At 62.1% G+C, this 57,671-nt stretch carries 30 protein-coding genes and 2 pseudogenes (1 of these 32 running past the window's edge); 12 read left to right on the top strand and 20 right to left on the bottom strand.

Going from position 1 to position 57,671, the window contains the following annotated elements; genetic code table 11:
• The 3 genes from ACIO0C_RS04015 to ACIO0C_RS04005 all read right to left on the bottom strand — a co-directional run.
• Window positions 1–5,398, bottom strand: partial view of an amino acid adenylation domain-containing protein gene (locus tag ACIO0C_RS04015; protein ID WP_401308134.1) — the 5' end (the start) only. The gene continues 5,579 nt to the left of window position 1, outside the view; 5,398 of the gene's 10,977 nt are visible here — the first part of the coding sequence; the start codon lies at window positions 5,396–5,398; its stop codon lies beyond the left edge, outside the window.
• 255 nt (window positions 5,399–5,653) lie between these two features.
• Window positions 5,654–6,388: a thioesterase II family protein gene (locus tag ACIO0C_RS04010; protein ID WP_401308131.1), complete on the bottom strand. Its 735-nt coding sequence runs from the start codon at window positions 6,386–6,388 to the stop codon at window positions 5,654–5,656.
• A gap of 108 nt (window positions 6,389–6,496) precedes the next feature.
• Window positions 6,497–7,669 (bottom strand): MFS transporter, encoded by a 1,173-nt coding sequence (locus ACIO0C_RS04005; protein ID WP_401308128.1) that lies wholly within the window; start codon window positions 7,667–7,669, stop codon window positions 6,497–6,499.
• Window positions 7,670–7,972: 303 nt separating this feature from the next.
• Between ACIO0C_RS04005 and ACIO0C_RS04000 the strand changes: the two are divergent.
• Together ACIO0C_RS04000 and ACIO0C_RS03995 are read left to right on the top strand one after the other, a co-directional pair.
• Window positions 7,973–8,285, top strand: a pseudogene (locus ACIO0C_RS04000) (glycoside hydrolase family 15 protein); the annotation flags it as partial.
• A 248-nt stretch (window positions 8,286–8,533) separates the two neighbouring features.
• Window positions 8,534–8,923: a hypothetical protein gene (locus ACIO0C_RS03995; protein ID WP_401308126.1), complete on the top strand. Its 390-nt coding sequence runs from the start codon at window positions 8,534–8,536 to the stop codon at window positions 8,921–8,923.
• 12 nt (window positions 8,924–8,935) lie between these two features.
• On the opposite strand, the gene ACIO0C_RS03990 is transcribed toward ACIO0C_RS03995, so the two are convergent.
• Window positions 8,936–9,919 carry a GlxA family transcriptional regulator gene (locus ACIO0C_RS03990; RefSeq protein WP_401308124.1) on the bottom strand — a complete coding sequence of 328 codons (984 nt, stop codon included), beginning with the start codon at window positions 9,917–9,919 and terminating at the stop codon, window positions 8,936–8,938.
• A gap of 89 nt (window positions 9,920–10,008) precedes the next feature.
• On the opposite strand from ACIO0C_RS03990, the gene inhA reads away from it, so the two are divergent.
• Entirely contained in the window at window positions 10,009–10,689 is a 681-nt protein-coding gene (gene inhA / locus ACIO0C_RS03985) for an isonitrile hydratase (RefSeq protein ID WP_401308121.1), read from the top strand.
• Window positions 10,690–10,952: 263 nt separating this feature from the next.
• Here the strand turns inward: inhA and ACIO0C_RS03980 are convergent, their stop codons facing one another.
• Window positions 10,953–11,441 carry an SRPBCC family protein gene (locus ACIO0C_RS03980; RefSeq protein ID WP_401308119.1) on the bottom strand — a complete coding sequence of 163 codons (489 nt, stop codon included), beginning with the start codon at window positions 11,439–11,441 and terminating at the stop codon, window positions 10,953–10,955.
• A gap of 147 nt (window positions 11,442–11,588) precedes the next feature.
• On the opposite strand from ACIO0C_RS03980, the gene ACIO0C_RS03975 reads away from it, so the two are divergent.
• Window positions 11,589–11,990 carry a lysozyme inhibitor LprI family protein gene (locus ACIO0C_RS03975; RefSeq protein WP_401308117.1) on the top strand — a complete coding sequence of 134 codons (402 nt, stop codon included), beginning with the start codon at window positions 11,589–11,591 and terminating at the stop codon, window positions 11,988–11,990.
• Window positions 11,991–12,126: 136 nt separating this feature from the next.
• Here ACIO0C_RS03975 and peaD read toward each other — a convergent pair whose 3' ends face one another.
• The 4 genes from peaD to peaA all read right to left on the bottom strand — a co-directional run bounded on the left by peaD (window position 12,127) and on the right by peaA (window position 16,687).
• A complete protein-coding gene (gene peaD, locus ACIO0C_RS03970) occupies window positions 12,127–13,245 on the bottom strand; it encodes a quinohemoprotein amine dehydrogenase subunit beta (RefSeq protein ID WP_401308114.1) in 1,119 nt (372 codons plus the stop codon).
• Window positions 13,246–13,269: 24 nt separating this feature from the next.
• Complete coding sequence (gene qhpC, locus ACIO0C_RS03965; protein WP_008016081.1) at window positions 13,270–13,593, bottom strand: quinohemoprotein amine dehydrogenase subunit gamma; 324 nt, start codon at window positions 13,591–13,593, stop codon at window positions 13,270–13,272.
• A gap of 1 nt (window position 13,594) precedes the next feature.
• On the bottom strand, window positions 13,595–15,025 hold the full coding sequence (gene peaB, locus ACIO0C_RS03960; RefSeq protein ID WP_401308111.1) for a quinohemoprotein amine dehydrogenase maturation protein: 1,431 nt from the start codon (window positions 15,023–15,025) through the stop codon (window positions 13,595–13,597).
• Window positions 15,026–15,106: 81 nt separating this feature from the next.
• Complete coding sequence (gene peaA, locus ACIO0C_RS03955) at window positions 15,107–16,687, bottom strand: quinohemoprotein amine dehydrogenase subunit alpha (RefSeq protein WP_401308109.1); 1,581 nt, start codon at window positions 16,685–16,687, stop codon at window positions 15,107–15,109.
• Between the two features lie 429 nt (window positions 16,688–17,116).
• Here peaA and ACIO0C_RS03950 point away from each other — a divergent pair, with 429 nt between their 5' ends.
• The gene (locus ACIO0C_RS03950; RefSeq protein ID WP_180203686.1) at window positions 17,117–18,607 is read left to right on the top strand and encodes an aldehyde dehydrogenase; all 1,491 of its coding nucleotides are present in this window, start codon (window positions 17,117–17,119) and stop codon (window positions 18,605–18,607) included.
• A 137-nt stretch (window positions 18,608–18,744) separates the two neighbouring features.
• On the opposite strand, the gene ACIO0C_RS03945 is transcribed toward ACIO0C_RS03950, so the two are convergent.
• The 5 genes from ACIO0C_RS03945 to ACIO0C_RS03925 all read right to left on the bottom strand — a co-directional run bounded on the left by ACIO0C_RS03945 (window position 18,745) and on the right by ACIO0C_RS03925 (window position 36,463).
• Window positions 18,745–20,043: an FAD-dependent monooxygenase gene (locus ACIO0C_RS03945; protein ID WP_401308106.1), complete on the bottom strand. Its 1,299-nt coding sequence runs from the start codon at window positions 20,041–20,043 to the stop codon at window positions 18,745–18,747.
• Window positions 20,040–20,717 (bottom strand): S8 family serine peptidase, encoded by a 678-nt coding sequence (locus ACIO0C_RS03940; RefSeq protein WP_401308103.1) that lies wholly within the window; start codon window positions 20,715–20,717, stop codon window positions 20,040–20,042. The genes ACIO0C_RS03945 and ACIO0C_RS03940 overlap by 4 nt, the downstream gene beginning before the upstream one ends.
• Window positions 20,707–22,425, bottom strand: coding sequence for an ABC transporter ATP-binding protein (locus ACIO0C_RS03935; protein ID WP_401308560.1), 1,719 nt, complete (start codon window positions 22,423–22,425; stop codon window positions 20,707–20,709). The genes ACIO0C_RS03940 and ACIO0C_RS03935 overlap by 11 nt, the downstream gene beginning before the upstream one ends.
• On the bottom strand, window positions 22,425–24,329 hold the full coding sequence (locus tag ACIO0C_RS03930; RefSeq protein ID WP_401308101.1) for a sigma-54-dependent Fis family transcriptional regulator: 1,905 nt from the start codon (window positions 24,327–24,329) through the stop codon (window positions 22,425–22,427). Before ACIO0C_RS03930 ends, ACIO0C_RS03935 begins: the two co-directional genes overlap by 1 nt.
• A 239-nt stretch (window positions 24,330–24,568) precedes the next feature.
• Window positions 24,569–36,463 (bottom strand): peroxidase family protein, encoded by an 11,895-nt coding sequence (locus ACIO0C_RS03925; protein WP_401308098.1) that lies wholly within the window; start codon window positions 36,461–36,463, stop codon window positions 24,569–24,571.
• Between the two features lie 697 nt (window positions 36,464–37,160).
• On the opposite strand from ACIO0C_RS03925, the gene ACIO0C_RS03920 reads away from it, so the two are divergent.
• From ACIO0C_RS03920 to ACIO0C_RS03905, 4 genes are all read left to right on the top strand, one after another.
• A complete protein-coding gene (locus ACIO0C_RS03920) occupies window positions 37,161–38,897 on the top strand; it encodes a type I secretion system permease/ATPase (RefSeq protein ID WP_401308095.1) in 1,737 nt (578 codons plus the stop codon).
• 6 nt (window positions 38,898–38,903) lie between these two features.
• Window positions 38,904–40,244 carry an HlyD family type I secretion periplasmic adaptor subunit gene (locus tag ACIO0C_RS03915; RefSeq protein WP_401308092.1) on the top strand — a complete coding sequence of 447 codons (1,341 nt, stop codon included), beginning with the start codon at window positions 38,904–38,906 and terminating at the stop codon, window positions 40,242–40,244.
• Window position 40,245: 1 nt separating this feature from the next.
• Window positions 40,246–41,574, top strand: a complete 1,329-nt coding sequence (locus ACIO0C_RS03910) for a TolC family outer membrane protein (protein ID WP_401308089.1) — start codon at window positions 40,246–40,248, stop codon at window positions 41,572–41,574.
• Between the two features lie 446 nt (window positions 41,575–42,020).
• Entirely contained in the window at window positions 42,021–45,137 is a 3,117-nt protein-coding gene (locus tag ACIO0C_RS03905) for an Ig-like domain-containing protein (protein ID WP_401308086.1), read from the top strand.
• Between the two features lie 107 nt (window positions 45,138–45,244).
• Here the strand turns inward: ACIO0C_RS03905 and ACIO0C_RS03900 are convergent, their stop codons facing one another.
• On the bottom strand, window positions 45,245–46,600 hold the full coding sequence (locus ACIO0C_RS03900; protein WP_401308083.1) for an amidase: 1,356 nt from the start codon (window positions 46,598–46,600) through the stop codon (window positions 45,245–45,247).
• Window positions 46,601–46,613: 13 nt separating this feature from the next.
• Entirely contained in the window at window positions 46,614–47,945 is a 1,332-nt protein-coding gene (locus tag ACIO0C_RS03895) for an MFS transporter (RefSeq protein ID WP_401308080.1), read from the bottom strand.
• 213 nt (window positions 47,946–48,158) lie between these two features.
• Here ACIO0C_RS03895 and ACIO0C_RS03890 point away from each other — a divergent pair, with 213 nt between their 5' ends.
• The 3 genes from ACIO0C_RS03890 to ACIO0C_RS03880 all read left to right on the top strand — a co-directional run bounded on the left by ACIO0C_RS03890 (window position 48,159) and on the right by ACIO0C_RS03880 (window position 51,471).
• Window positions 48,159–49,196 carry a LacI family DNA-binding transcriptional regulator gene (locus tag ACIO0C_RS03890; protein ID WP_401308077.1) on the top strand — a complete coding sequence of 346 codons (1,038 nt, stop codon included), beginning with the start codon at window positions 48,159–48,161 and terminating at the stop codon, window positions 49,194–49,196.
• A 375-nt stretch (window positions 49,197–49,571) separates the two neighbouring features.
• Window positions 49,572–50,813: a molybdopterin-dependent oxidoreductase gene (locus ACIO0C_RS03885; protein ID WP_401308075.1), complete on the top strand. Its 1,242-nt coding sequence runs from the start codon at window positions 49,572–49,574 to the stop codon at window positions 50,811–50,813.
• Between the two features lie 10 nt (window positions 50,814–50,823).
• Window positions 50,824–51,471 carry a c-type cytochrome gene (locus ACIO0C_RS03880; RefSeq protein WP_401308072.1) on the top strand — a complete coding sequence of 216 codons (648 nt, stop codon included), beginning with the start codon at window positions 50,824–50,826 and terminating at the stop codon, window positions 51,469–51,471.
• A 53-nt stretch (window positions 51,472–51,524) separates the two neighbouring features.
• Here ACIO0C_RS03880 and dsdC read toward each other — a convergent pair.
• From dsdC to mrdA, 4 genes and pseudogenes are all read right to left on the bottom strand, one after another.
• Window positions 51,525–52,493: pseudogene (dsdC, locus tag ACIO0C_RS03875) on the bottom strand (DNA-binding transcriptional regulator DsdC).
• 111 nt (window positions 52,494–52,604) lie between these two features.
• On the bottom strand, window positions 52,605–53,957 hold the full coding sequence (gene dsdA, locus ACIO0C_RS03870; RefSeq protein WP_401308069.1) for a D-serine ammonia-lyase: 1,353 nt from the start codon (window positions 53,955–53,957) through the stop codon (window positions 52,605–52,607).
• A gap of 33 nt (window positions 53,958–53,990) precedes the next feature.
• Window positions 53,991–55,331 (bottom strand): gluconate:H+ symporter, encoded by a 1,341-nt coding sequence (locus tag ACIO0C_RS03865; protein ID WP_401308066.1) that lies wholly within the window; start codon window positions 55,329–55,331, stop codon window positions 53,991–53,993.
• Between the two features lie 147 nt (window positions 55,332–55,478).
• Window positions 55,479–57,371, bottom strand: a complete 1,893-nt coding sequence (gene mrdA / locus ACIO0C_RS03860; protein ID WP_401308064.1) for a penicillin-binding protein 2 — start codon at window positions 57,369–57,371, stop codon at window positions 55,479–55,481.
• Window positions 57,372–57,671: the final 300 nt, after the last annotated feature.

The raw sequence follows: 57,671 nt of genomic DNA, 5'->3' as shown, positions 1-57,671 counted from the left end.
GGCCGGTGTAGCGATGCAGCAACAGACTCCACGCCGCTTGCAGCACCGTGTTGAGGGTGACTTTCTGCTGCCGGGCGAATTCGGCCAGTCGCTGGGTGGCGCGGCTGTCGAGGCTGACGCGATGCTCTTCGTTACCTGTCTCGCCTACCGGAGGACGCAAGGCTTCGGCCAGCAAGGTCGGTGCTTGCAGCGGTGCCAATGCGGCTTTCCAGAACTTTTCACCAGCCGGCACCGATTGCTGCTGCAACCAACCCAGGTAGTCGCGGTATTGACCCGCTGGCGCTGGCAGCGGCTGGCCGGCGGCGTAGTGCTGGATCACTTCGGCCAACAACTGTGCGTTGCTCCAGCCGTCCATCAAGATGTGGTGGCTGGTATAGATCAGGTGCCTGGCGTCAGCGCCGCTACGCACCAGTTTCAGGCGAAACAACGGCGCCATGCCCAACTCGAAACCTTGTGCGCGCTCAGCGTCGGCCAATGCATCGGTGTCAGTCGCTTCAAGCACTTGGAGCGGCAACGCGACCTGACGGGCAATCGCCTGATGTGCGGTATCGAGGCCTTGCCAGTGGAAGCTGCTGCGCAGGATGTCATGACGCTCGACCGCGGCTTGCCAGGAACGGGTAAACCGCTCGGTGTCCAACCCGCCGATGTCCAGGCGCAACTGGCTGATGTAGGCGCCGACCTCTGGCTCGTACAGCGTGTGGAACAGCATGCCCTGTTGCATTGGCGACAGCGGGTACAGGTCTTCGAGATTGGCAACGGCGAGCGGCAGCCCGTCCAGTTGTGTCTGATCGATGCGTGCCAGCGGGAAGTCCGACGGCGTGGCTTGCGGTGCTTCAAGGGCGCAGCAATGTTCGATCAGCGCGATCAGTTCCTGGGCGTAATCGTCGGCCAGGCGCTGGACGGTCGCGGTGTCGAACATCTCACGGCTGAAGCCCCAGCTCAGGGACAACTCGCCGCCGTAGACCTGGCCTTCCACCACCAGCCAGTTGCCCAGCGGTGCCGACGGGTCTTGTGCGATGCCGTTGCCTTCAGTGGACGGGGTGAACAACGCACCGTCGTCGAACTGACGATCGAACTGCCCCAGGTAGTTGAAGGTGATGCGCGGTTGCGGCAACGCCGCCAATTCGGCGCGGGTCGGTGCGCTGCCCAGGTAGCGCAGCGCGCCGTAGCCCAGGCCTTTGTCCGGGACGTTGCGCAGTTGTTCCTTGATGGTTTTGATCGAGGCGCCGAGATCGGCAGCAGGTTTCAGGTTGACCGGGAACAAGCTGGTGAACCAACCCACAGTACGCGTCAGGTCGACGTCATCGAACAGGTCTTCGCGGCCATGGCCTTCGAGCTGAATCAGCGTACTGCCCTGGCCGCTCCAGCGGCCAACGGCGCGGGCCAGTGCGGTCAGCAGCAGGTCGTTGACCTGGGTGCGATAGGCCGCCGGGGCCTGTTGCAACAGCCTGCGGGTTTGTTCGGTATCGAGCTTGAGTTCGAGTTTGTGTTCGAAGCGGTTTTCCAGTGCGCCGTGCGGGCGTTCGCACGGCAGGTCGACTGGCGCCTCTTGCAATTGCGCCTGCCAGTGGCCGAGGCTGAGTTCGAAGGCTGGAAGGTGATCCTGCAAACGTGCGACCCAGCGCTGGTAGCTGCTGGTTTTTGCCGGTGCCGCAGCGCCGTTGTAGAACTGCTGGAGATCTTCCAGCAGCACGCGCCAGGACACACCGTCCACCGCCAGATGGTGAACCACCAGCAGCAAACGCTGGCCGCCGTCAGCCATCGAAACCAGCAGTGCGCGCAGCAACGGGCCGTTGTGCAGGTCGAGACTGCGCTGGGCTTGATCGCACAAGGCGTTCAGCGCGTCGACCGATTGCGCCTGGCGCTGCCACAGCACCGAGTCGGTGGTCGCCGCGGCATAGGCCTGCTGCCAGCCGCTATCTGTCTGTTGATAACGCAGGCGCAGGCTGTCGTGATGGGTCAGCAAATGTTCCAGGGCACGATCGAGCGCCTCGATGTTCAGCGGTTCGCGCGGTACCAGCAACAGCGACTGGTTCCAGTGCTGACGCGCAGGGATAGCCTGTTCGAAGAACCATTGTTGTACCGGCGCCAGCGCCACCGCGCCGCTGGCTGGGCCTTGGTCGATCAGTTGTTGCTCGCCACTGCGCGCCGCCTGGGCCAGGCTGCGGATGGTCTGGTGCTGGAACAGGTCCTTGGGACTGAGCACGATCCCGGCCTGCCGGGCGCGGCTGACCACTTGCATCGAGACGATGGAGTCGCCGCCCAGTTCGAAGAAGTTGTCTTCCAGGCCGACGTTGTCGATGGCCAGTACGTCTTGCCAGATCACTGCGAGGGATTTTTCCAGCGCACTGCGTGGCGCCACGTGTTCGCGTTGTTGCTGGCTGCCATCCACCGCCGGCAGTGCCTTGCGGTCGAGCTTGCCGTTGGGGGTCAGCGGCAGTTGCTCGAGGAACAGCAGGAACGCCGGGACCATGTAGTCCGGCAGGTGCTGACGCAAGGCCACTTTCAGGGATTCACGCAGGGTCGCCTGCGCGCCGATGTCATCCAGCAACGCCGCATCACTTGGCACGATGTAAGCCACCAGATGCTGACCGTTGATACCGTCCTGGGCCAGCACCGCCAGTTCGCGCACCACCTCCTGCTGCAACAGCCGCGCTTCGATTTCACCCAGCTCGATGCGCAAGCCACGGACCTTGACCTGATGGTCGATACGGCCAACGTACTGCAGGGTGCCGTCGGCCTGATAACGGGTCAGGTCACCGGTGCGGTACAGGCGCTCACCGGTGCTGGAAAACGGGTTGGGTACGTACCTTTGCGCGGTCAGGCCTGGCCGTGCCAGGTAACCACGGGTGATGCCTGCACCACTGAGGTACAGCTCGGCGGATACACCTTGTGGCACCGCTTGCAGATCCGCATCCAGCAGATAGCTGGCAGTGTGCTTGAGCGGGCGGCCGATATTGGCGCGGCCACCGGCCTCGCGGCGGGTCCAGGTAGAATAGGTGGTGTCTTCCGAAGGGCCGTAAAGATCGTAGACGTGCTCGACGCTCGGCTGCTGGTACAGCGCCTCCACCAGGCTCTGTTTCAACGGCTCACCGGCGAGGTTGATGATACGCACGCTCGGCGGGATCTGCCCGTCGCGCTGCAGCGCGTTGATGGCCGAGGGCACGGTGTTGATCAAGCGCACTTGATCCCGGGCTGGCAGCTGCGGCAACTCCAGGGCGTTGCGGGCAATGATCAGCGATCCGCCGTTGGCCAGGGTGACGAACAGCTCCCACACCGACAGGTCGAAGCACACTGACGTCGACGCCAGCACGCCTTGAATGTCGTCGCGACTGTACACCGCCTGCGACCAGTCGATCAGCGCCAGCACGTTGCGATGGGCAATCGCCACGCCCTTGGGCTTGCCGGTGGAGCCGGAGGTGTAGATGACGTAGGCCAGGTTGTCCGGCGTGACGCCGGTGACCGGGGCGCTGATGGGGTAAGCCGCCAACGAGAGGCTGTCCAGCAGCAACACTTGGGTATCGCTCGCCACGCTCAGGGTCCTGGCCACTTCCTCTTCGGTGAGCAGCACCAGGGCACGGCTGTCTTCGACCATGTAGGCCACGCGTTCGGCGGGGTAATCCGGGTCCAGCGGCACGTAGGCACCCCCGGCCTTGAGCACCGCCAGCAAGGCCACCAGCAGGTGCTCGGAACGCTGCATGGCCACGCCGACCCGTACCTCCGGGCCGACGCCGAGTTCGATCAGCTTGTGCGCCAGGCGATTGGCTTGCTGGTCGAGTTCCTTGTAGGTCAGTTGCTTGTTTGCGAAGGTCACGGCCAATGCATCAGGGCTTGCAGTCACTTGCTCGCTGATCAGCTGATGAATGCACAGATCCTGGGCGAAGCGGTCATCAGCACGGTTCCAGTCGTGGACGATGCGTTGGTATTCGGCCTGCTCCAGCAGCGGCAAATCACTGATGCGCTGTTGCGGATCACTGACCATGCCTTGCAGCAAGCGCGTCCAGTGCTGCGCCATGCGCGCGATGGTCGCGGCGTCGAACAGGTCGTTGGCGTAGGTCAGCGCGGCGTGCAGCTTGCCGCCTTTTTCGTAAGTGTCCAGGGTCAGGTCGAACTGGGTGGTGCGCCCCTGCCACTCGATCATGCCCAGTGCCAGGCCGGACGCCGTGGTCACCGTGGAAATGTCCGCGACCTGGGGCTGATGGTTGTACATCACCTGGAACAACGGCGTATGGCTGAGGCTGCGCTCCAGTTTCAGCGCTTCGACCAGGCGCTCGAATGGCAGGTCCTGGTGAGCCTGGGCGCCGAGTGCGGTTTCCTTGATGCGACGCAGCAGGTCGTCGACCCGGGTCTGGCCGTCCAGTTGCGTGCGCAGCACCTGGGTGTTGACGAAGAAGCCGATCAGGCCTTCGATCTCGGCACGGTTGCGGTTGGCGATCGGTACGCCGACGCGGATGTCGGTCTGCCCGGTGTAGCGATGCAGCAGCACATTGAAAGCGCCGAGCAGTAGCATGAACAGGGTGATGTTGTGTTTCTGCGCGGTGGCCCGCAGTTGCTCGGCCAGTTGTCCGTCGACGGCGAACTCGTAACGGGTACCGCGATAGCTCGGCATCGCCGGGCGCGGGTGATCGGTGGGCAGCTCCAGCACCGGGTGCTCGTCGCCCAATTGCGCCTGCCAATAGTCGAGCTGACGCGCCTGTTCGCCCGCTTCCAGCCAGCGGCGTTGCCACAGGGCGTAGTCGCTGTACTGGATCGGCAAGGCTGCCAGTTGCGGTTGCGCGCCGGCATCGAAGGCATCGTAGCAGCGGATGAATTCGTCGATCAGCACGTTCATCGACCAGCCGTCGGACACGATGTGGTGCAGGGTCAGCAGCAGGACGTGTTCCTGTTCGGCGAGCTTGAGCAAGGTCACGCGCAGCAACGGGCCAGTGCCCAGGTCGAACGGCAGCACCGATTGGCGCTCGGCGGCTTCGGCCACGGCCTGCTCGCGGTCGGTGGCCAGGGCGCTGAAATCCACCTGTTCGATCAGCAGCGGCGCCGTGGCCGGCACTTGCAGCAAGCTGTCGTCGGCCTGCGCGGCGAACACCGTGCGCAAGGTTTCGTGGCGCGCCACCAGGCTGGCGAATGCCTGTTCCAGCGCTGGCAGGTTCAGGCGACCGGTCAGGCGCACCGCACCGGGCAAGTTATAGGCGCCGCTTTGCGGGTCCAGTTGCCAGAGAAACCACATGCGTTGCTGGGCGTACGACAGCGCCTGGCGATCCTCGGCCGCAACCCCTGCAGGAATCGGAAACCGGGCGAAATCCACGCCCTCCTTGTGCAAGGCCGCAAGGAACATCTGGCGCTTTTCCAGGGGCAACCCGATAAACCGGCGAGCAAGTTTCAAGGAGTCTTCAGCATTCATTTCTGGGTATCCGGATCAGTGGCGGGAAGCACAAAGGCACGTCGTCCCTATAAAACGAATGCAGACCGGAAAAATTAGCGAATGAGAAGAACTATCAGAAAGGAATTGGAACGCGGAAATGCAGGCCGATGAAAAACACTGTGGGAGCGGGCTTGCCCGCGATGGCGGCGGCACATTCAACGTATAGCTGACTGACAGACCGCTATCGCGGGCAAGCCCACTCCCACAGGGATTGGGGTGATGTTTGAAATTGGGTTAACCCGCCACGGCCATGGCATGCCGCCGATGATGAACCTCAAGCTGATCCTTGATCACCTTGAGCACCTTGGCTTCATGCTCATGGATAAAGAAATGCCCACCCGCCAGCATGTCCACGGAAAAGCTGCCGTGGGTTTCCTTGCGCCAGCCGATCAACTGCTCGCTGGTGGCGCGGTCGGCCTTGCCGCCGAGCACGTGCACCGGGCATTTGAGCAACGGCCGCTGCAGCGGCTCGAAACGCCCACACAATTGGAAATCGGCGCGCAGTATCGGCAGTGTCAGGCTCATCAGCTCCTGGTTAGCCAGCACTTCTTCGCGGGTGCCGTTCAGGCGGCGCAGTTGCTCGATCAGTTCGGCGTCGGTCTTGGGCTCGGCGAAGCCACGGTCGTAGTCCTCGCGCAGGGTCGGCGCGGCAGTGCCTGAGGCGAACAATGCGACGGGCTCAGGACACCCAAGCGAGCGAAACGCATGGGCCATTTCACAGGCGAGCAATGCGCCGAGGCTATGACCGAACAGGGCATACGGCGCCTTGAGCGTGGTTTTTTGTTCCTGCGCCAGTTGCAGCGCCAGGCGGCGCATGTCGGTGTGCAACGGTTCGCCGAAGCGAGCACCGCGCCCCGGCAGCTCCACGGGCTGCAGCTTGATCCAATCCGGCAGCTTGCGCCGCCAGCGGCTATAGACCATGGCACTCGCGCCCGAATAGGGCAGGCACAGCAATGTCAGCTGGGTCACCGGGCTTACCTCGAAAGTTATCTGTATAGGAGAACGGATGAGCGCCACGGGGAATTAGTCGTGCAGAACCCTGCAGGAGCGAGCATGCTCGCTCCTGCAGGTAATGCTTTATTTCAGATGGCGATAGCTTTGGATCGCGGAACCGAGGACGACCGCCCCCGCCGCAATCGCCAGCCAAAACCCGCTGCGCGCCCCGAACGCATCCACCATCCAACCCGACCCCGCCGCACCGATCGCCACGCCGATGCTCAACCCGGTCACCAGCCAGGTCAGGCCCTCCGTAAGTTTGGCCGGCGGCACGATTTGCTCCACCAAGGCCATGGCGACAATCAGGGTCGGCGCAAAAAACAGCCCGGCGACGAACACCGCCAGGGACAACCCGAGAATGTTCGCCGCCAGTAGCAACGGCAATGTCGTCACCGCCGTCGCGACCCCGCCGTAAAGAAACAGGCGCGCCAGCGGCACTTTCGAACGCAACGCACCGAACGCCAATCCGGCCAGGCACGACCCGATCGCATACACCGACAACACGATACTCGCCGCGGCCGGTTGGCCCTGATGCTGGGCGAAGGCCACGCTCACCACATCCACCACCCCGACGATGGTGCCCATGGCCACCATCAGCAGCATCAGCCACTGAATGTCGCGCGAACGGATGATCGAGCCTTGATGGTGTTCCTCATGGGCATGCACCGGCGGCTCGGTGCTGCGTTGCAACACGAAGGCCGTGACCCCGATCGCCAGCATCAGCAACGCCGCCAATGGCCCGGCCTCGGGGAACGCCACCACGCACAACCCCACCGACAGCGGTGGCCCGACGATAAAGCAGACTTCGTCGAGCACCGACTCCAGGGCATAGGCGGTTTGCAGTTGCGGCTGGCCGCGGTACAACTCGGTCCAACGCGCCCGCACCATCGCTGACATACTCGGCATGCAACCGGCGATCGCGGCGAACACAAACAACGTCCAGTTCGGCGCCTGCAAACGGGTGCAAAGCAACACCAGCAACAATGCCCCGCCTCCGATCAGCGCCGACACCGGCAGGATCCGGCGCTGGCCAAATCGGTCCACCAGCCGCGACACCTGCGGCGCACAAAACGCCGTGGCCAGGGCAAAGGTCGCCGCCACCGCCCCCGCCAAACCGTAGCCGCCCTGTAACTGCGACAGCATGGTGATCAGGCCGATGCCAGTCATGGAAATCGGCATGCGCGCGATCATCCCGGCCAGCACGAAAGCTCTGCTGCCTGGGGCTTTGAACAGCTCGCGGTAAGGGTTTGCCATGGGATCCGGCCTCGATTAGGGCCTGCAAGTTGCCACAAGGCTGGTAGCTGGGAAAGGGCCGATTTGTTGGTTGAATGTGAAGCCCCCTTGTAGGAGCCAGCGGTGCGGCGATCCGACTTGCCGGCGAACCAGGCGCCGCGGTGTACCTGCTACACGCGAAGGGGCCAGCAAAGCCACCATCCAACTCCAGACTAATGTCAACCGCTCAAACCAGTCAGCTATCAAGGTCCTCGATCTATCCCGGAGCCCCGCGCCAATGCCCGACCATCACCCCGAACGCCAAAGCCGTTGACGGGCAGGCAGCCGTCGCCGAATTCACCCTTGAACAGGACCAGGGAAAACTTCCGGAACAACGAACGCGGGCATTTCGTGCAGCACATCGGCGGCACCGGCCTCGACGGTTCGATGCTGCTGATGCCACTGGTGCGCTTCGTCAGCGCCAGGGACCCGCGCTGGCTCGCGACCCTCGACGCCATCGAAAAAACCCGAAGAATTCGACAGCCGGGCACGGCACATGGGCAACACGCCACAGGCGCTGACGCACCTGGCGTTGATCAGCGCGGCGTGTTTTCTGGATCGCAAGCTCAGCGGCGAGAAGAGTAACTGGCAGCCCTGAATGCTACTTGCAGGAGCCCGGCTTGCCGGCGAAGGCGTCCTTGAAAGCGCTTTCGCCGGCAAACCGGGCTCCTACAAGTTCGACGTCCGGCAAGGGTTTTGTGTAGGCCGGCATCCTACATTCAATAAACAAAATGTGACTCCCCCCCCCGAAAATACCCTGTTGCCAGCCATTACATCCCGACCTAACATCCCCGATCAACGGGCACAGCGGAGCTGTCCAACAAAACCCGAATTCAAGGAAAAAGAATGACCCAGCGCATCCACCGCAGCATCAACCTCCCCCTTCGAACCGGCCTGAACCGCAACGAACTGTGGGACGCCCCCGACAAGGGCCTGATCAAATGCTGGGAAGTCGGCCGCCAGCGCGCCGCCCGCTTCCCCGACCTCGCCCATCAATGCCTCGCCGGCGAACTGCCGGTGCTGGGCTGGAAAGGTGGCGTCAACCGCAGCCTGAAAAAGCTGGAGAAATACGGATCCCTCAAGTACCTCGCCCAATGGCAGGGCTTGCGCGGGGAGGATCTGGATGTGGATCTGGGCGAAGAACGGGTGCTGACTTGTTCACGCACGAAAATGGTCGTGACGTTTACCCCGGATCGGACAAAGTATTTCAACCAGATGGCGGAGACGAATGAGTAATCACGCGCAGGCTCAAGACACTACTGGATCTGCTGCAGCGTTAACCGAAAACCGCTCGCGATAAGCCTGCGGCGTCACCCCCATGGCCCGCAGGAAACTGCGGCGCAGGGTTTCTTCGCTGCCGAATCCGCATTGCACGGCCACGCGCTTGATGGGTACGCCGGTATCGCTGAGCAGGCGTCGTGCGGTTTCGACCCGGATCAGCTCGATGGCCCGGGCCGGGGTCTGGCCGGTGTCGGCGCGGTAGTGGCGCACGAAGCTGCGTTCGCTCATTCCGGCCTGGTTGGCCAGCGTTGGAATGCCCAGGTCCTTGCTGAGGTTTTCGCTAATCCAGGCGTGAAGCTCGTCGAAGCGGTTGCCTTCTTTCTGCAAAGACAGGGTCACGCTGAATTGCGACTGGCCGCCAGGGCGCTTCAGGAATACCACCAGCTGCCGGGCCACTTCCAGGGCCATGGTCCGGCCAAGGTCGGCTTCGACCATCGCCAACGCCAGGTCGATACCCGCCGTCACCCCGGCCGAGGTCCAGACCGGACCATCATTGATGAAGATCGGATTGGGCTCGACCTGCAGGCGCGGGTGTTGCTGCGCCAGCTGTTCGCAGCGGGTCCAGTGGGTAACCACGCGCCGGCCATCGAGCCAGCCGCTGGCCGCCAGCAAAAACGCCCCGGTGCACACCGATGCCACCCGCCGGCACATTGCCGCGTGTTCACGAACCCAACTGACCAATGAGGGGTCCTGCGCCGCCGCATAGACGCCCCAGCCGCCGGCGATGATCAAGGTGTCGCTGCCCTGCCCGGGCAAAGGCTCGGCCAGCAACGCCAGGCCCGCCGACGACATCACCGCCCCGCCGCCGCTGGTTATCACCGACGGCGCATACGGTGGCGGCGAACCTTGCTGGCGGGCGATGTCATTGGCTGACGCAAACACCTGCAACGGCCCGGTGACATCGAGCACTTGCACATTGGCGAAGGCGAGCACGTGAATGGTTTTCGGCATTTGGCGTAATTCGTGGGGTGATTGGCGTATACGCCAAATCCTAGGCGCCTACAGTGAAGACGTCCACCCCACTTCAGGAGAAAAACACCATGACCTTGCAGATCGGTTTTCTGTTGTTTCCACAGGTGCAGCAACTCGACCTTACCGGCCCGTACGACGTTCTGGCGTCGCTGCCGGACGTGAAGGTGCACCTGATCTGGAAGGACCTGATGCCCGTCACCGCCAGCACCGGGCTGGTGCTCAAGCCGACCGTTACCTTCGACGACTGCCCGGCGCTGGATGTGATTTGCGTTCCCGGTGGCAGTGGGGTCGGGCCGTTGATGGAGGATGAGCCAACCCTGGCGTTCATCAAGGCCCAGGCCGCCAATGCGCGCTATGTGACGTCGGTGTGCACCGGTGCGTTGGTGCTCGGTGCGGCGGGCCTGCTCAAAGGCAAACGCGCCACCACCCACTGGGCGTATCACGCGTTATTGGCGCCGCTGGGGGCGATTGCGGTGGCGGATCGGGTGGTGCGCGATGGCAATCTGCTGACCGGTGGCGGAATTACCGCAGGCATTGATTTTGCCCTGACCCTGGCCGCTGAGCTGTTCGATCAGGACACCGCCCAGCTGGTGCAACTGCAACTGGAATACGCCCCTGCGCCGCCATTCCAGGCCGGTAGCCCGCAAACGGCGCCCGCCCGTGTGCTGGAGGAAGCTCGCCAACGTGCCGCGAGTTCATTGAAACTGCGCGCGCAAATCACCGAGCGGGCGGCGGCGAAACTCGGCTGACAAATGAATGACTGGCTGCGCGATCCCGTGTTCAAGCAGCCAGGGCATTTATGACGCCCACAAAAAAACCCGCCGAAGCGGGTTCTTCCAAGACCATTACAACTCCCTGTCGTCAGCATCCCTTGCAAATGGCCGATCGTCCATGATCCTGAGAGCACTCCCTGTGCCTCAGTGGATGGGGCCAGAATACGCATAGGATCCAATTTGTAACAGACGACATAGTTGTAACCGCGTGTAAGACATTCGCTATAGCTGTACTGCCATCACTCACTCCCACGCTCGCGGGCCTTGGCGTTTTCAATGAGGAATTGTTCCAGTCGGCTCAATTGCTCTTCCCAGCCACGGCTGTCCATGTAATACGCCTCCTTCTGGCGTATGTCGGGAATGTGAGCGAAACCTGACTCGGAAACCTTGAGCAAGGTGCCGTCTTCGTAATCCTGCAGCTCGAATTTGACCAACGTGGTGGGTTCCTGGGAGTAGTCGATCCTGGGATTCACCGCGTAGGGGTGCCAGCGAAAGGAAAACAGCTGCTGCGGCTCGACCCGCTCGACCAGCACGTTCCACAATACATGTTCATAACCGGGATACGTAACCTGCCCCTGCGTCCACTCGCCGGCGATGAACCGCCGGCCTTCAAGCGCAACGCCGAACCACTGACCGAACGCCTCGGCATCCACCAAAGCGCGCCACACATGGGCGCGGGGCGACTTGAGCATGATTTTGCGTTCAAAACTGTTGGGTACTGGTTTCATACGTCACCTCCTGTAATGAACAACAGTAGGCCTCTAAGACAACATGTCCAGCCTGAAAGTTGTATCAAGCCGCTGTCCGTTGTCGAAATCGCCGCCTTTGCATCGCTACACTGCCCCCCAATTCCCCTGTCACAGCGAGTCTTCCCCATGTACTCACGCTTTCTCCTGGCACTGACACCTTTGCTGTTCACTCCCTTGGCCCAGGCCGCCGACTGCGACAACGCCAGCGACCAGGCCACGATGAACCAGTGCGCAGCGCAGCAGCACGCGACGGCGGACAAGGAGTTGAATGCGCTTTATCAGCAGATCACCGCACGATTGAAGGGCAACCCCGACAGCAGGAAACTGCTGGTGGGCGCACAGCGCTCGTGGATCGGCTTTCGCGATGCCGAGTGCAAGTTTTCGGCGTCCGGGGTGGAGGGTGGGAGTGTTTATCCGCTGATCTACAGCAATTGCGTGACCGAATTGACCAAGGCGCGGGTGGAGACGTTCAAGACTTACCTGAAGTGCCAGGAGGGGGATTTGGGGTGTCCGGTGCCGGGGGTTTGATTGTGCAGTGTTTTTTAGGGCCTCATCGCTGGCAAGCCAGCTCCCACAGGTACCGGGTTGAAACGCGGGTCTGCATTCAACACCAACCACTGTGGGAGCTGGCTCGCCAGCGATAGCGTCAGTTCAGGCGCCGCAATTACCGCACAAAAATCTGCGCCGTAGTGATCGCCATATCCCCACCCGGCAACTTGATCTTGCCCACCTGCTTCAAGCTGTCGGCATCGAAGATCGCCACATCGTTGAAGGTCCCGGCCAGGTAGATCTTGCTGCCGTCCTTGTTGAAGGAAATGCAGTAGTAGGAGTGATCGAGCGTCGCCGCCTGCAGCATTTTTTTCTCCTTGATGTCGTACTTGGCCAAGCGGTTGAGCACGCCAAACATCAGGTTCGGGTCTTTGGGCGAGCGCATGCCGCTAAAGTAGATCTCCGTCAGGGGGCCGAAGTCGGTGGTTTCGGTCTTGCCGGTCTTCAGGTCGACACTGAACAGGCCGTACAGGTATTGCGCGGTCGCCGGGTCCTGCTTCTTGTCCTTGAATTTCGCCGCGGTGTAGAGCAGCGAAAAATCATGCCGGTAGGTTTGCTGGTTCCACACGTAGAGCACGTCCGGCGCGCTGTAGTTTGGGCGTTTCCAGTGACGGCTGGGGATCAGCACGTCGAACTTGCCGGTTTGCACATTGACCTTGTAGATATCCGCCCCGGCCACGTACAGCGTGCCGTCGTCACCGCTCTGCATGATGGTCAGCTGGCGCGGTGCGGGGAAACTGCGCACCGGCTTGGCGTCCATGCCGGCGTCGGTCTTGTACACGTCGAGCCGTGGCTGCTGCACTTCGTAGCGATCGTTCATCATCAGCGTTGGATTGGCGATGGTGTACAGCTCCTTGCCGTCATGGCTGACGGTGAAGGCGAACATGGACTTGGCTTTCTCCCCCGGTTTCTGCGTGATGCTGGCGTGGAACACCTGCTTGCAGCTGTCCAGCTCGACGCCGTAGACATCCGCGTAGTGGTTGTTCAGCACGTAGGCGGTCTTGCGGTCCGGCGACAATTGCACGCTGCCAGGACCGAAGGCGTCGGGCATCTTGCAGGTCTTGTACAAGGTGTCGGTGGCCAGGTCGATCACGTGCAGGTTGTTCGGGTAATTGGTGGTCACCATGTATTCGTGACCGGTTTGAAGTGCGGTGCTTTCATCGGCCAGGACACTGACCGCATAACTGCTGAGGACGGCGAACGCGGCCAGGCCGCAGGCTTTGATGCTGTGCATGCTGGAATCCTTCTTGTTATCTGATCACTTGTCTTTCGGGAAGACAGTGCCGAGGTTGCGCCAGTTGTCATTGGACGCCTGGGCATCCTTGTTCCAGTCCGGGTAGGTGCTCATCATGTCCGGCACCTGGGCCGGCCACCAGCACGGATCGGAGCAGCCATACAGATCGGCTTCCATCGGCTGGCACAGCGACGACACACCGCCAAACGCATCGATTTCCCAACCCGGGTCGGTGGTCGACGCGCAGCCCGCCACGGAGCTCATCGCCACCACTTCTTCAATGCGGTTTTCATCCGCGGCCTGATCCAGCTTCAACGCTTTGTTATTGATTGCCTTGAGATGTTTCATATCAGTGAGCCTTGCGCGGAGTGATGTAGCTGCTGATGAACGCAGGGTTATGGGCCATGATCCGGGTGTAGACCTCGATGCCGAAGTCGACCCAGTCACGCATCAGTTCGCAATAGTGATAGGTCGGGTGTGTTGGGTCGCCGTAGCGGGCGTAGCTCTCGTGGTAGCAGCCGCCGGAGCACAGGTTGCGGATCTGGCAGTCTTCGCAGCCGGTATTGGTGCGGTCCAGGCGCTGGGACAGGAAGTCGTTCAACTCCACTTGTTTCACACCGCTGTGCACATTGCCGAAGGTCGGCAGGCTCGAACCGGTAAAGCGGTGGCACAGGTTCAGCTCGCCCTTGTGATCCACCGCCAGCATCTTCAGGCCCGCGCCGCATGGCAGGGCTTTCTTGTGGCCTTCATGGATGTCGGTGATCAGCTGGTGCAGGTTGGAGAAACCGATGTTGCGGTGCTCCAATGCGGCTTCCAGATAACGGCGACCCAGTGCCTTCATGTTGGCGAACACCTGCACCAGTTCATCGCTGGTGAGGTTGAAGCTGCTGATGTCGCCGGAGGTCACCGGGGCAAAGCCGACTTCGGCGAAACCCAGTTCGTTGAACAGGTGGTCCCAGATGGTTTCGACGTCGGTGACGCCGGTGGTCAGGGTCACCCGCGCGCCCACCGGACGGCTGTTGTAGCGCGACAGCAGCATCTGGGCCTTGCGCCGCACCACGTCGTAGGTGCCCTGCCCGCCCACGGTAATGCGGTTGCGGTCGTGCACGGTTTTCGGCCCGTCGATGCTCACTGACAAGCCAAAGCGGTGGGCGTTGAGGTAGTCCACGGTTTCTTCGGTGAGCAGCGTGGCGTTGGTGGTCATGACGAATTCGACGAACTTGCCGGCCTCGGCAAACCGCTTTTCACAATAGTCGACCATGTACTCGATCAGCTTGCGATTGCTCAGCGGCTCTCCACCAAAAAACACAACCGTAAACCGCTCTTCGTCCGGGGATTCACGCAGCAGCATCTCCACGGAGGCGATCGCCGTTTCGACGTCCATTTTCTTGCCCGCCGACGGCTTGTCGAGGTCTTCCTTGTAGCAGTAGGTGCAGCTCAGGTTGCAGCCGGTGTTGACGTTGAGCACCACGGTATTGATCGCGGTGCGCTCGACGCGCTTGGTGGCGATGTCCGGGGTCAGCGGCGAGCCGTCGCTGACCAGTTCCAGGGCCATCAGCTCGCGCAGGGTCTCGGTGATTTCCTCGCCGTTGAAACGCGCGGCGAGGCGCTGGATCAGGTCGTCCGACGAACAGCCCGGGCCGCGCAAGGTATCGATGATGGTCCCGGTCAGTTCATCGCTGGCGAACAGCGAACTGCTGGGGATGTGAAACAGCATGCGGTCGGCATCGACCTGCACTTCGTGCAGGTTGCGTTCGACCAGATTCAAGATAGCGCCCATTGCCAACCTCCTGTGCAGGCCCCGGTTCAGGGGCTTGCGATCATTCCGAAAAAGTGTCTGAAGCTCTGGCGTTCAGTTCACTCAAGGAATGGGTGGATTGTTCCAGCGTTGCACGGTCACGATCATGTGGCCTTCGCCGGTCAGGGATTTCCCTGCGTCGTCGACGGCGGCGATCACCTTGAGGTTGCCGGCATTGTTGGTGGACATTTTGCGCGCCGGGTTCGGCCCGGCATCGCCCGGGGTGAACACGCCCGCGTCGGCCTGCATGGTGCCGGCGAACTTGACGTCTTCGTCTTCCTTGGCGCGATCATCGAAGGCCTCGACCTTCCACTGCGCCGGGAACACGCCGATGCGATACGGCTTGCCATCGGTGCCCTTGCCCCAGGCTTCGGCATCGAAACGGCCCTGCACTTTCGGCGTCGAACCACCGCCATCGCCGATCCGCGCCACCGAGAATTCCGGTATCACCTTGACCTGGTCGATCTTGCTGTAGACCGACAGGCTCGGGCCTTTCAGCGTGCCGACGGTGACCGCGCGCAAGCCCGGTTGGGCATTGGCAGCGGCCTTGAGCTTGACCTTGATTCGTTCCGGACTCTGCTCGACGACTTCAAGCACTTCCACGCCTTTGCCGAAGTTCGGCTTGCCGCTCAGGCCGCTGCCGATCAGGGTGACTTCGCTTTCGCTGCCGGCCTTCACATAACCCGGCTGCACCGCCAGCAAACGCTGGGAACCCTGCTTGGCGGCGACGAAGTCCAGTCCACGCTCATCATGCTCGGCCTCGAACATCCGGCCCTGCATGGCGTTGCCCTGGGCGGCGAACACCTGGCGCATGGTCACGCCGTCGATATTCACATTGCCGCGCCATTCGTAGCCGGTATAGAGAATCGCACTGCCGTCACCGTTGAACGGCGTGCCATCGGCGTATTGGCCTTTGACGCTGACCTTGAAGGTGTCGCTGCCATCGGCGCTCACGCTCATCACACCGGCCAGTTCACCTTTGCCCGGCAAGTGACCACTGAAGCTCCAGTCACCCACCAGCGCCTCGCTTTTGGGTGCGGTGCTCAGCCATTTTTTCCAGGCCGGGTTGTCCAACGGATAGCGCTTGGCCAACAGCGGCACCATCTCCTTGCGGGCCAGGTCGAACCAGTCGCGGTCGCGGGACAGCGCCTGGTATTCCAGGGACGGCCATTGGCCGAGGTGGAAGTTCACCAGGCGCTCCCACTCCTGGGCCGGACGCCGTTGCAGGGCGACCCGTGCACCGGAGTGGCAGCGGCCGCACATCTGGCTGTGCTGGTCGTCGAACTGCTCGACGGTGTTGAGCCGGCGCTCCAGCGCATAACGCACGCCGTCGGTTTCGCTGGGCGCCAGGCCCTGGGTGTCGGCCAGGTACTTGACCAGCGTGCGGCGATCCTCATCGCTGATCTGCAAACCGTGCATGGTCTGCATCCGCGCGATGCTCATCAGCCAGCCTTCCGGCGTCTTGCGCTGATGGCTGATGCGGCTCAGGGCGTTATCGGCTTCTGGGGTATGACAGCCCTGACAGGTTTCCTTGAGGATGGTCTGGGCGTCGCGGGCTGCCAGGCTGTGAGGCGAATGCAGGGCCACGCAAGCTGCGATGGCCAGCAGACTGGCGCTCATGCCTGAACGGAGTTTTCTCTTCATCAACGTCGAACCTCGCACGGTGCTTTCTTATTTTTGTGGCTTTTCGTTTTCCGGGTTTCTGCCGCCGGCGGCAAGCCGCTGACGGAGGCAGGAGAAACGTCTGCGATGAGCAATACACGGAGCGTGCCAGCTTGTGAATATCTCGATTAATCAATGATTTGAGGGTAATGATCAGATTTTTTCCGGGGCCGCCATCCGGGTTACACGTTTAAATTCGCGACAAGTGTTGCAACCTGAGACAAGCACAGCGCCTACAGGGCGAGGTGTTGCGAATGTCTCACGCCGTCGCAAATTGCGACGTTTGTCGATGTCATTTGCGATTTGGAAAAGGGCTGCCGAACCCGTCGAATCAAGCCCTCCCCCCAAAAAACCACAACTGGCACAGCCATTGCGAAAGACCTCGCCACACGAACAAGACGAGGTTTCATCATGTCGCTTCCCAACCTGCTTCCCGCCACTTCGGCATTTATCCAGCGCGCCCCGCGCATGCTCATCGGTGGCGACTGGGTCGAGGCCGCCGACGGCCAGACCATGCCCTTGCACAACCCCGCCACCGGTGAAGTGCTGTGCGTGGTGCCACGGGCCACACCGGAAGATGTCGACCGCGCAGTATTGGCCGCCCGCCAGGCGTTCGATGACTCGGCCTGGACCCGCACCCGCCCCCGGGAGCGGCAGAACCTGTTGTGGAAACTGGCCGACCTGATGCAGCGCGACGCCGAGCTCCTGGCGCAACTGGAATGCCTGAACAACGGCAAAAGCGCCGCCGTCGCCCAGGTGATGGACGTGCAGTTGTCCATCGACTTCCTGCGCTACATGGCCGGTTGGGCGACCAAGATCGAAGGCTCCACGGTCGACGTTTCGGCACCACTGATGCCCAACGACCAGTTCCACAGTTTCATCCGCCGCGAAGCGGTGGGTGTGGTCGGCGCCATCGTCGCCTGGAACTTCCCGCTGCTGCTGGCCTGCTGGAAACTCGGCCCGGCCCTGGCCACCGGTTGCACCGTGGTGCTCAAACCCGCCGACGAAACCCCGCTTACCGCATTGAAACTCGCCGAGCTGGTCCTTGAGGCCGGTTACCCCGAGGGCGTGTTCAACGTGGTCACCGGCACCGGCATCACCGCAGGCTCGGCGTTGACTCAAAACCCGTTGGTGGACAAGCTGACCTTCACCGGCTCGACCGCCGTGGGCAAGCAGATCGGCAAGATCGCCATGGATTCCATGACCCGGGTCACCCTGGAACTGGGCGGCAAATCGCCGACCATCGTGATGGCCGATGCCGACCTGAAGACCGCCGCGGCCGGTGCCGCCAGCGCGATTTTCTTCAACCAGGGCCAGGTCTGCTGCGCCGGCTCGCGCCTGTATGTGCAGCGCAAGCATTTTGACAATGTGGTGGCGGACATCAGCGATATCGCCAACGCCATGAAACTGGGTAACGGCCTGGACCCGAGCGTCGAGATGGGCCCGTTGATTTCCGCGCGCCAGCAGGCGCGGGTCTACGGCTACATCGAAAAGGGCCGCGAAAGCGGCGCGACCATCGCCTGCGGTGGCGAGCAGTTCGGGCCGGGCTTTTTCGTCAAGCCGACGGTGATCGTCGACGTCGATCAAAAGCATTCGCTGGTGCAGGAAGAAATCTTCGGCCCGGTGCTGGTGGCGATTCCCTTCGATGACGAAGCCGATGCACTGCGCATGGCCAATGACAGCCCTTATGGGCTGGGCGCGAGCATCTGGTCCAATGACCTGGCGGCGGTGCACCGGATGATCCCGCGGATCAAGTCCGGCTCAGTGTGGGTCAACTGCCACAGTGCCCTGGACCCGGCGTTGCCTTTTGGTGGCTACAAGATGTCGGGGGTCGGGCGCGAGATGGGGTATGCGGCGATCGAGCATTACACCGAGTTGAAGTCGGTGTTGATCAAGCTGTAATAGCGGCGACCTTTCGGCCGCCATCGCGGGCAAGCCCGCTCCCACAGGTTTTTGTTGTGTAGCTGCAATCTTCGGCATCACACAAATCACTGTGGGAGCGGGCTTGCCCGCGATAGGGCCAGATCAGTCACCACAATTCAGGGCTTGAACCCCTGAGCCAACAACCAGCTCCTGACCATCCGCCCCTGCTCCACCGTCAATCCCGCCAACACCTGCTCCGCCGGCTCACGGCACATTAACCGCCGCACCAACGGCGCCAACTCCACCCCCTGCACATGCCAGATCCCCAACGGCTGATCCGCGGTGATCACCACCTCGGCCTCATCGACAAACCCGTCACGCAGCACCGGCGCACGCTCGATTTTCAGCGCATTGAAATCCGCCTCGGCATGGGCCACCTCGGTATCCGGCCATTGCCGCCGCGCCTGCCAGAATGGTTGAGCCAGCCAGCGCTGTTCATCGGCATAAAAATCCCGACCTATCCGTGCAAACCGCAGAAACAGCTGCTCTACCCGCTGTTGATGAAAACGCCAGGCCAGCGCCGCGCGCTCGGGTTTACGCAGCAGGGTGTTGATCACCGTCGGCGCCTGCAGCGCCGAGGACAGGGATTGAAAGATGCCGTTGCCCGACAACGGATCGACTGCCATCGCCGCGTCGCCGACCCGAATCCAGTTGTCACCGCACACCTGCGGGCTGAGAATCGCCGTGCTGCTGCGGGCGTGCAGTTGCAAATCTACCTCCGGGTCTTCGCCGAAAAACGCCTGGGCGAACAACGATGCCTGGCGCCGCTGTCGACAGTACTCGAGCAGTCGGGCTTTGCCCGGCAGAGCGGCGCTGGCCACGTCCACGGTCCATTGCCAATAACACTGGCCGTCGGCCCGCCGCGCCATCCAGGCCCAGCCGTCCTCGAGGCTTTCCACGGCGCTGGCGGTGGTGCCCGGCGCCCCTTGCCAGCGATTGAGCAGGCTGACCGTCTCCGGCCCGCGCAAGCCTTTGCCGAGGGCAGGTGCCTGGCGGCCGCGGGCTTCCACCAGAAAGTCTGCAACCACTGACTGGTCACCGTCCATCTCGATTCGATGACCGCCCGCGAGTGCCTGAACCGACAACACCCGACCTTCGATCAGCTCAACCCCGGCCAGGCGCAACGCTTCGCGCAGGCCGCGATCGAAAGTCGGACGGTCGAGCAGGAACTCGACGTTTTGCGCGTGCTGCTGGCCGTTCCAGTTCACCTGCCGTTGCGAGGGTAACACTGCATCTGACAGCGCCTGATGCAGCCCGACGCCGCGCAACGCCTCCAGCACTCGCTGGGAAACACCTTCGAGGGCGGCAAAGCGGCGCCATTCGCTGACCACCGTGACCGCATACCCCAGTCGCCGCAGCCCCAGGGCTACCGCCGCGCCCGCGGGCCCTGCGCCCAGGACCACTATCGAGGTCATGGCCCTACACGCCGTTCGGGGCCGCGATACCGGGCGTTTTTCTGCAAATACTCAATGATCCGCTCGTTGCTCGCCTCAGGCTGTGCCTCCAGAAAAGCCGCGATGTGCCCGCTTAAAGCCGCACAACCGAGACTGGCGCCGGACTGCCCCGGATAAGTGCCATGCACGCACGCGGCGAAATCCGCCTGGGCACTGTCGAGCCATGACCATTCGAGTTCGGCGCAGCGCGCATCGCCGGTCACCCGCAGCACCTGTGGGTAATTCGCCGGAAACACCCCTTCACCCTGGGCCGGGCTGGAGGCGCAAAGCAGCACACCCCGCTCCACGGCCGCCGCACAAGCGCTGCGCAACAAGCTGCGATCCTGACGCAGGCCCAGGCTCAGATTGATCAAGCGCACGTCCTGCGCCACCAGCCAGTCGATGGCCGTTGCGATCTGCAAGGCGCTGGTCACCCCGCGCCGGTCGAACACTTGTGCCACGCAAAACAGGGCCGAGGGTGCACGCCGGCCGATGGCTTCGATCACCGCGCTGCCATGGCCCAGCGGATCATCACGCAAGTCGCTTTCAACCAAGCCATCTTCCACCAGGGAAAAACGCCGGCCGGCGAGGACTTGCACCCGTTGCGCCGCCGAGTGACCGCTGTCCACTACACCTATTCGCAGCTCAGGCTTCATGCAGCACCGTTTTCAACACCAGTACGCCGTCGAGCAATTCAAAGCGCAGGTCGGCATCGGCCAGGGTCGAGGGGCGATGGCTGATGAGGATGCGCGTACGCCCGGCAAACAGCCGATCTATAGCTTCGATCACTTCGCGCTCGGTGGCTTCGTCCACCGCCGAAGTGGCCTCGTCGAGCACCAGGATCAGCGGGTCCTGCAACAAGGCGCGGGCAATGGCGATGCGTTGTTTCTGCCCGCCGGACAACTGCTGGCCGCGCTCCCCCAACGGGCTGTCGAGGCCCTCGGGCAGGGTCGCGATCAGGCTGTCGAGTTGCGCCAGCCGCGCGACTTCGGCGATTGCTTCACGGCTGGCGTCCGGCACGGCGTAGGCCAGGTTATCGGCCAGGCTGCCGCGAAACAGCACGATGTCCTGGCTGACCACGGCAATGCGCCGACGCAACTCGAACAGGTCGAGTTCGCGCACATCCACGTCCCCCAGCAGCACCCGCCCGGACTGCGGGTCGTGGTGGCGTTGCAGCAGATCGATCAGGGTCGACTTGCCGACCCCGGAGCCGCCGCTCAGGGCGACTTTCAAACCGTAGGGAATCCGCGCCTCGATGCCGCGCAGGGTGGTCGGACGACCGGGATGGCTGAAGTGCACGTCATCGAAGCGCAGCTCGCCAGAGCTCGGCATCGCTTTCGGTGCTTCGGGTGTCAGTACGGTCGCTTCTTCGCCGCGCAGCTCCATCACCCGCCCTAGGCTGACAGTCATGCGCTGAATCGCCACATAAAGCCCAAGCAGACTTTGAACCGGCCCGACGGCCATGCCCAGGTACGTGGAAAAGGCGATCAGCGCACCCAACTGCCAGGTGCCCTGCACCACCCAATAACCGCCAATCAGGAACGCACAGGCGCGCGACAGCGAAGTCAGCGTGCCCGGCACCGCCTGGGTGAAAAACTCGGTGACCTGCAGGCGCAGCAACTGGCTCATGTAGCCCTGGCCCAGACTCTCCAGCCGGCGCGCCTCGCGCTGTTGCTGGCCGGCGGACTGGATGAACTTCATCACCGGCAACGTCTCGACCATGAACGACGACATGTCCGCCGAGCGTTCACGCAACTGCCGCACATCGCGCTCGACCTTGCGCCGCATCCAGCGCAGCCAGAGCACGTCGAGGGGAATCAGCACCAACGCCAGCAGCGACAGCTTCCATGACAGCGTCAGCAGCATGGCCACGGCAACCACCAGGCCGATCACGCTGGACACCGCCGAGAACAACGAATCCACGGCAAAGCGCTGGATCTCCGCCACGTCGCCATCGAGACGCGACATCAGGTCGCCGATGCGCCGCTGGCCGTAGAAGCTCGGCGACAGGGTCTGCAAATGCCGATACAGATCATCGCGCAGGGCAAACAGCATGCGCCCCGACAAGCGCGTGTGCAGGTAACGATTGATCCCGGACAACGCCGTGCCGAGCAATCCCGCGACGATCATCAGCCCGGCGATCAGTACCAGCATCGGGAAGTTGCGCGCCAGCAGGCCATCGTCGATCAGCAACTTGGTCAGCCACGGCTGCACCAGGACCAACGCCGAGGCGCAGACCGACAGGCCCAGCAGCCCGGCAATCGCCAGGCGGTGCGGGCGCACGAAGCTGTACAGCCAGCGCAACGCGGCTTGCAGGGCCTCGGGGTTCTGGCTGTCGATCAGCCGCACGATCAGGCGCTGCATCACGGGCGCAACTGCTTGAGCTTGCGATACAGGGTGGCGCGGCTGATGCCCAGGGCGTCGGCCGCGGCCGAGACGTTGCCCTGGTGGCTGTCCAGGGACTGGCGGATCATCTCCAGTTCGTTTTCCCGGATACTGCCGGCCTGGGGTCGTTCGCCGGCGTTGAGCTCGTCGAGCATGCTGTCGGGCAAGTGGTCGAGGGTGAGCACGGTGTCCCCCGGTTCGCGCATGGCCAGCGCGGTGCGCAGGACCATCTCCAGTTGCCGGATGTTGCCCGGCCAGTGATAGCCCTCGAGCAAGTGGTTCAAGTCGTCGTGCAGGACCACGTTCGGCGCGTCGAGCCTGGCCAGCAGTCGGCCGACCAGCGCACTGAAATCCTCGCGTTCGCGCAGCGCCGGGAGCATCACGCTGATGCCGTTGACCCGGTAGAACAGGTCTTCGCGAAAGTGCTTGTCCTGCACCAGGCGCTTGAGGTCGCGGTGGGTGGCGCAGATCAGCGCGACGTCGATGTCCTGCTCTTCGCCGGCGCCCAGTGGTGCGACCTTGCGGTCCTGTAACACACGCAGCAGGCGCGCCTGCAAGGCCAGCGGCATGTCGCCGATTTCATCGAGAAACAAGGTGCCGCCGTGGGCTTGTTGCAGGCGGCCGACCATCCCGCCCCGGCGCGAACCGGTGAACGCGCCCTCGCGGTAGCCGAACAGTTCCGACTCGATCAGGCCTTCGGGGATCGCCGCGCAGTTGACCGCGACGAAAGGTTTGTCGCAGCGGCTGCCGGCCATGTGCAGGGCGCGGGCAATGACTTCTTTACCGGTGCCGGTTTCACCCAGCAACAATACCGGCAACTGGTTGGCCAGGCCTTGTCGGGCCATGCGCAGGGCACGGGCATACCGGGCGTTGCTGCCGGCCAGGGACTCAAGGTCCGGTTGTGCCTTCGCGGTTTTTGCCGGGCTGCGTGGCGGAGTTCCGACGTTAAGGGTTCGCTGCGGCGCGCGCAGGGTCTTATAGAAGAACTCGCCTTTGGCGGTCTGTAGGCTGCCGACGCCGCCCTGGTGAAGGCGTGCCAGCAATTGCAGGCCATCGACCCCGAGAAACTCTTCGCAGCGCCGCCCCACCAGCGCCGAACGCTCGGCATGCAACAACTGACAGGCCTGGGCGCTGACCGCGAGAATCTGCCCGCCCAGGCTCACCGCCAGCAGGCCCTGCCACGGCGATTCGAGGTACTGGCGACGACTGTGGAACGCCAGGACGATTTCGTCCGGATAGCTTGAGTTGAAGACGCGGCTCTCGATCTGGCTGACGGCCATGGCCAGCAGCGCGGTGCTGTCGTGGGCGCGGCCCAGCGGGCCTTCGCGGGTCAGGTCGAGAACGCCGAGGATGTCGCCCTGGGGGCAATGAATCGGCACCGAGGTGCAGGAAAAATCACTGAGGCGATCCAGGTAATGTTCGCCGCAATCGATCAGGGTTGGCCGGGCTTCGACCAGTGCCGTGCCCAGGGCGTTGGTGCCGCGGGCGGCTTCGCTCCAGCAGGCGCCGAGGGTAATGTCTTGCAGGCCACTGCCCTTGAGGCGGTCGGCGCGACCTTCGACGGCGAGGATCGTGGCGTCGGAGTTGGCGAGGATGATCAGCCCTTCCTTGCCCTGGCGTTCGGCCAGGTAATCGATCGCCGGCAACGCCGCATCGATCAGCAGGCGATTGCTCGCCAGCAACACGTCAACGCTGGCACTCGATTCCAGCGCCAGCTCGTGCTTGGCATTAAAGTGCACGCCATGGCTGAGGCTGCGCCGCCAGGAGGCATCGATTTCCGCGCGCAGGACGCCGTCCGGGACTTCGCCTTCCAGGTGCAGTTTTTCCCGGGCCAGCCGGGCTTCGCGGTGCAATTTGGGGGAGTTTGTTTTTATTAGCGTCATCAAGCGCTCCGGGTCGTCCGCCCTGCGCCTTTTTGTAACGGCGCCCTGCCGCAATGTTTACGTTAACGTCAGGGCTATGGCAAGTGCCTTACGGCGCTTGTGTTCCGGCAGGTGGATCGCGTTAACGTTCATCGCGAGCAGGCTCGCTCCCACAGTGGTTGGCAATATAAAAAAAGGGAGGGCATCCATTGCCCTCCCTTCCTCTGTTTACGCTGACTGCGACACTACTGACCAGGACCTCAAGTGGCCAGGATGAAGTCTGTGGCAGTGATGGTTGTTGCGTCGTTCACACCTACCAGGCGAATGGAGTCAGCGCCTCCGATGCTGACCAGGGTATCCGCACCGACATCGGTGATGCTGACGCTGCCGGCAAAGGTCGCCGCCGTGATGTTGAACGCGGTGACATCGAGCCGATCCTGGCCTCCCGCCGCGTTGGCATCGAAGCTGATGATCTGATCGGTACCGAATCCTGCTGCGAACAGGAAGATATCGTTGCCGATGCCGGCATCCATGATGTCGTTGCCGGCACCGCCAGTGACCGTATCGTTGCCAGTACCGCCATCGAGAAGGTCATTGCCGATGCCACCCAACAATGTGTCGTTACCGACACCACCGAGCAGCGTGTCGTTGCCATCGCCCCCCTGGAGCAGATCGTTGCCGGTACCGCCATCCAGGTTGTCACTCCCCAGTCCGCCAAGCAGCGTGTCGTCGCCTGCACCACCATTCAATGCATCATTGCCGTCACCGCCGTCGAGGCTGTCATTGCCAGTGCCCCCGTTCAGGGTGTCGATGCCAATGCCACCCAGCAGTTGGTCGTTACCGGCGTCACCATTGAGCGTGTCGTTACCGCCGTTGCCGCTGAGGATGTCATCGCCGCTTTCACCATTGAGCGTGTCATTGCCGGCCCCTGCGGTGATGACGTTGTTCACCAGGTTGCCGCCACCCACGAAGTTGCCAACGCCGGTGTAGGTCAGGTTCTCGACGTTGGCATCCAGCGTGTAGCTGGCCAGCGCGGTCTGCACGGTATCCGTACCGCCACCCGTCACCTCGACCAACACGTCCGCGGCTGCATCGACGATGTAGGTGTCGTTGCCGCCGCCCCCCACCAACCGGTCAGCACCCGCACCGCCATTGAGGACGTCGTTGCCGACCCCGCCGGTGAGGGTGTTGGCCAGCGCATTACCGGTACCGGTGAAGTTACCGGCGCCGGTATAGGTCAGGTTCTCGACGTTGGCACCGAGTAGATAGCTGGCCAGGCTGGTTTGCACCAGATCGGTACCGCCACCCAGCGCCTCGGTGACGGTGTCACCGACGTTGTCGACCACAAAGGTGTCGTTGCCGGCACCGCCATTCATGACATCCGCACCCAGCCCACCGTTGAGGACGTCGTTGCCGTCCCCGCCATTGAGCACGTCGCTGCCGACCCCGCCGGTGAGGGTGTTGGCCAGGGTATTACCGGTACCGGTGAAGTTACCGGCGCCGATATAGGTCAGGTTCTCGACGTTGGCACCCAGGGTGTAGCTGGCCAGCGTCGTCTGCACGGTATCCGTACCGCCACCCGCCGCCTCGACCACCACGTCCGCGACTGCATCGACGACGTAGGTGTCGTTGCCAGTTCCTCCCAGCAACTGGTCAGCACCCGCACCGCCATTGAGGACGTCGTTGCCGCCCCCGCCGGTAATGGTGTTGGCCAGGGCATTACCGGTACCGGTGAAGTTACCGGCGCCGGTATAGGTCAGGTTCTCGACGTTGGCAGCGAGCAGGTAGCTGGCCAGGCTGGTTTGCACCAGATCGGTACCGCCACCCACCGCCTCGGTGACGGTGTCACCGACGTTGTCGACCACAAAGGTGTCGTTGCCGGCACCGCCATTCATGGCATCCGCGCCTAGCCCGCCGTTAAGGGTGTCGTTGCCGTCCCCACCACTGAGGACGTCGCTGCCGACCCCGCCGGTGAGGGTGTTGGCCAGGGCATTACCAGTACCGGTGAAGTTACCGGCACCGGTATAGGTCAGGTTCTCGACGTTGGCACCGAGCACGTAGCTGGCCAGGGTGGTTTGCACCAGATCGGTACCGCCACCCACCGCCTCGATGACGCTGTCACCGACGTTGTCCACCACGAAGGTGTCGTTGCCGGCACCGCCGTTCATGGCATCCGCGCCAAGCCCACCGCTGAGGATGTCGTTGCCGTCCCCGCCATTGAGGACGTCGTTGCCGGCGCCGCCAGTGATGCTGTTGGCCAGCGCATTACCGGTACCGGTGAAGTTACCGGCACCGGTAAAGGCCAGGTTCTCGACGTTGGCGCCGAGCACGTAGCTGGCCAGGGTGGTTTGCACCAGATCGGTACCGCCACCGGCCGCCTCGGTGACGACGTCACCGATGTTGTCGACCACGAAGGTGTCGTTGCCGGCACCGCCATTCATGGTATCGACACCGAGCCCACCGTTGAGGGTGTCGTTGCCGTCCTCGCCATTGAGGACGTCGTTGCCGTCTCCGCCGTTGAGAATGTCATTGCCAGTGCCGCCCAACAACAGGTCAGCACCCGCCAGGCCATTGAGCGTATCGTTCCCGCCCAGGCCATTGAGCACATCGTCACCCGTGCCGCCAGTGAGGATGTTCGCCCCAGCGTCCCCCGTAAGTATCACGCCAGGCGGTACCAGCGCCGTCGCCTCAGAGGTCACCGACTCCAGCGTGTCGAAGCCATCGGTGTAGCGCACGATCACCCGCAGTTGCAGATTGCCCTGCGCTCCACCCGGGGTGAAAGTCGCAGCGGTCGCGCCGTCGATGTCGGTAAATGTAGTTCCAGTACCTTGCTGCCATTGGTAGCTGAAGGTGCCCAGCCCATCCACATCGGCAATCCCGGCCGTCAGCGCGGTCAGCACCTGCCCTTGTTCCGGTGTCGTATCACTGATCAGCAACGCGCCTGTCGGTGCATCGTTGACGTTTTCCACCGGGTCAGAAGGGTCGGACGCCACGCTTTCAGCCACTCCGAAGCCATCCACGTAACTGACCACCACGCGCACCTGATCGCCGACCTGATCCTGAGTCAGCGTAAACGTGCTATCTGTAGCGCCGGCGATGTTGACGAAGCTGACCCCGTTGGTCGCCTGCCACTGATAGGTGAACTGCGGATTGCTCAGACCATCGGCATCGACGATGCTCGACGGGTCAGCGGTCAGCACCTGGTTCTGCGCCAAAATCCCGAGAACGGTCGGCCCTACGGTCGGTGCGCTGTTCCCCGCCGAATCGACGATCTCCAGCGTGCCGTTGGCATCCTGGTACACCGCCCTGACGCGGATGTTCAATCCCGCCACATCGTCCGTCACCCGATAGGTGGTGCCCGTCGCCCGCGAAGCTTCACCGCCGTCGATAACGGTGATGTCTTCATAGATGCCCGTGCCAGGAATGTTTTCCACCTGCCAGTAGTAAGCCACCGCACCGCTCACCGCGCCGGTCGGATTGGTCCCGCTGACGTTGTCCGCGTCGTGTACCGCCCGATTGCTGACGCGCAGCAACTGGCCGGCCACAGGCGTGTCGTCACGCAGACCGGTAGCATCATCGAGGATCGCCAGATGACCCGATGGCCCCTCGTTCAAGGCAGTGCCAACGCCGGACGACTGCGCCAGGTCAGAGAACTGCAGACGCTCGATGCCGGTCAGGCGATCGACACCATCACGCCCCGCCACCAGGTCGGTGACGATGACCGTATTGCCCACGACTTCGACGGTGTATTCCGTCGAATTACCGGAGAACACCGCCGTGTCGAAGCGGTCATTGCCGGTCAGTATCTCCCGCTTGATGATCAATTGACCTGGGTTGTAAGTACCGTTGAGCATGAACGGCACCAGCGGTTCCATGCTGTCGAACGTGGCGATTTCCGGGCCAGTACCATCAATGTTCGCCCGTACGCTGATGCGTACGTTCAGCCACTTGTCACCATCGATGATGTCGTCGCCACCGCGACCTTCGATAAGGTCGCTGCCGCTGCCACCGAGGATGATGTTGCCGCCGTCGAAGAACGTCGCGCCCTCCGGCAGCACATCCGCCAGACCGTCGATCAAGTTGATGTTGGTCAGCACACTGCCGGTTGCACCCGCGCCAGGCAGCGATGCGGCATCTTCGTTGTCACCGCGCAGGAAGTCACCGTGCGCTGAACCCGACAGACCTTCCATGATGTCGAAACGCACCAGCGTCGAGGCACCCGAACCCGGTACCAGCGGTACATCGAAAAAGCGGTCGCTCATATCGATGCTCACGCCCTGGGCGAGATCCTTGAAGGTCGCCCAGTCATAGCCGGAGCCGCCGATATAGCGATCACCGAAGCCGAGACTGCCGACCATGATGTCGTCACCGCCTTCACCGTTGAACTTGTCGTTCTCGCCACCGCCAATGAACACATCGTTGCCGATGATCGGGTCGTTGCCCAGCGGGTCGAAGTTGTCGCCAGGCGCACCGTCGGAGGTGCCCTTCTCGATCCAGTCGTCGCCTTCGTTACCCATGTCCTGTTCGTTGGCTTTGCTGCCCAGGATAAAGTCGTTGCCCTGGCCACCAATGGCTTCGGAGGCGTCCTCACCGGTCACGATGAAGTCATTGCCGAACCCGCCAATGATCAGGTTGACGCCGTTGCCACCGTGCAGCACGTCGTTGCCGTCGCCCCCCTGGATGTTATCGTCGCCGCCGGCATCAGTGATGATGTCGTCGCCAGCGCCACCGCGCAGTTGGTCGTTGCCGTCACCGCCTTCGATGCGGTCGTTGCCGCCGTCACCCCAGACGGTGTCATCGCCTTCACTCGCGATGAGGATGTCTGCACTGTTGGTACCGCCCAGCACGATGTGCTCTTCACCGGTGTACTTGATGTAGTTGGCGTCCGGCCCGGCGGTCAGCGGGTTGTCGCGGAACACGACCTGATGGCCGTTCTCGAGCGGATCGGCACTGCCCAGGCCATCGTTGTACTGCTTGGACTGGTCCCTCTCCAGATAGAAGCCGGGATCCGAGAACACCAGGCCCGGCAGGTGCGTGGCCGAGGTGTTGGCCATGATCAACTTGGCGAAGGAGTTGCTTTCCAGCTCGGCATTCATCGACAGGCCAGAGGTACGCTCCAGATAGTAGAAGCGATCGCCGTCCTGCAGTTTCTCCATTTGGTTCTCGAACACGAAGTTGAAGGTCGAGCCGAGCATGCCGCCAAACGGCGTTATCTGTTCGGCCAGGCCGCCGATCCATAGATCGATGGCGTCGACCCCGGTGATCGTCACCCCCTTCAGGTCGTCTGCAGTCCCCAGTACCCCATCCTTGCCCGCCCGCGTTACGTTGGCCCAGTCACCGGTGCCGTTGAGGAAGTCCAGGCGATCGGATGGCTCGTCAATACCCCCGTCGCCAAAGACCAGCAACATCGCCGCAGCGCGCTTGCCTTCTAAAGTGGTTGCCGAGGTAATCGTGCCATGGGTGCCATAGGCCGCGATGAAGTTGATCAACGACTCCGGATGCTTGAGGTGCTGCACCAGGTCGACCCAGCTGCTGTACGGCTTGAGTTGGGTATCTCCGGTCTGGCTGTAGATGTCGCGGCGAATCGCGTTGAGCGAGGGAATCCCCACGTCGCGGCCACGGGCGATGTTGATCGCCGGCAAGTCGAGCGGCAGGCCCAGCAGGTTGTTGCGCAGCGCCTCGGTGACGAACTCGTCGATTTCGTTACCGGCTTGCCGAGTCACCCCACGCACGATCGCACTGGTCGCATCCTCTGGCGTCACGCCACTGGCGGCATAGGCCAACGGGTTGAGGAACGCCGCAATCAAGCCCAGTTGTTGATCGGGGTTAGCGCTGTTCGGATCGCCGATCACGTCAAAATTGACGTCGTAGCGATCGACAGTCTCGGTCAGCATCGAGTGGCCAAACCGGTACACGGTGTGGGCGAACTCGGCGACGATCGAGGCATCGAGGTCGACGTCATAGACCTGGGTCGGTGCGAAGAACAGGTCAACACGAGGCTGGATGGTCCGCGCAAACTCCTCGAACACCAGGTGCTGATACTGCATCTCGGTGCCGAACTTGGCCGCCTGGAACAGGCGCTCGCCATTCCACACCAGCGCATCGATCTCAGCCTGGTTGGCGGGCAAGGCAGCCACCGGCGTGAGCAGCCACTCGTTGAGGAAGGCCACGTCATGGGAATCGAGGACGGTATCCTTGGTCTGCGCCACCAGCCGGTTGTGCTCGGCGTGGAAGATCGCATGCACCGCGGTCAGGCCGATGTTCTCGTTGACCCGGCCGTCACCGGCGATGTAGTGCGCGTCAAGCAGTTCGTTGTCGTAGGTCAGGTTGTTGCCGCGATCGCCGACGAGCTGCGCATTGCCAACATCGTCGTCACCGTCCGACTGCAGAACCCCGCCGGCGACCACCGGCACAGCGTTGTGGGCGATGTCGTTGAGGAAGGCATGGCCGGTGCGCACCGCGTTTACGAGGCTGATCGGGTTGGCTGGATTGCCTTCCATCAGGGTAGTGACGTCGTCGGCTGTACCGGCAAGGCCGTCCAGCCCGTTGTTGACGCGAATGACAACCTGCGGGAAGCCGTTCGGCCCCTTGATGAAGTTGCCATAGGCGTCCGTCGCCAGCAGCGGACCGCTGTCGATATCGGCGTCGGTGAGATTGATGCCCAGGACGTCACGTGCCTGCGCCTTGACCACCTTCCAGGTCGCCATGCCACCGATTTCGGTGTCGTCGCTGGTACCGAACTTGCCGTCCAGCCCCAGGTCACGGTTAGTGATCAGGTTGCCGGTGGCTTTAGGGCCGTCATCCGTCATCACGTATCCGCGCAGGAACACCTGGTGCGACGGATGCGAGCTGTAGGTCTGGTTCTGGTCCACGAACGGCGTGGTGGTGTTGGTGTGCTCATGGATGTCGTCGGCCGTGCCGAGAACGCCATCCGCCCCTGGCTGGTTGGTCGCGCGGGTCAGCACCATGAAGTTGGTGTTGCCACCGGGCACGTACAGCGGATCGTCAGTTTGCAGCGGGATGTAGATGGTGCCTGAACCGCCCTTGGTCACCAGGTCCAGGCCATGGTCGAAGAACTGCCCGAAGAAGGTCATCCAGGCGTTGAACGGCGCAGACAATCCCGCATCCGTCGCGGTGTTCTCGAACAGGTACACATCGTGGTCGTCGCCCGTACCGAACTGACCATCCATGCCGGGGCTGGCGACTATGCGTACACCATCCTTGAGCACGTCGTCGTTATCGCTACCCTCTACGCCGTAGTCGAGATGACCGTTCGCACCCGGGTCGTACGCCGTGGCATAGGCCGCCGGGTTGTTCGACGTCTGGTCGACGATCAGGTTACTGATGGTGCGCGGCTGCGAGTCAAACACAGCGCCGCTGTTCTGTGCATACGATGATCCCGGGATGGCCGGCGAACCGGGGCCGAAGAAACCGGCAGGCACACCTTGCGCCGGGTTGAACACCGGATCGGTCAAGCGCGGGAAGGTGTTATCGGCGGCACCAAACCCGGTGTTGTTGTTGCCGTTGAGGTTCAGCAGGTTGTTGTTCGACCCGTCGACCGAACGCAGGCCCAACGGCGCGCGGATATTCGGGATCAGCGAAAGGATGTCCTGACCGGCCGCGTCAGCCTCGGCAATCTTGATCTGGTCAAGAATGAAGTTGAGGTCGGAGCGGACCATGTGAAGGCCCTCGCCACCCGCCGTGGCATCGGCCACGGGGGTCGGCGCCGTCGGTACGACCGGCGCGCCGGGAGCCACTACGGCCGTCGGCTGCGAGAACACCACTTCAGTCGTGCCATGCCCATCCTGGTAGATCGCCTTGACCCGCAACGACAGCCCGGCGAGGTCCGGAGAGACCTTGAACGAGGTGCCGTCGGCACTCTGGAACGCCAGGTCGCCGGCCGGCAAGAGGATGATGTCCTCGAAAACGCCGCTGCCTGGGTCCGACTCGAATTGCCAGTAGTAGGACACCGAGGAGCTGTTGAGACTGCCCCCGAGGTTGTTGGCATCGGTCACCCCAGCCACGCTGACGGTCAGCATGTCGCCCACCGTAATCGCGCCGCCGTTGTTATCGGTGATGGTGGGGCTGCCAACCGGTTGGGCATTGAGCCCCGGCACCAGCACTTGCTGGCCATCGGCGAACTGCAGGCGCTCGATATGCAGCAGGGTATCGGTACCGTCGCGACCGGCTACGGTATCGGCCACCGTCCAGACATCGTCCGCCAGACTGTCCGTGCCGCGGGTGTCCTGAGTCACCACATACTCAGACTGGGCTCCGGAGAATATGGCGGTGTCGAAGGCCGCCCCGCCCGTCGAGGTGCCGGGCAGGATTTCCCGCACGGCCTTGAGCTGACCGGGGTTAATGGTGCCATCGAGCATGAGGGGAATCATATCGACCATGCTGTCGAAGCTGGCAATCTCGGGACCGGTATGGTTGACGTCATCGCGGTTATAAACGGCAATCCTGACGTTGATCCATTTGTCGCCGTCGATCAGGTCATCGCCACCGCGGCCCTCGATCAGGTCACTGCCATCGCCACCGAGGATGATGTTGCCCGTGGCAAAGCCGGTGGTCGGCAGGCCGGCATCGGCCAGGAACTGCGCCAGTCCGCGGATCAACGCCACGTTGGTCAGCGCACTGCCCGTGGCCCCCCCGTGGTTGAGGATGGTGTCGGCATCGACATCATCGCCCCTGAGTACGTCGCCGTACTTCGAACCGGACAAGCCTTCCACTTCGGCGAAGCGGTCAAGGATCGAGGCGGGCGAGGCGCCAACCGGATTGAACACGCCGGTGTTCTGGTTTGGCGCGTTGCCGTGTGGCTGTGCCAGCGCGGCCATGGTCAGGTCAGCGGTGACGCCGAACTTGTCATCCTTGTAGGTGACCCAGTCGAAGCCGGACATGCCTTCCATCTTGTCCTGGGCATCACTGCCGACAAAGATGTCATCGCCGCCCTCGCCGATCATTTCATCGAAGCCAGCGCCACCGACAAAGATGTCGTTGCCGATCGTATCGTCAGTGAGCAACGGCGCGGCGTTATCACCAGGCGCACCGTCCTGCGTGCCCTTCTCAATCCAGTCATCGCCTTCATTACCGGTCGGTGGCAGGTTGGTCTTGGCACCGAGGATGAAGTCGTCGCCCTGGCCACCGAAGGTGGTGGTGATGTCTTCGGTGGTGACGATGAAGTCCTGGCCATCGCCGCCCAGGATCAGGTTGCCGGCGGCCAGCATGCTGCCGGCGATGATCACGTCGTTACCGGCGTTACCTTCCAGGCGGTTGTCGCCGAACGAGTCAGTGATGATGTCATCGCCTGCGCCACCGAGCACCGCATCGTTGCCGGCACCGCCTTCGAGGATATCGTTGCCGCCGTCGCCGTAAAGGGTGTCATCGCCGTCACCGGAAATGATGATGTCATTGCCGGCGGTGCCGCCCAGGACCACATGGTCTTCACCGTTGTAGCGCAGATAGTTGTTGTCTGTACCGGGGGTATCGGGGTTGTCGCGGACCACCAGCTTGACGATTTCCACACCGTCGATCATGAGGCCACCCGTCGGGTCGGCTTTGCCGCCCGCACCCAGGCCCGTGAACTGATTGTCCTGATTCACTTCGAGGGTGAACGTCGGCGTCAGGAACACGGTGTTCGACAGGTGGGTGACATCGCTGTTGAGCATGATCAGCTTGGCGAAGGAGTTGTTCTCAAGCTCAGTGCCGAAGTTCAGGCCTGCGACACGCGACAGGTAGTAGAAGCGGTCGCCGTTCTGCAACGCCTCCATCTGGGTTTCAAACACGAAGTTGAACGTCGAGCCGAGCATCCCGCCGAACGGCATCTTCTGTTCAGCGAGGCCACCGACCCAGAAGTCGATGTCGTCCACGCCGGTGGTGGTGACGCCATTGACCATGGCGTACTCGCCCGAGCTGTTAAGGAATGCCAGGCGATCGGCCAGATTGGCGGTAAAGGTACGCTCATCGACAGTGCCGGCGTTGATCACCGCGCTGCCGCCGAACACCAGGGCTGCGGCGACCGCACGCATCTCGATCAGCGTATCCACATCGGCTGCGATCAATTCGCTGTGGGTGCCGAAAGCGGCGATGAAGTTGACCAGGGATTCGGGGTGCTTGAGGTGGTCCGCAAAGTCAGCCCAACTGATGTACGGCGTGAGTTGGCTGTCGCCGGTGGCTGCGTACATCTCACGGCGCGCTTCATTCAACGTGGGGATGCCCGTCTCGCGACCGCGCGCCAGGTTCAGGGCCGGCAAATCGAGCGGCAGACCCAGCAGGTTGTTGCGCAATGCTTCGGTGACGAATTCGTCGATCTCGTTGCCGACCTGGCGGGTCGCACCGCGAATGATCGCTCCTGCCGCTTCGTCCGAGGTCGCTCCACTGCCGGCGAACGCCAGCGGGTTGAGGAAGGCCGCGATCAGCCCCATTTGCGAGTCCGGGTTGTTCGGGTCAGTAAGGAGCGGATTGAACTCGGGGTCGAAGCGATCGACGGTTTCGGTCAGCATCGAGTGGCCGAAGCGGTACACCACGTGGGCGAACTCGGCGAGGATGGCCGGGTTGATCGAGGTGTCATAACCGTTGGGGGCAAGGAATTCGTCGACCTGCGGCTGAATGGTCCGCGCGAACTCCTCGAACACCAGGTGCTGGTACTGCATCTCGGTACCGAACTTGGCGGCCTGGAACAGGCGTTCGCCGTCCCACACCAACGCCGCGATCTCGGCGGCTGTGGTTGGTATCGCAGCCACGTCGTCCGCCAGCCATTCATTGAGGAAGGCCAGGTCGCCGGCGGCAAGGATGGTGTCCTTGGATTGCTGGACCAGTCGATTGTGCTCGGCGTGGAACACATGGTGCACAGCGGTCAAGCCGATGTTCTCGTTCACCCGGCCGTCGCCGGCAATGTAGTGGGCATCGAGCAGTTCGTTGTCATAGGTCAGGTTGTTGCCGCCCGCGCCTACGTCCTGCGCATTGCCGACATCGGTGTCGCCATCCGCTTGCAGAACCCCGTTGACCACGACCGGCGCGGCGTTGTGGGCGATGTCGTCGAGGAAGCCATGCCCGGTGCTCACGGCGTTGGCCAGGCTGATCGGCGCATCCCGGTTGCCTTCGACCAGTTGCGTGACGTCATCCGCCGTGCCGGCGGTACCGTCAGCACCGTTGTTGACACGCATCACCACTTGCGGCATGCCGCTTGGCCCGCGGATGAAGTTGCCATAGGCATCGGTTGCCAGCAGCGGCACGCTGTGCACATCGGCGTCGGTCAGGTTGATGCCAAGGATGTCACGGGCCTGGGCCTTGACCACCGCCCAGGTCGCCATGCCGCCATTTTCGCCATTGCCATCATCGGAGGTGCCGAACTTGCCATCGGCGCCGAGATCACGGTTGGTAATCAAACGACCCGTTGCAATAGGGTCGCCTGCCGCGTTGAGGGCGTACTCGCGCAGGAACACCTGATGGGAGGGGTGCGAGCTGTAGGTCTGGCTCTGGTCCACGAACGGCGAGGTGGTGTTGGTCTGGCCATCGTCGGCAGTGCCGACTTGTCCGTCCGCGCCAGCGGAATGCACGGCACGTGACAGCACCATGAAATTGGTATGGCCGCCCGGTACATACAACGGATCGTCCGGTTGCAGCGGAACAAACACGATGTCGGTACTGCTTTTGGTGACCAGGTCCAGGCCGTGGTCGAAGAACTGGCCGAAAAAGGTCATCCACGAGTTGAAGCTGGCGGTCAGGCCGACGTCCGGCGACACGTTGGGGATTAAGAACACTTCCTTGTCGTCTTCCGTGCCGAACACGCCATCCAGCCCGGGACTGATCACCGGGGCGGCCCCGCCATTCGCCGCAACCGCGGCCGGGTTGTTGGCGGTCTGGTCGACGATCAGGTTGCTGATGATGCGTGGCTGCGGGTCGACCACATTGCCAGACGCGGCATAGGCCGCTCGATACTGGGCATCGAGCAGGCGCAGGAAGGAATTGTCCGCGGCGCCAAACTCGGTTTGCCCGGCGACCAGGTTGTTGTAGCTGCCATCGACGGTTCGCAAACCGAATGGCACCTGAGTGTTAGGTAGCAAATCAATGAGGCTGGCGCCACTGGCGTGCGCTTCTGCGATGAATATTTGCTTGAGTATGAATTCCAGGTCCGACTTGTTGAAATTGGCCATTTTTTATTGTCCTCGATCTCTCTGGGGGAAAGGCACGGGACGAAAGAATCCTCCCACGCCCAGTCAGGTACTGGCTTGCGTAGTTCTTGGGTGCAGCTGAATGGCGAGAGCAGGCGTGGGATAGGCAAAGCCGTCCCCCGGCGCCTGGGAATGCGCGCCTGGAATTCGCGAAATGAATGGTTCGCCGAGCGGTTAGGCAGAGCGATCCCGAGCCGAGGGTGGGCCATGGAATCTGGAAGTCGAAGCGAACTTCCTGAACAACTCCGTCACTGCGCAAGACAACGAAATGATCGCCATGTGTGCTCCTTCAGGAAAATCACCGTGCCTTGCATTGCCAAAGTGTTGGCTGGCTTCAGGGAGGCGATCACCCAACATGACTAAAGTTCCATAGCAAAAAACTGTCAATATTACGCCGCAAAAACAGACGACCGGCGTTAGACGTGCCAACTGGCTGTTCTTAAACGATATATAGAAAATGCTAAGCACTTATAGCGCGAAATGTTATTTCAAAGTGTATCGCTAGGGAAACAAACGCCACCTACGCTCCTGCATGTGAATAACCCAGAGAACTTGTCCAGAGAACTACAGCTTGTGCCGACGAGTTACTCAGGGAACTAGATGTATTGATAGTCAATTTCATTTACCGGCAGCGGGTGCGCCGCAAGGGCAACCGGCTTTTCGGTGAGGGAGGACTCAAATGCAAAAGCCGTCGAGCTCACGCTCAGAACTGGCTGACGCGATCTTTCGCCTGCGTCGCAGTTTTTACTCGCTCGGAGCGTTCAGTGGCGTTATCAACGTCATGATGTTGACGCCAGCGGTGTACATGCTGCAGGTCTATGACCGGGCCCTGGTCAGTCGCAACGTCACAACATTGACGATGCTAACCTTGCTGGTGATCGGGCTGTTCCTGCTGATGTCCACGCTGGAAATGGTCCGCACCCGCGTCGTGATCCGGCTCGGCAACTGCCTCGACATGGACCTCAACCGGCGCATCTTCACCGCCGCCTTCGAGCGCAACCTGAACCGCGCCGGAGGCAATCCGGCCCAGGCCCTGCAAGATCTCGCGCAGGTCCGCCAGTTCCTCACCGGCAACGCCCTGTTCGCTTTTTTCGATGCGCCGTGGACGCCGATCTACCTGCTGGTCGCCTACCTGATCCACCCGCTGCTGGGACTGCTCACGCTGATCGGTTCGCTGATCCTGGTGGGCCTGGCCTACCTCACGGAAAAGGCCACGCAGAAGCCGCTGGCCGAAGCCAATCAGGCCTCCCTCTCCTCCGCCACGTACGCCAATAACAACCTGCGCAACGCCGAGGTCATCGAGGCCATGGGCATGCTGCCGTCGATCAGCAAGCGCTGGTACCAAAGCCATTTGCGCATTCTGGAAATGCAGACCCTGGCCTCCGACCGCGCTGCCCTCATCAGCAGCACCGGGCGCTTCGTGCGTATCACCTTGCAGTCACTGATCCTCGGCGCCGGCGCGCTGCTGGCGATCGAAGGCAAGATCACCCCGGGGATGATGATTGCCTGCTCGATCCTCACCGGCCGCGCACTGGGCCCAGTGGAACAGGTCATCGCGTCATGGAAGCAACTGCTCGGCTGCCGTTCGGCCTGGGGCCGGCTCAACGAGATGCTGCAAGACTATCCGCGCCGGCCAGCGAGCATGCCACTGCAGCGTCCGCTGGGCATGTTGGCGGTGGAGAATGTGTATGCCGGTGCCCCCGCTACCAACAACACGATTCTGCGCGGGGTGAGTTTCAGCCTTGTCCCCGGCGAAAGCCTTGGCGTTATCGGCCCGTCCGCCTCGGGCAAATCCACCCTCGCCCGCCTGCTGGTTGGCGTCTGGCCGGCACAGGCCGGCAAGGTGCGCCTGGACGGCGCGGACATATTCACCTGGAACAAGGGCGAGCTTGGCCCCTGGCTCGGCTACCTGCCGCAGGACGTGGAGCTGTTCGAGGGCAGCATCGCCGATAACATTGCGCGCTTTGGCGAAGTGGACAGCGACGCGGTCATTCGCGCCGCCAAGATCACTGGCGTGCACGACATGATCCTGCGTTTTCCGCTGGGGTATGACACCCGCCTGGGCACCGATGGCAGCCCACTGTCCGGTGGTCAAAAACAACGCATCGCCTTGGCCCGCGCGCTGTATGGCGAACCCAACCTGATCGTGCTGGATGAGCCGAACGCCAACCTTGACGACGTCGGCGAAAAGGCCCTGGTCGATGCGCTGGCCGAGCTAAAGGCCCGCGGTGCCACCGTCATTCTGATTTCCCACCGTCCCAACGTACTTTGCGCCGTCGATAAGGTGCTGATGCTGCGTGATGGCGGCGTGCAGATGCTCGGCACGCGCGACGAAGTATTCGCAGCGCTGCGCAAGGCCAGTGTGATGCCTGCAGGCGCGGCGACCCCGCTGGCCTCCGTCAAAGCACGGGAGTGACCGATCATGCAATTGAGCCAACACACCGAGATGATTCAAGCCGATCCCAGGAGCGTGGTAGACCTGGACGTCGGTAAGCCCGCGCGCTGGGGCGTGTGGCTTGTGCTCGCCGGCTTCGGCGGCTTCCTCCTCTGGTCCTGGCTGGCTCCGCTGGATGCCGGCGTGGTAGCGACAGGCACGGTCAAAGTCACCAGCAATCGCAAGGCCGTGCAGCACCTCAGCGGCGGCACCGTGGAGGCCATCCTCGTTCGCGAAGGCGATGTGGTGAAAAAAGGCCAGGAGGTGGTCCGCCTCGATTCGTTGCGTGCCGCTGCCGAACAGGGTGCGGTAGGCGCCCAGTACATCGTCAGCAAGACCGTGGAAAACCGCCTGGAAGCCGAGCGTGACGGCCGCGATGTGGTGGAATTCGACCCTGAGTTGATCAAGCGCTTCAGGGATGACCACCGCCTGGTGGCCGCCATGAATTTGCAACAGCGCCTGCTGGACACCCGGCGCGCCGGTCTTGCGGGTGAAATCAGCATCCTGGAGGAAAACCTGGCGGCGTCGCAGGTACAGCTCAAGGGCCTGCAGCAGGTCTATGGCGCCCGCGCCTCGCAAATCAACTTTCTCAACCAGGAACTGCAAGGCACCCGCGTTCTGGCGGCCGAAGGCTATGTGCCGCGCAACCGCTTGCTTGAGCTGGAACGCAGCAATGCCGACCTGTCTGCCGGCCAGGCCGAGAACCTCAACAACATCGCTCGCGTGCGTAGCCAGACCACCGAAATCAAGCTGCGCATCCTGCAGCGCCAGCACGATTACCTGAAGGAAGTCGAATCGCAGCTGACTGACACCGCCAAGGAAAACACCACCCTGGCTGACCGCTTGCGCGCGCTGGATTATGAAGTGACCCACACGGTGATTCGCTCGCCCATCGATGGCATGGTCCAGTCCCTGAGCATTGCCACGGTCGGAGGAATCATTCAGCCCGGATTCAAGATCATGGAGATCGTTCCGGTCAACGAACCGCTGCAGGTCGACGCGATGATTCCCGTGCAAGCCATCGACAAGATGGTCCCGGGCCTGCCCGTGGACATTGCCTTCCCGGCCTTCAACCATGCCCAGACGCCAAACATTCCCGGCCGCGTGAAAACCATCTCCGCCGACCGCCTGCTCGACGAGGAAAGCAAGCAACCGTTCTATCTGGCTCAGGTGGAAGTCACACCCGACGGCATGAGCCTGCTTGGCAGCAATCATATTCGCCCCGGTATGCCCGCCAGCGTCACCATCAAGACCGGCGAGCGCAATTTGATGAGCTATCTGCTCAAACCGATGCTCGAGCGTGTGGACAGCTCGTTCAAGGAACAATGAAATGGACCGTCATTGCCTATTCTTCTGCCTGCTGGGGCTGTCCCTGCCGACCTGCGCCATGGACCTCAAACAAGCCTGGGATCTGTTGCAGTACCAAGGTCCCGTTTACCGCGCCGCCGTGCATGAAAAAGCGGCCGGCGAGGAAAACCGCGCCATCGGCAAGGCCGGCCTGCTACCGCAGATCAATGCCTCGGCCTACGACAACAAGGTCAATGGCACCCAGCGCCAAAGCGGTATCGAAAGGGATCTGGACTACGACTCCAAGGGTGCCAACGTGCGCCTGCGCCAGCCGCTGTTCAACAAACAGAAGATGGCCGAGTACCGCCAGGGTCAGCAGCGTGCCGACTACAGTGTCGCGGTGTTCGATGCCAAGACCCAGGACGCCGCGGTGCGCCTGGCCGAAAGCTATTTCGACGTGCTCCTGGCAAGCGAAACCATCGTCCTGGCCAAGGCCAAGCTGAGCGCCTTCGATGAGCAACTCGCCTCGGCGAAACGGCGTATGGAGCTGGGGGCCGGCACCGTCACCGACATCGACGAGTCGGTCGCTCGCCGCGACCTCGCCGAGGCCGAACTGATCGAAGCGCAGGACAACCTGGTCAACGCGCGCCGCCAGCTGGAGGAATACATCGGTGAGACTCCCGAATCGTTGACCACCTTGCAGCCGAATTTCGATACACCACCGCTGCTGCCGAGCAACCTGCAGGACTGGCTGGTCAAGGCCCAGGCCGATAGCCCGCTGATCATTGCGCGCCGCTACAGCAGCGACCTCGCCGCAGAAGAAGTCAAGCGCGCCAAGGCCGGTCACTGGCCAACACTGGATTTCGTTGCCGGCTACACCGCAGGCGATAGCCAATCGATCTCCGAGCTGAATCAACGCAACCGCTACGGCTCGATCGGCCTGGAAGTCAATCTCCCGCTGTTCAGCGGCGGAGGCGTCAGCGCGCTGACACGCCAGGCCAGTGCCAATAGCTACAAAGCCCAGGACGAACTCGACGCCACACGGCAGGAGGTCATCTCCGGAACCACCCGTGAGTATCAAGGTGTGCAGAGCGGCGCCAAGCGTATTCGCGCGCTGGAGAAGGCTGTAGCGTCCAACGAACGCTCACTGAGTTCGACACGCAAGGGCTTCAAGGAAGGGGGCACCAGCACCAACTCGGACGTCCTCAACGCCGAAGAGCTGCTCTTCGTTGCGCGCCACGATCTGTTCGAGGCCAAGTTGCGCTACTTGATGTCGCGCCTGCGCCTGGCCTCTTCGGTGGGCAGTCTGGGCGACGACGATATCGACCAGATCAACGACTACCTCGGCCCGGAACTGCTAGTCAGCAACTGACTTTCTCCCGCCCGCCGGTCGAGCCAAATGGCTGGCCGGCGTCCCACCTCGGGGCGAATTACATTCATATTTACCAAAATACGGCTCGCGATCAGGCAATGGGCCGGCGCTCGATTCAACTTTTTCCATTCGCAGCCTCAATAAGGCCCAGATTACCCATACTCCCTTATGGTACGGGCGTCCAAACAAAAGCGCGCGGTGTAACAGGGCCACGACCATTACCATAAATGGGGAACTACACCCACTTTATCGGGGATTTATCACCACATTTGAGGAATATCCCCCACTACCATTCCTGCCATTTTTAACACTCATAACAACCTGTTAATTAAATTGAACTTTTATTTCTCCCTGCGGTAGTGGCTCGTTAGTTGCTCCACCGCTGTTACCCGCACAACTATCGTCCCGGACTTGGAGACGGCGGGGCATCACGCGAGGGGAGAAAAATGAAACGTGCGACGCCACCCTGCAATTCCATTGACTTGCTGCGCAGGTCCAGCCTGCCCTGCGCGATGCTCCTGACCCTGGCCACCGCCGATGCCGCGCCGCTCGACGATGTCAGCCAGCCCCCCCCGACGGACCCGTCGGCGTATACCAATCCTCCTGCCGACCCGCTGGCTGCGGCGGCCGCCCTGGAAGCCTTGAAAACCATGCCGTCGGCCAACCAGGGCGCGATTGCCCTGCCCAACGGCGTATATGGCGACCGCAACACCCCACGTGCCGAGAATGTGCTGCCGCCAAGCCTGCAGACATCGTTCAAGATCCCCACCAACGGCAAGCCCAGCCCGCTGTTCGGGGCCCAGCCCTACACCCAACAATTGCTGTTGTTCGAAGAATTCGGCACGGAAAAACTCGACCCGACGCTGCCCCCGCCGCCGCTGAAATTCCCGGTACCCCTTGCCGGCCCGGCACCGGCCCAGGACCCGGACAGCATCGCTCGTAGCGGCCCGTCGAAGGCGGGACTGGAAGCCTTCATGCGCCAGCCCGGGCTGTTCCCGTTTCCGTCGCAGTACTCCAACGTGCTGGACCGCAACCCGTGGAAAGCACAGATCGAAGCCTTCCTCAACCGCCATCCGGTAGGTTCGCCGGCCGAGGGGCGTCCACCGGGAAAAGGCTGGTCGCACCAGCGTTGGAACGAGTTCTACCCGCAGGTCGCCTTCAAGACCGTGCAAGTGGGCGCGCGGATCAACACCGGCATGCGCGACCGCCGACAATTGCACAACTACGCCGTCGGTGAGTTCGGGCCTGGCGGGCTCTACTACCAGACCTCGGACATCCCGACCACAGCGGGCACGACCAAAGGCATCGACACCCGTTTTCACCCCAGCATGCCGATTCAGAACCACAAGGCGCTATGGACCTTCGATGGCACCTTTCCGGCCAAACTGCTGATGGTGCGTTACGGCCAACCGGTGCTGATGCGTCACTACAACGCCCTGCCGATCGACCCGTCGGCCAATATGGGTTTCGGCCTGCACACCCTCAGTACCCACGAGCACAACGGCCACTCCCCAGCCGAAAGCGATGGCTACACCAATGCGTTTTTCTTTCCGGGGCAGTACTACGACTATCGCTGGCCGCTGCAACTGGCTGGCTACGACACCATCAATACCAAGGCTGAAGACCCGCGCGCGGCGTTCCCTTGCGCACCGGGCGAGACGCTGTTCGTCAACAACGCCAGCCCCGGCCTCAAGACTTGCAACAATGGCTCCATCAAGATCCGTGGCGACTGGCGCGAAACCATGAGCACCCACTGGTTCCACGACCACATGCTCGATTTCACCGCACAGAACGTCTACAAGGGCAACGCGGCGATGATGAACTACTACAGCGCCCTGGACCGTGGCAACGAAGCGCTGCAAGACGGCGTCAACCTGCGCCTGCCCAGCGGTTCGGCGCTGCCGTGGGGCAACCGCGACTATGACGTCAACCTGATGGTGGCCGACAAGGCCTGGGACAAGAACGGTCAACTGTGGTTTAACCCGTTCAACACCGATGGCTTTCTCGGTGATCAGATACTGGTCAACTGGCAGTACCAGCCGCGCCTGAAAGTGCGTGCGCGCAGCTATCGTTTCCGCATTCTCAATGGCTCGGTGTCGCGCTACTTCCGTTTCGCCCTGGTGCGTGAAATCGCCGGCACCGGTGGCGAATTCCCAGGACCTGCAGGTTCCGGCCTGTCTTATACCCGCGTGCCGTTCCACCTGATCGCCAACGACGGCAACCTCATGGAACACGCCGTGCCATTCGACGGCAGCATGGACCTCGATGGCGACGGCGATACACAGGACCACAACGCCATCCTGCCCACCCAGGGCATCGCCGAGCGTTTCGATATCATCGTCAACTTCGCAAAAAACGGGATCAAGACGGGCGACAAGCTGTACTTCGTCAACCTCATGGAGCACCAGAACGGCAAGGGTCCGGAAAGTGTACCGCTGAGCCTGGCCGATGTGCTGTCCGGGAAGTACAAGGCGGTGCTCAAGCTGGGCAGCAAAGGGTTGGAATGGGACATGGGCGACCCGGTGGTGGGCAAGTTCATGCAAATGGTCGTGCAGCCTTATTCCGGCCAGGACGTGAGCATGAACCCGGCCGACTATGAACCCGCCAAACCGGGCAAGCCGATGGGCAAGAAAATGATCCCGCTGACCCTCGACCGTGATAACCCCACCGACCTTGCCAAGCTCCAGGTGGCGCGGCATCGCGAGTTCATTTTCGGCCGTTCCGACGGCACCGACGAAGAACCGTGGACCATCAAGACTGACGGCGGCTTCGGCTACAGCATGGACCCGCGCCGGCTCAGCGCCGCCCCGCAACTGGCCAACGGCCCGACCGATGGCGGCTACAGCGGTGACGGCACCCTGGAAGTGTGGAAAATCAGGAATGGCGGCAACGGCTGGAGCCACCCGGTGCACGTACATTTCGAAGAAGGCATTGTCCTCAACCGCGACGGCAAGGCACCACCGGAATGGGAAAAGTGGGCGCGCAAGGACGTGTATCGCATCGGTGAAGGCATCGACAGTTCGACGGACGTGGAAATAGCCATCCGCTTTCGCGAATTCGCCGGGACCTACATGGAGCACTGCCACAACACCCAGCACGAGGACACCTCGATGTTGCTGCGCTGGGATATCGAGAAGCCTGGGCAATTCCAGTTGATGCCAACGCCCCTGCCCGGCTGGGACGGTGTCACCTATGTGGCTTCCGCGGCGCTGCCGACCTTCCGTACACCGGACAACGGTGACGATGACGATGACGAAAACCAGAAACCGATCGCCAAAGCCGACAGCGCCGTCAGCAACAACGGCCAGGCGCTGATCATACAAGTCCTGGCCAACGACACCGACCCTGACGGTAATGTGCCGCTTAAAGTGGTGGGTCTTGCGCAACCGGACTCCGGCAAGGGCTCGGTCAGCACTGACGGCTTACGTGTGACCTACACACCACCGGCCACAATCGCCGCGCCGTTCACCGCGAGCTTTACCTATCAAGCCAAGGATACCAAGGGCGCGGAGTCGGCTCAGGCGACGGTGACCGTGGCGGTCTCGAAACCGGCAACCCGCTGACGGATGTCAGTAACGGCCACCGTCGTTGGCGCGAGGGCGACGGTGTTCGACCATGAGAACCGTTCGATCATCCTACGAAATAGGTGATCGAACGATTCACCGCGCCACTAACCCCGCACGAACCGCTGCGCCATTACCCGCAACAAACGATCATCCTCCCCCGAGGCGCCAATCACCTGCAGCCCCACCGGCATCCCCCTCACCTGCCCCACCGGCAGGCTGATCGCTGGCAAGCCGGTGAGGTTCCAGGCACTGGTATAACTGAGCACTGCGGCGCGTACATCGATGTCCTGCTCACCGACCCGGACCTCGCGCGCATCGACCGCTGTCGCGGTAATCGGCACGCTGGGCGAGACCAGCAAGTCATAGTTTTCGAACAGGCGCGCCATCGCCGCCTTGAACCGTGCCTGGCCAGCCTGCGCACGGATGTATTGCCAGCCCCTGACTTCACGCGACAATTCGAGGCGCTCGCGCACCTCCTGCTCGAACGCGTGCGGCGCCTCCTGCATGCGCTCGACATGCACCTCGAAGGCCTCGGCGCGTTGCAGCACCAGCAAGGTGTCTTTCATGCCGGACGCCAGCGGCGCAAGTTCGGCAGTCTCCTGCAACGCCTCGCCAAACAGTTGCTGCGCCGCCTGGTACACCTGCCGATCCAGCTCGGCGTCGACCGGGCCGAAGCTGCCGGAGGTGATCCAGCCAACCCGCAAGGGACGAGGCTCGGCATCAGGCGCACAGGCTCGCCCCGCCACCACCTCGAACAACAGGCGCGCATCCTCGACGTGGTTGGCGATCGGGCCCACGTGGTCGAGGCTCGACGCCAGCGGGAACACCCCCTGCAGCGGCACGCTGGCAAACGATGGCTTGAAACCAACCGTGCCGCACAACGCTGCCGGAATACGGATCGAGCCGCCGGTGTCGGTGCCCAGTGCCAGCGGCACCATGCCGCTGGCCACTGCCGCGGCGCTGCCGGCACTGGAGCCGCCCGTGATGCAGCTGGCGTCCCATGGGTTGCGTGCCGCGCCTTGTAACGAGCGGTCACCGGTCGGGCCGTAGGCGAACTCGTGGGTCAACGTCTTGCCGACAATCACCGCGCCCGCCTCGCGCAGGCGTTGCACGCACAGCGCGTCAAAGCTCGGCTTGAAACCTGCGAAATGCGCCGAACCGTAGGTGGTGACGTAGTCGAAGGTGTCGATGTTGTCTTTGACTGCCACCGGTATGCCGTGCAGCGGGCCCAGGTCCAGGCCTTGGGCAAACAGCTCGTCGGCTTTGCGCGCCTGGGCCAGCGCCACCGGTGCATCGACCTGAACGAAGGCGTTCAGGGTCGGATTCAGGCGCTCGATGCTGTCCAGGGCGGCTTGAGTCAGCTCGACGCAAGTCAAGCTGCCCGCGCGCAGCCCCTCGGCCAGCGCGATGACCGATTGACCGAAAAAATATCCAACGTGATCAGGCTTCACCAGGCTCATGCAAACAACTCCATCAAACGGCTGCGGGTATAGGGGATGAAGCAACTTGCCGACCGCCAGGACGCACCATCAGCATCGCGCTCATGCCGACTGCAGTGGCCACCGCCGCCGCCACGAACATCGACGAGTAGCCGTAGCGCAAGGTCAGGTAGCCGGTCAGCATGGGTGCGATGAACGAGGCGGTGTTGGCGATGAAATGGGTCATGCCGCTGTAGGCGCCGACCCGGTTGGAGGGCGCGGTGTCGATCACCACCGCCCAGTAGACCGAGTTGGGCAGCGCGTTGAGGGCATTGGCCAGGGTCATCAGGGCAATCACGCCCCACACGGTCTGGGCCTGCGAGACCAGGATGAAGCACAGCGTGGTCAACAGCAGGCTGGTCGCGGCCAGCCAGCTGCGCGCCACCTTGAGGTTGCCGGTGCGGCGCAGCAGCAGGTCGGAGATCTTGCCGCCCAGCAGCACGGTGAAACAGGCGCCAGTCCACGGAATCATGCCCATGTACCACAGCGACGACAGGTTGTAGTGGAACTCGTCCTGCAGGTATTTGGGGGTCCAGGTCAGCAGCAGGAACGTCACGTACACGAACGAGAAGTAACCGACCGCGTTGAGGAGCAGGTCCTTGTTCTTGAAGAAATGCCAGACCGGCGCAACGCTGTCGGTCGGCGTCGAGGCATTGACTGCCGCGGCGCGCTCCTGGCGCAGGAAGTCGCGCTCGGCCTTGGACACCCGCGGGTTCTCGTCGGGAGTGTTGGTGAAGCGCGTCATGAAGAAGATCAACAGCGCCAGGCTGATCACACCCAGCACCACGAACATGCTGCGCCAGTCGCCGGTCAGGGTTTGCAAGCCTACCGCCACTGGAGCGGTCAGCAGCGCGCCCAGCGGTGTGCTGAGCAACCCCACCGAGACCACGAAGCCGCGCTCCTTGGGCGTGGCCCAGTTGGCCACGCTCTTGTTGATCACCGAGTAGGCCGGGCCTTCGGCAAAGCCGAACAGCACGCGGATAGTGGCGAAGCCGGCCATGGCCGAGCCGCCCATAAAGGCCAGCCCCAGGTCGCCGGCAAACGCGGTGGCGATCTCGAAAATCGACCAGGTGGCACCGGCAATCAACCAGATGCGCTTGGCACCAAAGTGGTCGGCCAGGATGCCGCCGATCAACGCCCCGAGGATGTAGCCGTAACCGAAGTAACCCAGGACCTTGCCCCAGTCGGCCTTGTCGAAGCCGTACTCGGGAAGAATGCTCGCCGAGGCGTAGGCAATCGCACCGCGGTCAATGTAGTTGAGCAGTGCCATCAGCATGATCAAAAAGAAAATCTGGTAGCGGAAAGACGGAATAGCTGCGCTGTTCATAGGGATCTGACTCGTCAAAATGATGGCAGAAGTCAAAAAGTCGGCCGCGTCCGGCGTATTTTTATTGTGTTACCCAAACGTTTGGGTTGGCGAAATGTAGTCAGGGGAAAGTTTTTAGTCAATCGTTTGGGTAAAGCTTTTTTTCCGGGGGCGACGCAGCGATTGAGGTAGAATCGCGCGCCTGAATAATGGACGGTTGGAAGCCTCTCAGACATGCCGAATCAATCTCGCCCCGCCACCCTGAAGTCCATGGCGACTGCACTCGGGTTGCACGTTTCCACGGTGTCACGGGTGCTCAATGGCGACCCGACCGGGGTTGAGCGAGCGGCGTCGGCCGAGGTAATTGAGCGCATCCGCGCGCTGGCCAAAGAGCTGGATTATCGACCGAACACGCAGGCATCCAACCTGAAATTGCGTAAAAGCCAGGAGATCTGCGTGCTCATGCCGCGCCTCACCGACCTGGTGATGGCGACCATTTACGACAGCATCGACAGCGCCGCCGAGCAGGCCGGCTACCTCACCTTCGTCTCCAATACCGACGACCAGCAGCCGCGCCAGATGGCCCGTGCCGAGCACGCCTTGCGCCGCTCGGTGGCCGGGCTGATCGTGGGTGACTCGCACGTGGGAGAAACCCAGCCGCTGCTCGACTTGCTCGCGCGCAAACAGATCCCCTACGTGCTGGTCAGCCGGCAGATTGCCGGGCACGTGTCGGCGGCCAGCGACGACGAATTGGGTGGCTGGCTGGCGGCCGAACACCTGTATCGGCTGGGCTGTCGCGATGTGGCGATCCTGGCTGGCGAACGGCATGCGTCCACCGGCGCTGACCGTACCCGCGGGTTCATCCGTTACTACCGCGAGCAAGGCCTCACCCTGCGCCCCGAGTGGATCCTCAATGGTCCTTTTGACAGCCACACCGGACACCAGCAGGGCGAATACCTGCTGGGGCTCAACCCGCGCCCGCAAGGGTTTTTCGCGGTCAACGACTTCCTCGCCATCGGCCTGATGGGTGCCGCGCGCGACAAGGGGCTGCAGGTAGGCAAGGACATTGCCGTGGTCGGCTACAACGACATCCCGCTGGCCAACGAACTAATCGTGCCGCTGACCAGCGTGCGCTTGCCGCTGGCACAGATGGGCCGGCATGCGGTGGAGTTGCTGCTCAAGCGCATTAACGGCGAGAGCGCCGAGTCCATCATCGTGACTCCGCAGTTGCAGGTGCGGGCGAGTTCATCGTTGATGCGTAGGGCTGACTGAGGGGCGGTTTTACAACCGCAAAAGATCTTCTATTCAGCCCGCTCAATCCGATCCGGCGCCCGGTTCACCGCCAGCTCCCCCAACAGGATGACTTGCGTAATACCCAGCTGGGTATTGCGCAAGTCCCCTGCGTGCGATCCGCCAGCACTGCCAATGCAAACCGGACAACCCTCGCTGCGAACGCTTTCGCCTCCCCATGGCCCGCCCCTGTCATCGATTGCTAACTCCCTGACGCCCAATGAGAAGCAGACAACCTGCTTGTCGCGATACTGGTTTGCTCATCGAACAGTGTCGCGACACGTCTAGACCGATGCCTTTGCGCCCTGATGGGGACTATCGGTTGCATCTCAAAAAAACAATCAGAGAGAGCGCAGAATGAAGTTCAGTTTTATCGATAACAGCAAGCCAACCCGACGGCGCGTTCTACGCGATGCTTTCACCCTGGCTTTGGCCGCCTCCCCCTTGGTCAGCTTCGCCAGGGCAGCCGAGGAAAACGCCGAGGAAGTGACCTTTGCGGCGGGCCCACGGCCACTGGTGCAATACCCGCAAAAACGCCCGCTGACCCTGGTGACCACTCGCCCACCGCACCTGGAGACGCCCTTTGCGGTCTTCAACGAAGGGCCAATCACGCCCAATGACGCCTTTTTCGTGCGTTACCACCTGGCCAATTTCCCGACCAGCATCGATCCGGACAGCTACCGGCTGACCGTCAAGGGTGCGGTCGACACCGCGTTGTCACTGTCCCTTGCAGAGCTCAAGGCGCTGGCGCAGCCGGTCGAAGTGGTGGCCGTCAATCAGTGCTCGGGCAATAGCCGCGGCTTCTCGATGCCGCGCGTGTTCGGCGCGCAGTTGGGCAACGGCTCGATGGGCAATGCACGCTGGCTGGGGGTACCGCTCAAGGCCGTACTGGAAAAGGCCGGGGTGAAAGCCAACGCCAGGCAAGTGACATTCCGTGGCCTCGACAAACCTGTGCTGCCCAGTACGCCGGAGTTCATCAAGGCGCTGGACATCAGCCATGCCATGGACGGTGAGCCCATGATCGCGTGGTCTATGAATGGCACCGACCTGCCCTTCCTCAATGGTTATCCGATACGCCTGGTAGTCCCCGGATATTTCGGCACGTATTGGGTCAAGCACCTGAGCGAGATCGAAGTCGTCGACCATGAGTACGACGGTTTCTTCATGGCTAAAGGTTACCGCGTGCCGGATAACGATTGTTTCTGCATAGCCCCCGGCACCACGCCGGCAAAAACCCAACCGATTTCCAAGTTGCCGGTACGCAGCTTTATCACCAGCGTTAAAGCGGGTGATGTGTTGCCGTTGAAAAAAAGCGTAGAGCTCAAGGGCATCGCGTTCGACGGCGGTGCCGGGGTCAACAAGGTAGAAATATCCATCGACGGTGGAAAGCTCTGGCGTGAAGCCACGCTAGGGCAGGACCTTGGCCGTTTCTCCTTCCGTGAGTGGACGCTGGCGATCACCTTTACCCACAAAGGCGCTACACAGTTGATGGTGCGAGCCACCCACAGCGCGGGCGAGACACAACCGCTGCAAGCCGACTGGAACCCTGCCGGCTACCGCCGCCACGTCGTCGAAACCAGCCACGTGACCGTCGCCTGAGGAGAGCCCCATGAAACCCATCAAATTCATGACCCGCTGGCTGTGCGCGATGCAACTTTGCCTGGCCGGGATGGCCAGCGCAGCACCATTGTCGATCACCCTGCCGCCCGAAACGGCTGCGTTCAAACCCAGTGCGCTGCCTGGCTATCCATTGGCCCAGCAGAAATGTTCCATCTGCCATTCAGCCGACTACATCAGCTTCCAGCCTCCGGGCATGAGCCTGGCGCAGTGGACGGCAGAAGCCGGCAAGATGCAGCACGTATACGGCGCTCCGATCAGCGATCAGGACGTGACCATCATCGGCGCCTACCTGGCGGCGACCTACGGCAGTGCCCGGGCGATCGATGCCGATGTGCAGGCCGCCTCGTATCCGTCGACAGGCCAATCCACGGCAGCACCTGTGGCAAAAGCCGACGCCACGGCCTTGCTGCAGAACAACGCTTGCCTGTCCTGCCACGCGATCGATCACAAGGTCGTCGGGCCGGCCTATCACGATGTGGCTGCCAGGTACGCCAACGACCCGCAGGCACTGGTGAAGGTTATGTCCAGCATTGCGCACGGTGGTAGCGGCAAATGGGGGGATGTTCCAATGCCGCCTTTCGCGCAGTTGAGCCCGGATGATCTGCACAGCCTGGCGACGTTCATCCTGCGCCAGTGATGGATTCGTTTGATCATGCAGGGCCTGGCCCTGCATACCAGCACAGGCCTCAATCAGAACAGGTCGTCATTCTCATCCAGAGGCGATGACTGACGCGCGCATTCGCGCAACCAGTTCATGAACACCTGCAATCGCTTGGGCACCGTCCCCAGCGGTGGGTGGACCAGATAATAATCGTAGTGGCCTGAACGACTGAATCCGGCGAGGGGCAGCACCAGCTCACCGCTGTCCACTCGCTTCTGCACCAGTTGCTGACGGCCAATCGCAATGCCGACGTGGTTCATGGCTGCGGTCACGCTCAAATCAGAACGATCGAAGGTCAGGCTACGTTAGGGAAGCGCGGCGAGCATGTCGTGTTGCTCTGCCCAAAGCGTCCACTCTGCATCGTAGGCGGCATGATCCCAGGCCAGGGAGTCATGCAATGTTGTGCAGTGCCTCAAGTTCTCCGGATTCTCCTCCAGACGATGGCGTCGCGCATAGTCAGGACTGCACACCGGGGCCATCTGTTCTCGCATCAGCCGGTGGCTCACCAGCCCGGGAAACTCGCCATTGGCGTAGTACAGGGCCAGGTCGATCTTGCGGGTGCGAAAGTCGACATTGTCATTGCCGACCCGCAGGTCCAGTGCCACCCAGGGGTAACGTTCGACAAAGTCCGCCAGCCTGGGAACCAGCCAGCATTGGGCGATGGAAGGCCTTGCATAGACCGCGAGGGAGCCGGCCACTTCAGCTTGTGACGATTGCTCGAGTGCCTCGGACAATTCGCCCATCGCATTCTGCAGAATCTCGAAGATCCGTTCGCCTTCATCGGTCAGGGTGACCTGCCGGGTCAGGCGCTGGAACAGCTTCATGTCCAACGCTGTTTCCAGCCGACTTATGCGGTGGCTGACGGCGCTGGCGGTCAGGCACAATTCCAGCGCCGCACGGGCAAAGCTCAGATGCCGAGCGGCCACCAGAAAGGTATGAAGGTTCGCGAACTGGCTGCTGTTGAGCCTGGAACTGATACGCGGAGGAAGGTTGAGCACGACAGTTTTTCCCTCAGGCCTCCAGGATGTAGCAGGCCGGTTATCTTGCCACATACGGTTTTGCGCTTGAATCAGCGATAGCCTGTCGTGCCCAAGCCGCTCAGGTCGATTTCAACCCTGGGCGAGCAATTGACGGCCCTTGGCCAGGTAAGCGTCCATCTCGTCGCCAGGTACCATGTTGCCGCCTGTCGCCCAGACCAGATGGGTCGCTCGCGCCATAGCCTGGTTGTCCAGGCCCGCACGCGCCAGGTAGCCTTGCTGATCGGCAAGGACCCGGGCAATACCGGGCACACCGGCGAGCGCGGATGGCTCAAGGCGCACCCCTTCGCTGTGTTCCATCAATGCCAGCAAGCTGTACATCTCCTCGTCGCTGACGGTGTAGAAACCACCGAGCAAGCGCTGCATGGCCTTGCCGACAAAACCGGAAGCGCGACCGACCGCCAGGCCGTCCGCAGCCGTCACGTTATCGATGCCGAAGTCTTGCACGCTCACTTCGTCGTGTAGCCCGGTATAGACCCCCAGCATCATGCAGGGCGAGTGAGTGGGCTCGGCGAAGATGCAGTGCACCGCATCACCGAAGGCCAGCTTCAGGCCGAAGGCCACGCCGCCAGGTGCGCCACCCACGCCACAGGGCAGATAAACGAACAACGGGTGTTGCGCATCCACGTTGATGTTGGCCGCCGCCAATTGCCCTTTCAGGCGCTCGGCGGCCACCGAGTAACCGAGGAACAGGTTGACCGAGTTTTCATCGTCGACAAAATGGCAGGCCGGATCGGACTCCGCTTGTTGGCGCCCTTGGGCAACGGCCACGCTGTAATCGGAGGCGTACTCGACCACGGTAACGCCGTGGGAGCGCAACTTGTCTTTCTTCCATTGCCGCGCATCCGCCGACATGTGCACGGTCACCTGGAAGCCCAGTGCGGCACCCATGATGCCGATGGACATACCGAGGTTGCCGGTCGAGCCAACGGCGATTTTGTACTGGCCAAAAAAGGCCCGCGCCTTATCGCTGTCGAGTACTGCGTAGTCGTCGTCAAGCGTCAGCAGGTTGGCGGCCAACGCCAGGTCTTCGGCGTGCTTGAGCACTTCATAGATACCGCCACGGGCCTTGATGGAGCCGGAAATCGGCAGATGGCTGTCGCGCTTGAGCCACAGTGCTCCTGGTAATGCCTGAGCGTAGCGCTCGCCGAGCAATCGCTGCAGTTGAGGCACGGGCAGAATGTCCGATTCGATAATGCCGCCACTGCATTCCGTTTCCGGAAACGCACGCCGCAGATAGGAAGCAAAACGCGTCAGTCGCGCGCTGGCATCGGCGACGTCTGCGGCCGTCAACCCCACATCGCCAAGCGCTTGCACAACCGGCACCACGCCAGGGTTGAACCAGGTGGTTTCTTGCAGCGCGACCAGGTCGCGAATCAAAGGATGACTGGCATACCAGTTTTCAAGTGTCTTGCCCAAAATCATGGCGGGATCCTTTCAAACAATCAGACTGAAATATTAAACAAACTGTGCCAGCACCAGGGTCAGCCCCAGCGCGATCAATGAAGCCAGTACCGTGGCCGAGGTGAACTTCTTCAACGCTTCGGCGAGCGACACACCCAGGTACTCCTTGACCACCCAGAAGGCCGAGTCCGTGACGTGGGTCCAGCCAATGGCGCCGGCACCGATGGCAATGCAGATGATTTCCTTGCTGACGTTGGGATGCGCGCCCAGCATCGGCATTACCATGCCCGCGGCGCTGATCATTGCCACCGTCGCCGAACCCACGGCGAAGTGCATCAAGCCTGCCACCAACCACGCCAGGACGATGGGATTCATGTTCAATTGGGTCAGGGAACCGGACAGTGCGTTACCCACGCCGCTGTCGACCAGGATGCCGTTGAAGGCCCCTCCGGCACCGATGATCAGCAGAATGCTGGCCAGTGGCGGAAAGCTCTTCTGCGTGTGCGCGAGCAAGTCAGGCATGGTCAAGCCGCGGCGCAGACCCAGAGCCCAGTAAGCGAAGAGCACGGCAATGGACAGTGCGATCAGCGGCGTGCCCAGGAACGCAACGATGCTCAATAGCCCGGAGTCATGGGGCAGTCCGGCGGCAAAGCTTTTCCCGACCATCAGCACCAGTGGCAACAGGATGGTCAGCAGCGTCACGCCCAGGCCCGGCAGGTCCCGGGTCGCGCTGTCGACGCAGTGTTCTTCCAGAAACGCTTGCTGAGTGTCAGGCGCGTCACTCTTGCAGACCAGCTTGATCCACAGCGGCCCGGCAATGATCGCAGTCGGCAGCGCGACAATCAGGCCATACATGATGACCTTGCCGACATCGGCACCGAGCATGCCGGTGATCGCCATGGCGGCAGGGTGCGGCGGCAACATGCAGTGCACAGCCATCAGCGACACGGCCAGGGGCACGCCCAGGTACAAGAGATTGATCCGGGTCTCTTTGGCGACCACATAGATCAGCGGAATCAGCAGAACGAAGCCCACCTCGAAGAACACCGGTATGCCCGCGATAAACCCTACGAGCATCATGGCCCATGAAGCACGCTCTTTACCCAGGGCACTCAACAGCGTTTGGGCGATGCGCTCGGCACCACCGGATTCTTCAAGCATCTTGCCGAGTATGCCGCCAAGGCCAATGATGGTTGCGAGGAACCCGAGCGTGCCACCGACACCTTTCTCATAGGAAGCGGCCATCTGGGCCAGGGGCATGCCGGAACCGATGCCCACCACGAAGCTCGCGGCGGTCAAGGCCAGAAATGCGTGTACACGCACTTTGACGATCAGAAAGACAATCAGAATGATGGCGCAAAACAGCACCAGCAATAGGGTGGGACCACTGTGCATACAATCTCCGGAAAGCGCTTTTATTGTTGAAATCAGTGATCTGGATCACTCAGCTTTCCGGCATTAGAGAACGCGACAAGGGGGGCTGACAAAGGATGGATCTTCAAGGGATGGATGACATGGGATCATCTATGCAGAACGTATGGTTCAGACGTGTGGATCGCCCGATGCCTTGCTCGGCACTGCATATTGCGGCTTGAGATGACCGTCCTGATCGAGTAGCCAGGCGTCCATGATCTGCCGCACCACGGGACCGGCGACACGGCCACCGGCTTCGCCGTTTTCGATCATCACCGAAATCACGATCTGCGGATGTTCGGCCGGGGCGAAACCGACGAACAAGGCATTGTCGCGATTGCGCTCGCGGGTTTTCTCGCGGTTGTAACGCTCGCCCTGCTTGATTGCCACCACTTGCGCGGTGCCGCTCTTGCCGGCGATTCGGTACTGCGCCCCCGCTGCCGCGGCCCGGGCGATCCCGCGGGCATCGTGCATGACCATCTGCATGCCGTGGTTGACCTGCTCCCAGTCGCGTGGGTCCTTGAGCAGGATGTTGGGCATCGGATGCTCGTCCACCGGCGCGACCCCGTCCACGGTCCTGGCCAGGTGCGGTCGATTCCACACGCCCTTGTTGGCAATCAGCGCCGTGGCCTGGGCCAGTTGCAGCGGCGTGACCTGCATATAGCCCTGACCGATGCCAAGGATCACGGTTTCGCCGGGGAACCATGGCTGACGACGCGTGGCGCGCTTCCAGGCCTGGGAGGGCATCAACCCGGCGGACTCTTCGAACATGTCCAGCGAGACCTTTTCCCCTAGACCGAACATTGCCATGTAGTCATGCAGGCGATCGATGCCCAGCTTGTGCGCGAGGTCGTAGAAGTAGGTGTCGTTGGAACGCATGATCGCCGCGTCCATGTCCACCCAACCGTCACCGCTGTGGTTCCAGTTGCGGTACTTGTGATCAAAATCCGGGAGTTGGTAATAGCCCGGATCGAAGACCCGGGTCTGCGGTGTAACGATGCCGGCGTCGAGCCCGGCAATCGCGACTTCCGGCTTGATGGTCGAGCCCGGCGCGTACAGCCCGCGCAGCACACGGTTGAACAGTGGTCGGTCAATGGAATCGCGCAGCGTCGAATATTCCTTGGAGCTGATTCCCGTGACGAACAGGTTCGGATCAAAACTCGGGTTGCTGACCATGGCCAGCACTTCACCGGTCGACGGATCAAGTGCGACCACCGAGCCACGACGATCGCCCAGGGCATGCTCGGCGGCCTCCTGCAGCTTGATGTCCAGGCTCAGGACGATGTTTTCACCGGGCACCGGATCCGTGTGCTTGAGTACGCGCAGCACGCGGCCCTGGGCATTGGTTTCGACTTCCTCGTAACCGACATGGCCGTGCAGTTGCGACTCGTAGAATTTTTCGATCCCGGTCTTGCCGATGGACTGGGTGCCTCGATACTCCACCGTATCCAGCATCTTGGACTCTTTCTCGTTGATCCGTCCGACGTAGCCGACTGAATGAGCGAAGTGTTCGCCCAACGGATAATGGCGCACGAACTGCGGCTCGACGTCGATGCCCGGCAAGCGGAACTCATTGACCGCCAGTATCGCGATCTGCTCCTCGCTCAGTTCATAGAACAACGTCACCGGCACGAACGGATGCCGCGCCTGTTTCATCGCCTTGTCGAACACCGTGCGGTCTTCAGCCGGCAGATGCAACAGGCTCACCACTTCGTCCAGCTCTTGATTGACATCGGAGGCGCGTTCGCGAGTGATCGTCAGGTTGTAGCTGGGCCGGTTGTCCGCCAGGACCACGCCATTGCGGTCATAGATCAAGCCTCGGGTCGGCGTGATCGGCAGCACGTGTACACGGTTGTTTTCGGAAATCGTGGAGTGATAGTCGAATTCCACCACCTGCAGGACGTACAGGCGCACCACCAGTGCACAGGTAATGGCGCCTACGAACAAAGCGCAGGCCATCAGTCGCTTGTTGACCAGGCGTGTCTCTTTTTCGTGGTCTTTGATCGGAATCGGCTGGGGCATTTGTGTGGCAACTCTTTGAAAATAGCACCGATCCCTGGGTTTGAAACGGTCCGTTAAAAACGAGCTACACCATACCAAAACGGCTGAATCACCTTCGTGTCATTTTCTTTATGTAGGAGCAAGCTTGCTTGCGAAGGCGGACTGTCTGACACCGCGATTGTGGATGTGCCTGCAGGGGCCAGAAAGACAAAACCCCTACCTGCGCACGCAGATAGGGGTTTTGGAATTTAATCTTGACGATGACCTACTCTCACATGGGGAAACCCCACACTACCATCGGCGATGCATCGTTTCACTTCT

This window comes from Pseudomonas sp. NPDC087336, from assembly GCF_044744285.1.
In the GTDB taxonomy this organism is placed as follows: Bacteria; Pseudomonadota; Gammaproteobacteria; order Pseudomonadales; family Pseudomonadaceae; genus Aquipseudomonas.
The sequence above is the reverse complement of the archived record's forward strand: the minus strand, read 5'-3'. Positions and strand labels throughout refer to the sequence as shown.

Excerpts from the sequence above, each read along its gene's own strand:
- ACIO0C_RS04005 (WP_401308128.1), bottom strand. The coding sequence starts at position 7,669 with ATGGCAAACCCTTACCGCGAGCTGTTCAAAGCCCCAGGCAGCAGAGCT.
- ACIO0C_RS03995 (WP_401308126.1), top strand. The coding sequence starts at position 8,534 with ATGACCCAGCGCATCCACCGCAGCATCAACCTCCCCCTTCGAACCGGC.
- ACIO0C_RS03990 (WP_401308124.1), bottom strand. The coding sequence starts at position 9,919 with ATGCCGAAAACCATTCACGTGCTCGCCTTCGCCAATGTGCAAGTGCTC.
- inhA (WP_401308121.1), top strand. The coding sequence starts at position 10,009 with ATGACCTTGCAGATCGGTTTTCTGTTGTTTCCACAGGTGCAGCAACTC.
- ACIO0C_RS03980 (WP_401308119.1), bottom strand. The coding sequence starts at position 11,441 with ATGAAACCAGTACCCAACAGTTTTGAACGCAAAATCATGCTCAAGTCG.
- ACIO0C_RS03975 (WP_401308117.1), top strand. The coding sequence starts at position 11,589 with ATGTACTCACGCTTTCTCCTGGCACTGACACCTTTGCTGTTCACTCCC.
- peaD (WP_401308114.1), bottom strand. The coding sequence starts at position 13,245 with ATGCACAGCATCAAAGCCTGCGGCCTGGCCGCGTTCGCCGTCCTCAGC.
- qhpC (WP_008016081.1), bottom strand. The coding sequence starts at position 13,593 with ATGAAACATCTCAAGGCAATCAATAACAAAGCGTTGAAGCTGGATCAG.
- peaB (WP_401308111.1), bottom strand. The coding sequence starts at position 15,025 with ATGGGCGCTATCTTGAATCTGGTCGAACGCAACCTGCACGAAGTGCAG.
- peaA (WP_401308109.1), bottom strand. The coding sequence starts at position 16,687 with ATGAAGAGAAAACTCCGTTCAGGCATGAGCGCCAGTCTGCTGGCCATC.
- ACIO0C_RS03950 (WP_180203686.1), top strand. The coding sequence starts at position 17,117 with ATGTCGCTTCCCAACCTGCTTCCCGCCACTTCGGCATTTATCCAGCGC.
- ACIO0C_RS03945 (WP_401308106.1), bottom strand. The coding sequence starts at position 20,043 with ATGACCTCGATAGTGGTCCTGGGCGCAGGGCCCGCGGGCGCGGCGGTA.
- ACIO0C_RS03940 (WP_401308103.1), bottom strand. The coding sequence starts at position 20,717 with ATGAAGCCTGAGCTGCGAATAGGTGTAGTGGACAGCGGTCACTCGGCG.
- ACIO0C_RS03935 (WP_401308560.1), bottom strand. The coding sequence starts at position 22,425 with ATGCAGCGCCTGATCGTGCGGCTGATCGACAGCCAGAACCCCGAGGCC.
- ACIO0C_RS03930 (WP_401308101.1), bottom strand. The coding sequence starts at position 24,329 with ATGACGCTAATAAAAACAAACTCCCCCAAATTGCACCGCGAAGCCCGG.
- ACIO0C_RS03925 (WP_401308098.1), bottom strand. The coding sequence starts at position 36,463 with ATGGCCAATTTCAACAAGTCGGACCTGGAATTCATACTCAAGCAAATA.
- ACIO0C_RS03920 (WP_401308095.1), top strand. The coding sequence starts at position 37,161 with ATGCAAAAGCCGTCGAGCTCACGCTCAGAACTGGCTGACGCGATCTTT.
- ACIO0C_RS03915 (WP_401308092.1), top strand. The coding sequence starts at position 38,904 with ATGCAATTGAGCCAACACACCGAGATGATTCAAGCCGATCCCAGGAGC.
- ACIO0C_RS03910 (WP_401308089.1), top strand. The coding sequence starts at position 40,246 with ATGGACCGTCATTGCCTATTCTTCTGCCTGCTGGGGCTGTCCCTGCCG.
- ACIO0C_RS03905 (WP_401308086.1), top strand. The coding sequence starts at position 42,021 with ATGAAACGTGCGACGCCACCCTGCAATTCCATTGACTTGCTGCGCAGG.
- ACIO0C_RS03900 (WP_401308083.1), bottom strand. The coding sequence starts at position 46,600 with ATGAGCCTGGTGAAGCCTGATCACGTTGGATATTTTTTCGGTCAATCG.
- ACIO0C_RS03895 (WP_401308080.1), bottom strand. The coding sequence starts at position 47,945 with ATGAACAGCGCAGCTATTCCGTCTTTCCGCTACCAGATTTTCTTTTTG.
- ACIO0C_RS03890 (WP_401308077.1), top strand. The coding sequence starts at position 48,159 with ATGCCGAATCAATCTCGCCCCGCCACCCTGAAGTCCATGGCGACTGCA.
- ACIO0C_RS03885 (WP_401308075.1), top strand. The coding sequence starts at position 49,572 with ATGAAGTTCAGTTTTATCGATAACAGCAAGCCAACCCGACGGCGCGTT.
- ACIO0C_RS03880 (WP_401308072.1), top strand. The coding sequence starts at position 50,824 with ATGAAACCCATCAAATTCATGACCCGCTGGCTGTGCGCGATGCAACTT.
- dsdA (WP_401308069.1), bottom strand. The coding sequence starts at position 53,957 with ATGATTTTGGGCAAGACACTTGAAAACTGGTATGCCAGTCATCCTTTG.
- ACIO0C_RS03865 (WP_401308066.1), bottom strand. The coding sequence starts at position 55,331 with ATGCACAGTGGTCCCACCCTATTGCTGGTGCTGTTTTGCGCCATCATT.
- mrdA (WP_401308064.1), bottom strand. The coding sequence starts at position 57,371 with ATGCCCCAGCCGATTCCGATCAAAGACCACGAAAAAGAGACACGCCTG.